The sequence below is a fragment of the Companilactobacillus jidongensis genome (assembly GCF_003946575.1).
Classification (GTDB): domain Bacteria; phylum Bacillota; class Bacilli; order Lactobacillales; family Lactobacillaceae; genus Companilactobacillus; species Companilactobacillus jidongensis.
This window is the reverse complement of the sequence record NZ_RHOP01000019.1, coordinates 1-57,671: the sequence shown is the minus strand read 5'-3', so window position 1 is coordinate 57,671 and position 57,671 is coordinate 1. Positions and strand designations below refer to the sequence as shown.

Here is a 57,671-nt window from a genome sequence, read left to right as displayed (position 1 = left end):
TCGGTCAAATTTATGATCATACCATGGATCTTCAATTACCTTGTTTTTATTAACACTTTCATATGCCAAATGAATCTTTTCGATGTCTTGTTCTGGTGCCATTTGCTTCAGATCCTCTATATTTTGAAAATCCATACCTATAATCAAATCGGCATCCGCAAAATCAAAAAGATTTATTTGTTTTGAATGATGCTCAACGATTTTCACACCCTGTTTCTTCAATTCACTTAGTGCACCGGGATGCGGTGGATTGCCAATTTCATAGGTGGACGTGGCTCTAGACTCAACACCAATTACTTCAGATAAATTTGATTCTGAAACTAGTTCCATCATCATCATTTCGGCCATAGGTGATCGACAGATATTTCCTAGACAAACAAAAATAATTTTCTTCATCACAATACCTTATTTAATTAGACCTAAGCGACGTTTAACATCTTCTAATTGTGCCTCTAGTACCGGATCTCTTCTACTTAGAATATCTAATGCGTTTGCTTTAGGTGATTCTTCTTTTTGAGATTTGGTAACTTTCTTAGCTACCTTTTTTTGTGGCTTAGAACTCTTACCATATTTTCTTACCCATGCAGATACTTGTTGATAAGAAATTTCGTATTTTTCACCAGTGGCTTTAAAGTCATTGTCATGTGCAATGGCATAATTTGCGATTTCTATTTGTTGTTTCTCATTGTACTTCATGCTAAAAACTCCTAAACAGCTTATTGTCTAAAATTATACCATAGATTATGGTATGAAAAATATGCGTTCTTCAGTGATAAATGAAATTTATATTATCTATAATACAATTTTCCAAAACTTTTGTTAATTTTAAGCACAAAAAAGAGCGACCCGGGGAGGTCGCTCTCTGCGCAATGAGGATGGGACAGAACCACATACCTCAACCACATATTATCATATTATTTACAAAAAATTACAATGAAGTACAAAAAAATGGCAGCTCAGGGAGGAACTACCATCAGTCAACAGAAAATTCTGTTATAAACATGAAATTATCAAAAGAGAGGAATTGTAGGAAGTCCCCTCCGACAAGTAATATATCATAAAGATATATACATTTGTAATATACTTTTAATTATCAGTCTATCAATTAGGTTATATTCACTATTTAAGCCTTGATATATCAAGCTTTATAAGCATTATTTTAATATATTGCTCAGTTTTTATTCTAATTTTCTAATATCTTGCCATTTTGTCAATTGCTTTATTTTAGAAAGCAAAAAAGAAGCTGAAATTACCAGCTTCCTAGAGGTAAAAATCAAAATAAACACAAACTATCCCACAAACAAAAGTATTTGATTATATGTAAATGATCTTAACTCTATGAAAAATAATGAAACATATCTGTGAATGATGGAGGAGTTGAGAGGTTTGGATCGAAGAAATCACATGATATAAGCTTTTATTTATTTTTCATTTTTGCATTGTTCCGAGCTACGGAACTGGATTAATCCTCAATAATTACCAATCGGTAAATTCATTGTAACGCAATTGGACTATACCGTATACCACAAACTATTAATAAATAATTATTGAAAATTTTATTAATCTTTACAACTATTGCTGAAAATATCAATTATTTTACTGAAAGTTGGTGTCATCAACGTGTTAGTTCGATAAACTATCAAAATATAAAACGGCGGTAACGTCAAATTATCAACTTTAACCTCTTGAATCCCCTCTTCCAACTCACTAGCTGTTTCAGCTATAAAACTAATTCCTTTGTCTGCCTTAACCAAGTTCAGTAACAAATGATAATCCGAAGTTTCAAATATAACATTTGGCAACACATTATATTTATCAGTGAATCGTTTGAATACTTGTCGATGAACAGAATTACTATCTGTTAAAATAAATTCTTCTTTTAACAGATCATTTAAATCTATTGAACCGTTAAAATCTCTCTTATCGGAAGCTATCAAATTAAAATGATGAACTTTGATAACTTTATACTCCAATTCAGCATCCTCTGGCAGTCTTGTTGTTCCCAATAAGGAAATATCAAGACGGCCATTTTTTAATTCCGCCAAAAGTTCCTTCGATCCGTCAACTACTTGATCTACTTTATTCAAAAAATCATTTTCTTTAAGTTCATCAAAAATATTTGGTAATAAGTAATTCGTGATAATAGGAGGAAAACCCATTCTAATTTTTTGTTCCTTAATTCGTTTCAAGTCAGATTTAGCTAAATATTCCTCTCTTAAAATTCTATTTATATGTTTTAACAATTGATTTCCTGAATATGTCAGTCGCAAAGAATTTGCGTAACTCTTTCTTTCAACTAATTTAACGCCGTATTCATCTTCTAGACGCTTCACTGAATAAGTTATCGTCGGCTGACTAACACCGAAATGACGGGCCGTATCAGAAAAATTTTTAAACTCACTTAATTTTTGAAAGTATTGCCAGTCTTTTGAATTCATTATTTATCTGCTCACTTATAAAATATTTTTATCAATTATAACATATTTGACTATATTTTTTATAGGAGTATATAGTAACAATCGAAAGTTAAATAAACGATATTCAGGAGGAATTTTGATGAAAGAATATAAAGGTTTAGATCTATTAAATAACCCATTTTTAAACAAAGGAACTGCATTTACTAAAGAAGAAAGAAAGGCAAACAATCTGGAAGGTCTGTTACCATCGTTCGTTCAAACGCTTGACCAACAAGCAACTCAAGCTTATGAACAGTATGACAAAAAAACAACACCGCTAGCCAAGCGTATGTACTTGATGGACCTATTTAATGAAAATCGCACGTTATTCTTCAAGTTATTCAGTGAACACGTTTATGACTTTATGCCAATTGTTTACGATCCGACAATCTCAGAAACAATTGAAAATTATAGCCACTTCTACTTAGATCCTCAAAACGCCGCTTACTTATCAATAGATGATCCAGACACAATGAAAGATGCTTTGAGAAACGCTGCTGGTAATCGTGAAATCAAATTAATTGTTGTTACTGATGGTGCAGGAATTCTTGGTATTGGTGACTGGGGTCTGCAAGGTGTAGATATTTCAGTTGGTAAACTTATGGTTTACTCGGCCGCTGCCGGTATTGATCCCAAATCTGTTTTACCAGTTGTACTTGATGTCGGTACTAATAATCAAACACTTCTAAATGATGACTTATATCTTGGCAATCACCATGAACGTGTCGTAGGTAATAAGTATTACAACTTCGTTGACAAATTTGTTACAACAGCTGAGAACTTATTCCCTAACATGTATCTTCACTTCGAAGATTTCGGTCGCGACACCGCCGCTAATATTCTAGACAAATACAAAGATCAGATTTTGACATTTAACGATGATATTCAAGGTACAGGTATTATCACTCTTGCCGGTATCTTAGGTGCTTTAAATATTTCTAAAGAGAAATTTACTGATCAAATTTATATGTCATTCGGTGCTGGTACTGCTGGCGCTGGTATTACAAAACGTATCTATGACGCAATGGTTGAAGCTGGACTATCTGAAGAAGAGGCTAAGAAGCACTTCTACCTAGTAGACAAGCAAGGCTTATTGTTCGATGACACTGAAGGTTTGACACCTGAACAAAAACCATTTACAAGAAGTCGGAATGAATTCACTAATGCCGATGACCTCACAAATCTTGAGTCTGCTGTTAAAGCTATCCACCCAACCATCCTAGTTGGTACATCTACACAACCAGGTTCATTTACAGAAGCAATTATTAAGGAAATGGCTGCTCACACAGAACATCCAATCATCTTCCCGCTATCAAATCCAACAAAATTAGCTGAAGCAACAGCTGAAGACTTATTAAATTGGACTGATGGTAAAGCCTTAGTTGCTACCGGTGTTCCTGCAGAACCCGTTAAATTGAATGGTGTTACTTATTACATTGGACAAGCTAACAACGCACTTGTATATCCTGGACTTGGACTTGGAGCAATGGCCGTCAATGCCAGACTACTTAGTGACGGAATGATCAACAAAGCCGCTCATTCACTTGGTGGAATCGTAGATCCGAACGAAGCTGGTGCTGCTGTATTACCGCCAGTTTCAAAACTTGATCAATTCAGTATGACTGTTGCTTTGGGCGTAGCTCAACAGGCAATTGCTGAAAAACTAACAGATGCCACGGATGCACAAAAAGCTATTGATGACATCAAATGGGAAGCAAAATATTAAAATATAAATTTATTTATTGTTTATAGAGAAGGGAAATTTTAATCATGGAAGCATTTATCACCTCACTAGAAAGTGTTGCTGAAATCGTAATCGTTATTGCACTTGGCTACTGGTTAAGAAATTCCGGTCGTTTGGGTGACGAATTTAAAGAAAATATATCATTCATTATTATGAAGATTGCCCTACCTGCATCAATCTTTGTATCAGTGTTAAAATATCTCACACGTGACAAATTATCTACTTTAACAGGCGGTTTGGTCTTTGCCTTTGCCAGTTTCGTCTGCAGTTACCTATTTGCATGGATCCTAACAAAAGTATTCAGGATTCGTAAAGGTCGTCGTGGCACATTCATTAACATGTTTGCCAATGCTAATACCATTTTCATTGGACTACCACTTAACATGGCACTATTTGGCTCCAAGAGTTTACCTTATTTTCTTGTTTACTACGTTATGAATACAATCTCTACATGGGCTGTCGGTGTATTCTTTATCTCATCCGATGATCCTACGGTTGAAAAAGGCACTAAAAAAGATTTCAACTGGAAAAAATTACTTCCGGCTCCGCTAGTTGGATTTTTGGTATCACTAGTATTCTTGTTGCTAGCTATTCCAGTTCCAGAATGGATCAATAAGACCCTTGATATGATTGGTGGTATCGTTACACCGATGTCACTTATCTACATTGGGATTATCCTTGCAGACGCTGGCTTGAGATCAATTGGTTTCGACCGTGACACCATCTTGGCGTTACTTGGTAGATTTATCTTTGCACCGGCCATTATGATTGGCTTCGTCTTACTAGGTAAATCAATGGGAAATGCACTTCCAAGTCTTGAAAGTAGTACTTTGATCATTCAAGCTGCTGCTCCTGGACTTGCTGTTCTGCCTATCCTGGTTGGACAATCACATGGTGATGTTGAATACGCAACTAATGTTGTCACAACTTCAACCGTTTTATTCGTCATTGTTATTCCAATCTTAATGCAAATTGTAAATTTGATTTAAGGTAAGAAAAAGCTTGAAGAAAAATTATTTTCTTCGAGCTTTTTTGATCTTACGATAATGTATTTTGGTTCTGATCAGCGTCATTAACCAGATTAAATAATTCTTCTTACCTGTTTTCCAATACCTGATATCATTTTTGATTTCCAAACGATTTAACAACGAGTAATCATGTTTCAAATATGAATATAATTGTCTGGAACTAATTTTACCTTCCCAGTTATCTTTACTAATGAACTGACTGCGAGTGCTCATAAAACTTTTATCGACTATAAAAACCGATTTCACTTTTGCAACAGTTATAGGTGGTTGGACATTCGTTCGATGTGGTGCCATTTCAATATTGATCAGCGCACCCTTTAAGATAGACTTCCAATCTTCAGATTCAGCGCGGTGCTTGCTCATCGCTCGCTGCAGATCCCTTGGCAATTTAAAGTGGAGTGTTTTACCATCTACACGTTTAACTTTAACCGCATAATACATTTTGATAACAATCCACTCCTTTGCTTAAAAACTCTTATTTCTATCGTACCGGTGTACATCAAACTTTACCAACAAAACTTTTTATATAATTTATTAACGATATTAATGCATTTGCCTTAAACAGCTTCAGATAATTTATGTTATGTAACCTTGAATTATCATTTCACCTTTCTTGACAAGGATTGTAATTAGTTTCAATATTAAATATGAATTAAAAACATTAACGGAGGCAATTCATGACACTATTGAGTACAAGTTTTCGTACAAACTATCTTCACACGTATTTTAAGACTACCGTGGTCATCCCTGACACTGGTAAGAAGGACTACAAAGTAGTTTGGTTATTACATGGCTACACGGCTGACGATACAACTTGGATGCGCAACGTCAACATTGAAAAAATTGCTGAAAAGAATGATATTGCAATAATCATGCCTGAAGGTAGAAATGCTTTTTATACCGATTCTGACTTCATCCCTTATTATAGTTTCTTCATCAAAGAATTAATTCCTAAGATGCAAAACATGTTACCTATCTCAGATAAGGCTGAGGATAATTATATTTCTGGAGTAAGTATGGGTGGATATGGTGCTTTAAAAATCGGTTTCTCTAATCCTGACAAGTTCAGTAAAATTGCTGCAATGTCACCCGTTGCTGACATCGAGCACTTCCGTAACAATCCTAAGAGCCCTATGCCACTGGAAACATTTGATACAATTTTTGATTCAGCTGAGAAAATATCTCAAAATCAAATTATTAATATCTTCAATCAATTACATCCTAAAAAACAAGTATTACATCTTTGCGGAGATGATGATTTTATGCACTCCGATAATATTGAACTGAAAAACTTTCTGACTGATAATCTTGGTACTAATTATACTTGGATGCCCGTCAGTGGCGATCATTCATGGAATACTTGGTCAGCTAACGTTAATAATGTATTTGATTGGTTAATGAAATAATACAAGTACTCGAGGAATATTAAATGACACTACTAAGCATGAGCTATCGTACTAATTATTTACACACATACTTCAAAACAACTATTGTGATACCTGATTCTGACAAAAAAGAATACAAGGCTGTTTGGTTGTTACACGGATACACTGGTGACGATACAGCCTGGGACCGTCATGCTAATATTGAAGAATTAGCCAGAAAACACGATTGGGCGGTTATCATGCCTGAAGCTCGTAATGCATTCTACTCCAATTCTAATTTCATCCCCTATTATTCATTCTTCGTGGAAGTACTAATTCCAAAAATTCAAGGAATGTTTCCCATTTCTTCTAAGCCTGAAGATAACTACATCGTTGGTTCAAGTATGGGTGGATATGGTGCACTAAAAATTGGTTTTAGTAATGCTGACAAGTTCAGTAAAATTGCCGCATTATCTCCGGTTACTGATATTGAAAGATTTAGAAATAACCCACAATGTCCAATGAGTAAGAATACATTTGATAGTATTTTTGACACGGCTGAAAAAATTCATAATAATCAACTAGCAACAATCTTTAATCGATTACAACCCAAACAGAAAGTTCTAACAATTTGTGGTGATGAAGATTATATGCACGAAGATAATATTATGTTTAAAAATTTTATGACTATACATTTAAGAGAAAACTATACTTGGATGGCTGTTGATGGTGATCATTCGTGGGTTACTTGGGTTGGAAATATCAATAAAGTATTTAAATGGTTGGAGAACTAAAAAAAGTTTGAGGTCTGTTATATAGACTTCAAACTTTTTTAATTTCATCCTGGAAGATGTCATTTTATTATTTTACCAAACGAATAGTCCTAGAAATAACATCTGCAGCATTATTACAAATTGAGATCATTTCGTTTCGGAGGTTTTGACCCAAATGGATAGGACTAAATCCGACCAATGAAATCTTTAAATAACTGTAATTCTTCAGGATACTCTTCCCACATATTTTCCGGATGCCACTGAACCGCTTGAATAGTGGCATCTTCATTTTCAATTCCTTCAATAACACCATCTGGAGCAGTGGCCACAACTTTTATGTTAGGGGCTGGTTCTTTTATAGCTTGGTGATGACGAGAATTGACAAATACCTCATGACCAACAGATTCTTGAAGAATTGATTTACTAACTTCTACATGATGAATTGGAATATTTCCAGCAGCTTTTTGATGGTGCATCAATAGAGTCGGTTCATCATATTGTGTAGCAAGATCTTGATAGACCGAGCCACCCAACGCAACGTTGATTACTTGTGCTCCACGACAAATACCAAAAATAGGAATGTGCCTGGCAACTGCTTTCTTAACTAAAGATATTTCAGACACATCACGATATCGATTAGTAGTTCCCAATTCAGGAATAGGCTCCTCACCCATAAATGTTGGATCTACATCCGGACCACCAGTGAAGATAATTCCATCAAGTGCTGATAATAAATCGTCTAATTTGTCCAATGAGTTTGAATCATAATATGGCAAACTAACCGGTACACCACCAGCTTGCAAAACTGCATTGACTGCTGGTCTGGGAACAAAATCTGCCTTGTTCTTATTGATTGCTGAAGCTGGTTCAAGAAATACATCTGCTGTAATACCAATTATTTTGCTCATATTATTTCTCCTTTATTAAAAGAACACTCAATTTTAGTCTAATTATATAGTTAATTTGTTTGTATGTCTTTAATGCTGATTTAATGAGAAAATAAAAAAATATAAATATTAAGCATTTTATATTTTGTAATCGCTTTCCATTATATCAACAAATAATTATTAAAATAATTTAATTTATTTCCGAACAATTCTCCCTTTATAAAATGAATTATTCATGTTAATCTAATATCAACTTAAATAAGGAAGTGTTAGATTATCACCTATCAAATTGTTTTTGAGGGAGCTGTTTTTACTTCAGCATCGTTTGACAAGGCGGATTTTTCACCCAAAGTTCTCACATGTATTGATCAATCAGGAATGATTGATCGTGTAATATCTGTTGATGAACCGGATTTTAAATCGGTCAAACAAACTGCTGAAAATCACAACATTCTTCATATCATACCAAAAGGCAGTTATCTGCTACCAGGATTCACAGATTTACACGTCCATGCACCGCAATGGCCACAAGCCGGCCTTGCTTTGGATAAACCACTAAATGAGTGGTTACAAGCTTATACTTTCCCACTTGAAGCAAAATATCAGAATTTGGACTTTGCTGCAAAAAGCTATCAAAGTCTGGTCAAAGAATTATTAGCTAATGGGACAACGACCGTTTTATATTTCGGATCTATCCATACAAATGCTAATCTCGTCTTGGCACAAATTTGTGCTGACATGGGACAAAGAGCTTTTATCGGAAAAGTTGCTATGGACGACCCGGAGCAAACTCCAGATTTTTACCGCGACAATTCTTCTCAAGAAGCATTAGAACAAACAGAAATATTTATTCAAAAACTCCAAAAATTACAAAAAGAAACAAACTCTGAACTCGTACCTGTAATAACGCCAAGATTCGTACCCAGTTGTACTGATGAAACTCTCGAAGGATTAGGTCAACTAGCAAAAAAATATAATCTTCCGATCCAATCACACTGTAGTGAAAGTGTCTGGGAAGACCAATATGCCATCAACCGATTTGGTATGCGCGATGCTGAAGTCCTCGACAAGTTTAACTTACTAACTGACAAGGCAGTCATGGCACACGGTACACAACTAAGTGATTCCGATCTTGATTTATTTAACGAAAGAAACACAGCAGTTGCTCACTGTCCTATTTCAAACATTTTCTTCGGTAGCTCTGTACTACCTGTCAAACATGTCCACGACAAAAATGTTGAAATTGGTATGGGAACTGATATTGCTGGTGGCTACTCTCCAAGTATTTATCGCAATATTCAACAAGCTGTCATGTCCTCACAAATGTTACAAGACACTGGTACACAGAATGCACGTATTTCTGCCGCTAATGCCTTCTATCTTGCAACTGCCGGGGGTGCCAATGCTCTTCATATACCAACTGGACAAATAAAAGCTGGTTATAAAGCTGATTTACAAATTGTGAACGATCAATATTCTGACATCATGTCAAATAATTCAAATGATGTGTTTGAACGCCTGATCTATCACACTACTAAATCCCAAATTAATGAAGTTTATGTTTCTGGAAAACAAGTAATCAACCGAGGAGATAATAATGGAAAATAAAAGTAGCTTATTAGTTGGACCTGACGATAAGGTTGGATTAGGTGAAGCAGGGTTCTTAGGACTGCAACACGTTTTAGCGATGGATATTTACGTGCCACCAATTATCTTAGCCGGCATGATGGCGATGGGAGTTGGCGACCAAATGAGTTTGTTGCAATCAACTTTCTTAGCTGCCGGAATTGGTACTATTCTCCAAACTTACGTTTTCATGAAGATGCCAGTATCACAAGGGCCTTCATTTGTTCCATTAGGTGCTGCTGCCGGAGTTGTTCTAGCTTCAGGTGGAATCAATGGTAATGGTATGGGGACGCTGATCGGATCACTACTAATTGGAGCAATCATCTTAATTATCTTAGGTATTACCGGAGTCTTCCAAAAAGTTATCAGTAAATTAGTTCCTGCATTAGTCGGAGGAACAATTATCACTTGCGTTGGACTATCATTGATTCCTTCAGCCTTAAATGACAATATCTTCAAGGCATCTGGAAACATCAATAACAATATCATCCTAGCTTCCATTACTGCTCTAACACTACTGATCTCGGTCGGTATCAGTAATCGTTTCCCTCAAGTCAGAAGATTTTTTAGAACTGGTTCAATTATCTTAGCACTTGGAGTTGGCACAATTGTTTCAACTCTCATGGGAATATTTGATTGGAAAACCGTTGGCGATGCTGCCTGGTTCAGTGTTCCAACAGGTACAGTATTAAAGTATGGAATCCACTTCTCACCTTCAGCCATCATTACCTTCATTATTATCTACGCTGTTATTACGACCGAAACAACCGGCACATGGTTCGCCATGGGAGCTGTTACTAATCATGAAATCAGCAAGAAACAGTGGAATATGGGGATCATTGGCGAAGGTTTCAGTTGTTTAATCGCCGCTTTACTAGGAACAACGCCAGTTACTGGCTACTCAACTAATGCCGGAGTCATTTCTATCACTGGTGTAGCTAGTAAGCGTGTCTTCTTATTCGCAGGCGTCTGGTTCTCTGTTTTAGGATTCTTCAGCAAGTTATCAGCATTCCTAGCCGCCATCCCTGCACCAGTTATCGGTGGTGTCTTTGCAATCATCTGTGTAACGATTATGTTGAATGGTCTAAATGTCATTCGTGGATTACATACAACTGATCGTGATATCTACATTATTGGATTACCTATTATCTTGACACTTGCATTGGTCTTGTTACCAGCAAACGTCACAAAACAAGCACCACAAATTATCCAGTATCTCTTAGGTTCACCAATTGCAGCAGCAGCCGTTGCCGCAATATTATTAAATCTCTTGATGCCAAAAATAAAAGAAGTTTCATCTACAAAATCAGCATAAAAAATGTTCAGATTGCAATCAGCAGTCTGAACATTTTTTAATTTAGAAATAATCTCTTAATTGTGGCTTTTCTGACACAAGTGCATGACTCAATCTGTCAATTGAAATTGCGTCACCTTTTACCGCACCATAATGTGCTAATGAATCAAGCTGACGAGTTCCAAACATTGCCTTCGTCAAAGTCTCAATCGTTATTTTAATTGTTCCAGGTTCTTGAGTTTTTTCAAACTTAACTTCACCATTTTTAATTGATAATTTCCAATGATGATTGTTCCATTTCAAAGAATCTGTAACTTCAATTACGATGGGATCCAGATTGTACTTAATAAATGGATACTTCATGACGAAGTTCTTCAAGTTAATAATCCGAGCAGACATATATGGAATTGTTTTGACATCAGCAACTTTAGGTTCATCCAATAAGTCAGCCTTAACTTCTGAATCATCTGATTCATACAAGAACTTATCAAAGGTTGATGAATGTTTAGTTACAAAATTTGCTAAAGCACGATAACTGTTAGGATCCTTAGTTACCCATTCATGAATTTTGAGCGTGTCTCCTTCTTTGGAGTAAAATAGGTAACCACCTAAATTATCATCATCTTCATAATACAAGGCCGCAAACCAATCGGAGTGCTTGTAAGCCATATGATCCCACCACCAATTTTCACGGTTCAATCCACCTAAAGAATTGTGATTATCATAAATTTTTCTAGCTTGATTGGGAACATCAGACAAGCTGACTCTCTCTACATGACCAACCTTTGGTGCTTTGATATTAGTCCATTTATTACTAGGGATCTCCATCAAAACATGGTCAAACACATGCTCATAACCAAATTGACGATAGAACTCATATGAGAAAGGTGCAAGATAAGATAACGTAACATTATTTTTGTACATGTCTTTCATCGCTGCATTGATAAGCTTACCAGCTCCACCTTGTCCAGCGAATTCTGGTGCACTCATCACATCACCAATTCCATTCATATGATAAGTTACTCCGTGGAAATCAACCGTAAACGGGATACTAAAAAGTCCGCTTCCTAATTTGTTACCATTCATAATTCCATAAACTAAAGAATGCTCATATCTGGTACGAAGGGCACTCTTTTTTTGCTCATTATCTTCGCGATTGAAGGAATACAGGTACAAATCATAAAACTTATCAAAATCCTTAATATCCAAATTATAATTTGTCAAAATATCCCCTCCTTTATTTTTTATTTAACCTTAAACTAACCGATTCCAGAACATCAAGCAAGAAATACACATTTATTATTCATCATCGGTCAAATCGGTAGCAGAATCGTTCCGTGGTTGCTCAATCATTTTATGATACGCATTGCTAGCTATCTGTTCCAAAATATAAACTAACGGCACTTGCGTGGTGACATTGATCTGACCATTTCGAATTTGCGGTACATCATAAGAAATAGAAAAATCCACAATTTGATTCAATGCAGAATAAGAATTTGCAGTCAAAGCAATAGTAGCAGCGCCGCTTTCTTTGTAATACCTTGCCTGCTGTAATGATTGCTTAGTTTCACCGGATACTGACACTACAATTAACAATGTCTTAGAAAAATCACGATCAGACAATGGTTCCGGTTGAAATGGGTCAACAATTGGCAAAGAGTAAATACCATAGCTTGATAAAAGACTGGCACCGTATTGAGCAATTCTAGCACTATTCCCAACTCCAAAAAAAAGTACCAGATCAGCAACATTGATCATCCGAGCTGCCTGATTTATTTTTTTATCAAAAGTTCCCTCTTGTACAACTACTTTAAAGAAATTTTGAATAGGTTCAACGCTACTATCATTGAATATTCTAGTTGGGTAATTTTGATTCTGCTTCAACGCAATTTTAAACTCTGAAAACCCACCATAATTCATTTTTTTAAGAAATCTCAAAATCGTTGTAGTTGAGACGTGTGCTTCACCAGCCAAATCTCTGATTGTCATATTTTCAACTTCATTCAAATTTCCAACGATATATTTATAAACTAACAATTCTAACCGATTCAGTTCATGAACTTTTTGATACGGAAACATCCATCACACCTCTTTTTTGAAATAAAAAAACTGAGCGTTAATTTCTCAGCTTTTGTTTTAAATTATTTGTCCGAATCTAGCTTTTTGTATAGATCCACGATTTCTCCAGCAAGGTCTCTGAAGGTAATGGCATTCATAATGTGATCCTGTGCATGAACCATCAATAATGAAACTTTGGCATGTTCTCCATTTGCTTCATCAGTTAACATTTGCGTTTGTACGTTGTGTGCTTTTATTAGGAATTGATCTGATTCTTTTAATTTTTGATCAGCCAACGTGAATTGGCTTTTCTTAGCAGCGTGAATGGCTTCAAATGCAGAACTTTTAGCACTTCCACCATTAACAATCAATCCCATAGCCACTTCTAATTGTGCATCATGTTCTTCTTCAACCATTTTTTAATCCTCGATTTATTTTGGATTTTTATTCTTTAATCAAGGATACTGCACGGTTGAATATCTTTTCACCATTCATCATTCCATAATCTTGCATACTTATAACTTCAACAGGGACATCAAGCTTATCTTTAAACTGGCCTTCAAGATATCTAACTTGAGGTCCTAACATTAATATATCTGGATTTTTTTCATCTAACTTAGCATCTGCATCTGCAGCTGATGTGGCGAATATTTCTGCATCTACACCATTAGATTCAGCAGCTTTCTGCATTTTTGAAACTAATAAACTTGTTGACATACCTGCGGCACAACATAACATAATAGTTTTTTCAGCCATAATTAGAACTCCTTTATGTAATAAATAAATATATTTATTTATTTTTAATAAAAAGCATTATAGTGAAACGCTTTCATAGATCATCTTGATTGTATAACCAGTTTAAACATTTATCAAGATGTTTTTTGTAAAAAACACGACAACAACTTGTCGTGTTTACTATCAAATATCTAACTCATCTTTACCAGCATTACCGTCAAATTCTCCACTTAACACACGATCAAGCATAACTGCCACACCATTTTGATTGTTAGTCTTGGTAATTTTCCATGCAACATCTTTAACCTTATCAATCGCATTTTCCATTGCGACTCCATAACCCACTTCACGAACCATGTCGAAGTCATTTCCGTAATCACCAAAGCACATAAATTGTGACATTGGAATATGTTCTAATGCCGAAATATTTTGTAATGCTGATAGTTTAGTGACATCCTGTGCGTTGATTTCGAAATAATCACTGCCTGAACGACTAATGGTCACCGGTAATGACGTAAATGATTCCAATTTTTTACGCAATTCTGCTAATCTTTGTGGCGTTGTGCTGAAACAAACTTTGTAAATATCAAAATCAGGATCATCATTTTTCTTACGCAAATCATCAACTGATTTAGCATGTAAGTTATGCCGACTACTTCCCTCAAAGTAAGTCGTCCAAGTTTTTGCTGGATCATAAACCTGTGTGTAATTTAATCCATCTAAAACAATTTTGAATTTACTAAATTCTGAACGTTTCAAAATTTCCTCAACAATATCATGCGATAATGGTGCATCAACTACCTTTTCACCCTTAGGATTTACAACTACAGCGCCATTTAACACAACTTTATATCCAGCTATTTTCAAATCATTTTTGAAAAACTTCTTAACTGAATGCAATGTTCTCCCTGAACAAATTGCGTATACAAGACCTTTGTCGACAATTTTTCTAACAGCAGCAATATTTTCCTCGGAAATTTGACTGTAACTATTAAGTAACGTGCCATCAAGGTCAGTCCCAATAAATTTGATCATAAAATCAAGTAACCCCTTACATAATTTTCATTACATTTATCATACGTCAACAGAGTAAAAAAAAGAAGCATAAAACTATGCCCCCACCAATACCTTCTTCATATCCGAGATGAAATCTGGATACGAAATGTCAATTGCTTCGATGTTTTTTATCTGAAACGGTGTGGCCGTTAAATTTGACGCCACGCACAACATCATCGCGATGCGATGGTCATTATGACTGTCAACATCGTCTTTGACATGTATTTCTTGATTACCTTGAATAACGATAGAATTATCATTTACATCCATAACGATGCCCAGTTTTGCTAACTCTACACGCATATTTCTGATACGATCACTAATTTGTAAATGAACATCATGAACATCTTCAATAATTGTTTTTCCAGTCGCTTGAGAGGCCATCAGCGCAATAATTGGAATTTCATCAATAATGAACGGAACTTGTTTAGCAGTAATCACGGTTCCATGTAACGTCTGACTTTTAATAATCAAATCCCCATATGGTTCAACACTATTCTTCGAAAGATTAGTAATTTCGATAATTGCTCCCATATGTTTAGCAACTTCTAGTAATCCAGTTCTAGTTGAATTCAATCCAACTTTGTGAAGGGTTAAGCTACTGCCTTCAGATAAAAGTGCACCTGCAATGTACAGCGCTGCTGACGAAAAATCGCCAGGAATGGTTAAATTCTGACCAGTCAATTCAGTATTTTTAGGATTAACAATAATTATGTCCGGATTTGTTTTAATATCAGCACCAAAGTAATTTGCTAATACTTCCGTATGATTGCGTGTTGGCATCTTACGAATTATTTCAGTTGGAGAGTCAGCAAAGAGGCTAGCAAAAATCAAGCCACTCTTAATTTGTGCACTCGCAATATCCTGTTGATATGTAATTCCTTGTAAATTAGTTGATCCAGTTATTCGCAATGGTAAATAATCATCCGACAAGCGAGTAAGTCCGGCGCCCATATCATCTAGCAATACTGCTAAATTATCAGATGGGCGTTTCCTCAAAAATTCTCCACCCTGCAATGTATACGTATCAGGTAAAGTTGCCAACATCCCCATAATGAGGCTTTGCAGTTCTCCAACATTATTCAAATTCAAATTGTGACTAACTGGTTCAAAGTTATGATTTGAACCCTTAATAATCATATCCTTAGTAGTTGGTTCAATATGCATTTTTACGCCGAGAGTTTGGAACAGCTTAACTGTTGTTGTTAGATCCTCGGAAAATGAGAAATTACTTATTTGTGTGACACCTTTTGCTAGCGAACCTAAGATAATGGCACGATGGGCAATACTCTTGTCACCCGGAACTGACATGTCCCCCTCAAACTTATATTTTTTTGGCTGCGTATTGAAATTGAACATAAACATTCACCCGCAAGTTAATCTTGCAATATCCTTTCTTGACAAATGAATAGACATTTTGAAAAAATCAATGTTTCCTCTTACCCTTAAACTAACCAATTTATCAATATAAGACAAATTTTATGTCTCGAGAGAGTGAAGAAAAATGATAGCTCCTGAGTATAAAAATAACTAACACAATTTGAAAAACAAAAAAGAACCGCCGAAGCAGTTCTCATTTAGAATTATAAATAATTTTATAATACTTTAAAGGATATTACAAAGACTAAACACATAAACGATAGACAGCCTCAGCAATTATCTCCATAGCTTTACGCATGTCTGCCTTACTCCAATTTTCATTTGCTTGATGCATGAAGTCTGGTGTTGTTGGCAACATTGCACCGAAGGCAACACAGTTATTCATTGTTCTAGCAAATGTAGCACCACCAGAAATAGCTGGTTTAGATTCTGTATCACCAGTTACATCTTGATAAGTTGACATCAAAGTCTTAACCAAATCTGTATCCGTTGGTACATACAATGGAGCAACATAATCGAAGTTTTCGTACTTCATGTCGAATGGTTTAACTGCATCAGCAACTTTTTGAACAAGTTCATCGTGGTCGATCTTAACAGGAATTCTCATATCGATTTGTAGACGTGAGCCTTTAGGATTGATTTCCAAACTTGAAATATTGAAGGTCAATTTACCTGATACATCATCAGAGATATCACCTAGTAAATTGGTTGCATTAGCATCTTCGCCAAACTTCTTCAAGAACTTAAGAACTTCGATATCAGGGAATACGTCAGCAAGTGCTATTCCAAGTCTAACAACAGCATTTGTTCCTTGTGGAGCATTCATAGCGTGAACTGAGTTACCTTTTACTTCAATTCCGCCCTCCACTTTTTCTGCATCAAACTTGTGAGCTTTAAGAGCTGCCATAACCTCACCTTGCTTAGGTCCGTCATAGATGGCCTGACCGGGTACGGCATTGAAGGCATTAACTAAGTTAAGGTTCAATTCGTCTGAACCAGGACCAGTTAAGTATGATTGTTGTAAACCTTTTTCAGCATATGTTAATGGGAACTCTGAATCAGGAGCGATACCTAAGTCAATAGGATCTTCTTTCTTGTTGTATTGTGCCATACATCTCCAGAGTGTCTCTTCGTCTGTACCAAAGATAAAACGAATTCTCTTATTGAAGGTATGTCCCGCATCCATGATTGCTTTAACAGCAAACATTGAGGCTACACTAGGACCCTTATCGTCTTGAGTACCACGGCCAAATAACTTGCCGTCTTTTTCAACCATTCTGAATGGTTCAGTATTCCAAGCATCGATATTTCCAGCAGGAACAACGTCCATATGACAAACCAATCCAAAGATTTCTTTGCCCTCGCCAATTTCGGCATATCCGTAGTATCCTTCAGGATCTTCGAATGTCTTATAACCGATTGATTCAGCGACTTTTAGAACGGTGTCCAATGCTTTTTTTGGTCCAGGTCCAAAAGGCGCATTCTCTTCAGCGTCTTCGCAATATGATGGAACAGCAATAACTTTGCTTAATTCCTTAATTGCATTTTCTTGAACCTTGTCTGTGATAAATGTTTCCATTTTGAAACCTCCCTCAAATTTTTAAAACAAATCTGAAACTACATCATCGAAACGACTACTAAATATGCCGCTATTACGACAAACAATATGGCAATCAGCTTCCACATGTACTTCCACCATGTAACGATATCAACGTGTCCAATTGCAAGAGCACCCATAACAATACCTGATGTTGGTGTGATCAAGTTAACTAGTCCTGAAGCAGCTTGATAAGCTGTGATAACCAATGAACCATCAACGCCTGAGAACTTACCTAGTGGTCCCATGATACCCATTGTAGCAGCAGCTAGACCTGATGTTGATGGAATCAAGAATGACATAGGGATATAGAAGATATATGTCAAGACGATGAAGACACCTGATGATAAGTTTTGGAGTCCTGTTTCACCAGCATGCAATACTGTAGCTGTAATGTAACCATTGTTCATGATAACTTGAATACCACGAGCTACGGCAACGATAATAGCAACGGTCATGAATTCGCTCATACCATTCATGAAGGCTGTGATATAATCTGTTTCTTTCATATGGAAAACAAACATGATAATAACTGACATCATGAAGAACAATGTTGTGATTTCTGTAAAGTACCATGTACCTAATGGTGCGAAATCTTGTCCAATAAATGCGCCTAAGAATGGAATCTTAGTGAACCATGCTGTGAAGTCATCGAAGAATGTCCAACCAGCATTCAAACTTGTCCAAGGAATCAAACCAAGGATCATAATTACGAATGTTAAAGCAAATAGCCATAGAACACTCTTTTGTTTCTTAGATAATTTGTCATCAATTGACTTGTCAGCAGTTGAGAATTCCTCGAGGTCTTTTTGACGACGCTCGAATACGAATGAACTGCTTGGATCCTTCTTAACTTTGTCAGCGTAACGCATAACATAGATAATACTGATTGCTGTTGTGATAACTAATAAAATAAAACGAGAAATCAAGCCATCACCAGGTGAGATGTTGATTGTTTGCGAAGCGACACCTGTGGCGAATGGGTTAACTGTAGATGCTAAACATCCAATTTGTGAACCGATCAATGCAAGTGATATAGCTGTGATCGAATCATACCCAACGCTGATCATTACTGGTATCAAAATTGGGTAAAATGCGATTGTTTCTTCACCCATACCATATGTTGATCCACCAATAGCAAATAATGTCATTAAAATGGGAATAAGTGCTTTTTCTTTACCGGCGTTCTTTCTAACAACTGTAGCAATACCGTCATCTAGTGCACGGGTCTTGTTAACAACTCCTAGAAATCCACCAATAACCAAAATAAATAGTGATACAGAGATCGAACCTTCGGTTAAGTCAGTACCAACCATACCATTGATTGGTGCCAAGAATACGTCCCAAATACCTTGAGGACTGCTTGCACGCGCTTTGTACGTACCAGCAATAATATTTCCTGCCTTAGTCGTTGCATACTCACCTGCTGGAATAATCCAGGTTAATATGGCAACTACGATAATTAGGAAAAATAGTATTGTATACGCCGAAGGCATTTTAAATTTCTTTACCTTTTTTTCCATGTTGTACCCTCCCTATACTCGTTCTCTTTAAAGCATATACAATAAATAAAGCGATTACAACGGTTTTAAAAGTTTATTTTTTTATAATATTTATTATTCTTTTCTTTCAATATTTATATGAAATTAATTTTTATTGTGAAAACGATTGCAAAAAGCTACAATAGATATATTACAAAATACGGGTGATAAAATGGACAGCACGATAAACTTTGGTCAAGAAATAAATCACGGTCCTTTAATTAGAAGTATTTTAATAAGTGCTCTTCTAGGCTGTGTCGGTTCTTTAATTAATTACAAGACTGGTTTGACAATTTTTCTAATAATTCTGTTAATAATGCTCTTCGTATATTACCCTAGCTATCTTCCTTTCCTTTATAGCTACTGGGCACTTGAGGCACATGGCATCACTTACTATGACATGAGTTCATATCGTAGTAAGTTAAAAATGGTCTTCCGTGGAAAAAATGCTGATCATCAATTTATCAGCTATACTGAAGTTAACAGCTTTGAAGTTAAATCAGAAAATGATTCATATTCATTAATGGATATATCCACCTTCAAAAATCAAAAACAGCCGATCTTTACTTGGTTAAGAAAACCACTCAATCTGGTTTTACATTTAAAGAATAATCAGATCACGTTAGACGCTTCTTGGGACCAGCTTCATGATAATAAAAATATTCAAGCCCGTTTGATGAACGCCATGAGTTATTTAGATAAAAAGATACAATAAAAAGTCGTTTACTTCCTATTAAGAAGCAAACGACTTTTTTTGTATTTTAAAACATTGTAGCAATGGCTAAAAATACACATGTGAAGACGAATAAAATTGCTAATAACTTCCACATGTACTTCAACCAAGTAACGATATTAACGTGACCAATTGCTAAAGAACCCATAACAATTGCTGATGTCGGCGTAATCAAATTGACAAATCCTGAGGCTGATTGATATGCCGTGACAACTAATGATCCGGCCACACCAGAGAATTTACCGATAGGTCCCATTATGCCCATAGTTGCGGCCGCAAGACCCGAACTAGATGGGATCAAGAAAGACATTGGAATATAAAAAATATAGGTCAAAATAATAAATACTGCTGATGATAAACCATGCAATCCGACCTCGCCAGCATGCAAAACAGTAGCTGTGATATAACCATTATTCATAACAACTTGAATACCACGAGCTACGGCAACGATAATCGCAACATCCAATAAGTCCTTCATGCCATTCATGAAGGCATCAATATAATCTGCTTCAGACATATGGAAGATAAACATTACAATCACTGATGCAATGAATAATAGTGTAGTGATTTCAACAAAATACCAGTCACCTAACGGTAAAATATCCTTACCAACTAAAGCGCCAAGGAATGGTACCTTGATCAACCACTTATTAAAACTATCAAACATTGTCCAACTACTATTTAAACTTGACCAAGGGATCAAACTAACGATCATGACTACAAAAGTCAAAATAAATGCAATCAAAACAGCTCTTTGCTTACCAGATAATGATTTAGCAACTCCTGAATCTTCTCCATCATCATTCTTAACGAACTCTTCAAGATCCTTTTGGTGACGATCAAAAACTAATGATTGATCAGGATTCTTCTTAATCTTGGCTGCATAGTGCATGACATAAGCAATCGCAATAATGACTGTACATACAAAGAAAATCAATCTAGGTACCATACCGGCACCAGGTGAAATGTGGATCGTTTCTGAAGCAACACCGGTCGCAAATGGGTTAATTGTTGAAGCCATACAACCGATCTGTGATCCGATCAGTGAAATGGAAATAGCCGTCAAAGTATCATAACCGACACTTAACATAACTGGAATCAAAATTGGTACAAATGCAATCGTTTCCTCACCCATACCAAACGTCGAACCTCCAATGGCAAATAATGTCATCAAGAATGGAATCAAAATCTTTTCTCTACCTGCATACTTAGTAACGGCTGAACCGATACCATCATCAAGAGTCTTAGTCTTATTAACGACCCCCAAAAATCCACCAATAACTAAAATAAATAGTGAAACTGATATAGCACCATCTGTGGAATCAGTACCGACCATCCCGTTGATTGGAGCCTCGAAGATGTCCCATAAACCTTGGGGACTGCTACTTCGGCTTCGGTAAGTCCCGGCGATGATATTGCCCGCCTTATTAGTAGCATATTCTCCGGCTGGAATGATCCAGGTTAAAATTGCTACAAGAATTATTAGGATAAACAAAATGGTAAATGCCGATGGCATGTGCCACTTACTCTTTGCTTCCTGCATATTAATCTCCCCTTATCTTGTAGAATGATTACTACGATACGAGTTTTTTAATAAAATTACAATAATAAATTAAAATTATTCTAATTATTTTTTAAAATTATAAGACTTTGAAATAGACTTTTTACGATAATATACTAATCATAATTTAATCTTAATCTAATTTAGATTTACAATCATAAAAATAACTGCAGACAGAAGTTTACTTGTCAAAAGAAATGATAAAACTTTGTCTGAAAATCATTCACTGAAAACATTGATTCACGATCTGTTCAAAAATCGTTTAATAAATCAAAAAAGCACCCAGTTATTGAAAACTAGATGCACAAATTAATTAATATAATTTAACGGTTCCTGACGACGCCTTACCCTTAACGGTATAAATTGGATCATTTCCCACTTGTCCGTCCTTGAAATCTAAAGTATCGTGATCAAAAATCGCATCTTGTGGTGCTTTAACGATCCCACTCTTTGCTTGTAGATCAAACTTGTAATTCTTGGGAAGCATAGTTATTTTTACAGCTCCACTATGTGATTCAACTTCTAGGTTACCTGTTAATTCGTTCACACTTAGAACAACGGCACCAGAATGACTAACGATATGACCACTGCCACTCAATCCAACTCCTCGAACTGATCCGCTATGCGCATTCACTTCGAATTCACGTCCCAAAACATTATTTATTTTGATGGAACCACTGTGGGCCGACAATTCTAAAGCATCCTCAGCTTTAACATTATCCAGTTTAACTTTTCCTGACTGATCTCTAACAGAAAGATTCTCAACTGAGAAATTGTTAAAATAACCATTGCCACTGTTGATAGTAGCTTTGACGGTTCCCAATCCACTGATACCATTGATATGTAAATTACCGGCAATATTGTTAACACGCAGATCGCCAATAAATTTGTGTGGAATCAAAACTTGTGTTCTAACTCTTAAATGCAAAAATTTGGGAAAACGTCCTTGAGCAATTTTGACAGTTTCGTCTTGTACTTTTGTTCTAGCAAAATAATCTGGATTATTACGGGACATATATTCCCTCAAAATAATTTTGTCACCATCAGTTGGCAAAACTCTCAAAACTGCGTAACTATAATTAATATCTAGACGTTCAATATCTTCAATAGCAAACGACTCTTCATTAACCAAATTCAGTGTCTCAACATAAACCTCTGTATCAACATGGTGGTCAAATTGTTCATCAAACTTGGAAAAGGTATCACGAACCTTGTTCTTATTCTGATCAAAATTGATACCATTACCATCAATTGTCATATTTCCTAACTTGACACCATTCTCATCAGCACGGAATACTCGTCCATCACCAATCGAAACACCATCTCCGTCAGCCTTGAATGATTTACCTTTATTGATAAAGACACCCGTCTTATCGATTTTTAATTTATCTCCACCGTCAACCGTAATTCCTGACTGATTAATGTCGATACGATGACCATCCTCATCGTCCGTTTGTTCGTCGTCATTGTTATCCTGCATAACCTCATCGATTAAATCTGTAATATCACCAAATTCTTCGAATGACTCTTCGACTGCATTCTCAGGTGATTTGCCTTCACTCAATTTATCCTCAGCTGAAGCAATCAAATCTGACTTCAGTTCCTCAGCCAGTTCATGAATATCAGGTGTGTGAGGATAATCTTCAAATATTTCTGATAATTGTTTTTTTACTAGTTCTACAATTTTTTCATTCATAATTAGTCAATCCTTCCAAGAATTAAGTCATCAATTACATGCTTGGCAAAATTCCATTCCTTAACGTTTGTTTTTAAAGTTTTCATTCCTTGATCAGTTATCTTGTAGTACTTTCTTCTGCCACCTTGACTCTCATCGCCCCAGTAACTTTGAATGTCACCATTCTTTTCTAATCGTCTGAATACAGTATAAAGCGTGGCCTCATTGAGTTCATACGCTTCATGACTCAACTTTTTTATTGTTTTAGCGACTTCATATCCATAACTATCACCTTGACTCAGAATATTTAAAACTATCGTCGTTGTATGGCCACGAATTATATCCTTCGAAATTATTGGTTTCATAATGTTATCTTCCTTTCGATAAATATAATTTAACACCAAATACTGTGTGTGTCAAAGTAATTATTTCAAAATAGTAAAAAAGACTGCTAATTTAATAGCAGTCTTTTTAAATTATTCGCGCTTAAACAGTCTTAAGAGATGATTTTTCGTTTTGTAAAAAATTACCACGGACGTTTAACATTGAGTGGATTCTCTCTTCAGCCAATCTATCCGCAGCTTCAGCAGTTGTAATATCATCACGTTTAGCAATTTCAAACACTTTGTCCATTTGATCATAAATTGTTTTAACTTTTTCAAGTGCACGTTCACGGTCGTATCCCTTCAATTCATCTGCAACATTGATAACACCACCAGCGTTGACGATAAAGTCTGGGCCATAAACAATTTCTCTGTCTTTTAACATCTGTCCGTGTTTTCCAATATCTAATAATTGATTATTAGAACTTCCACAAATAGCTTTTACTTTTAATCTAGGAATCGTATCATCATTCAAAATAGCTCCCAGAGCACACGGAGCAAAGATATCAGCCTCAACATCATAAATTTCATCTGGAAGAACTGCCGTTGCACCGTAATCATTCACCATACGATCAATAGCATCCTGATTGATGTCAGTCACAATAATGTGTGCACCTTCATCATTTAGATGTTTTGCCAATCCTGTGGCAACATTACCGGCACCCTGAATTGCAATAGTTTTACCAGTTAGATCATCATCCCCAAAGGCTTCTTTGGCCGTACGTTTCATTGCATAATAAACACCCAAAGCAGTTACAGGGCTTGGATTACCAGATGCTCCTTGAGCATCGCTCGTTCCAGTCACATGATTTGTTTCCATGTAGATTGCATTCATGTCATCTACTGTAGTACCAACATCTTCAGCTGTAATATAACGTCCATTTAAACTCTCAATATAGCGTCCTAAGGCTCTGAACATAGCTTCACTCTTGTCTTTCTTTGGATCACCAATAATTACTGTTTTAGCACCACCGATATTCAATCCAGCAGCAGCATTCTTGTAAGTCATCCCTTTGGCCAAACGAAGTGCATCATTCAATGCCTCTTCTTCACTGTTATAAGGCCACATTCTGCAACCTCCTAGAGCCGGTCCTAAGGTCGTATCATGAATGGCAATAATTGCCTTCAATCCTGATATCTTGTCTTGGCAGAATACAACTTGTTCATAATCATCATGTGTCATTACTTCAAATAAGTTCATGGCTCATTCCTCCAAATTAATAAATATTTGTATTTTGATCGATTGCTTCAAGATTTGCTTTTACTTCATTCAAAAACTTACCTGCTGCCAAACCATCCAGAATACGGTGATCAAGCGTTAAACATAAATTAACTTTGTTTCTAATACCAAATGTATCATCATCCAAAACTGACAATTCTTTACGAATCGATTCAACTTGCAGAATCGCTGCCTGTGGATAGTTGATGATACCCATTGATTCGATTGATCCAAAGGAACCAGTGTTATTCACTGTAATCGTTCCACCTTCGTTATCAGATCCTTTCAAAGTATTAGTTTTGACACAATTAGCTAGACGACTGACTTCTGCAGCTATTCCTGTGATAGATAATCGGTCAGCATGCTTGATGACTGGTACAAATAGTGCATCATCTGTTGCTACGGCAATTGAAATATTAATATCCTTATGCTGAATAATTTCATCATTCTGCCAACTACTATTTAATTTTGGATTATTGCGTAATGCCGAACTAACTGCTTTGACGAAAAATGGGAAGTACGATAATTTGAATTCATTCTGTTCTTTGAATTCATTTTTTAAACTATTCCTTAATTTGACCAATCCGGTCACATCCACTTCAATCATCGTCCAAGCTTGTGGTATTTCATGAATACTTTTCAACATATTCTGAGCAATCATTTTTCGTACTGGTCCCGCTTTTGTGACAGCATCATTGTTGTTCAATTCCAATACTGGTGTTGATCGTATGACTGGTTCTGATGCCAATTGCGCTGGTTGGCTACTAATAATAGGTGTTTCCTTAGGTTGATAATTCAACACATCTTTTCTAGTGATACGACCATCTTTACCAGTTCCTGATACCGAACTCAAATCAATATTACGTTCACCAGCTACTTTCAAGACTGCTGGTGAGAATCTTCCAGTTGCTTTAAATGAAGGTGAATTCTGAGATTCCGTTGTTCTTGTTTCAACCTTGGCAACTGGAACTGATCCTACTGCACCCTCGGTCGTCATTTTTAAAATATCTGTTCCAATCGGCACCACGTCATTTTCATTAACTAATAATTCTTCGATCACGCCATCATCATTCGAAGGAATCTCAGTGACGACTTTGTCAGAAATTGCCTCTAGAATCGGATCATATTTTTTTACATGGTCACCAGGTTTCACCATCCATTGAGAAACAGTTGCTTCAGTTACACTTTCACCCAACGGCGGCATTTTTATTATGAGTTCTGACATAAGTTTAACCTCCTAAAATTCAGCTAATTCTCTAATAGATTTGGTTACATCGGCTTGATTGACTAGGAAAGCATCTTCCAAACTCTTGGCATACGGCATACTTGGTGAATCTGGTCCAGCAAGAATCTTGATTGGAGCATCTAAATCAAACAGTGCTTCTTCAGCTATAATGGCTGAAACATTATTCATAACACTACCTTCTTTGGCATCCTCTGTTACCAATAAGACTTTTCCTGTCTTACGAATAGCTTCGAGAACCGTATCCTTGTCGATTGGATATAGGCTTCTCAAGTCAACAACTTCGATTGAAAAATCATCCTTCAATTCTTCCGCAGCATTTAGCACAAACTGCAACATCATTCCATATGCGATGACAGTTACATCATCCCCGTGCTCGATAACATTGGCTTTGTCCAAGGGGACAGTATAATCAACATCTGGAATATCATCCTTGATAGAACGGTATAGTTTTTTATGCTCATAGAACAACACGGGATCTTCACTTCTGATGGCTGATTTCAGCATTCCTTTAGCATCATAAACTGTGGACGGTGTCACGATCCTCAATCCTGGTTGACCTGCAAAAATTTTTTCAGTCGATTGTGAATGATAAAATCCACCACGAACTCCGCCACCATATGGTGTACGCATAACAATTGGCGAGATCCAGTCACCAGCTGACTTATAACGCATCTTAGTTGCTTCAGACATGATTTGATTGACTGCTGGTAAGATGTAATCTGCAAATTGAAATTCTGCAATGGCGTGATGTCCCATAACACCGAGCCCAACTGCTAATCCAGCGATTTCTGACTCTCCCAATGGTGAATTAAAAACACGCTGATCACCGAATTCTTCCGCAAGGCCTTTGGTAACACCAAATACTCCTCCTTTAACACCACCGACATCCTCACCAAATATCATTACTCCTTCATCACGTCGCATTTCTTCAGTAATGGCGAGATTCAATGCTTCTAAATAAGATTTTTCAGACATTTTTCTTACTCCTCTTCATAAATGTGCGTCATTAATTGATCTGATGCCGGATTTGGCATTTCTTCCGCTTCCTCGGTTGCTTGATTTATTTTTATTTCTAATTCTTTTTTAATGCCTTCTAGTTCATCTTCGTTGAGAATCTTTTCGGATAATAATTGTCTCTCCATCAACATGACACAATCGTTTTCTTTCATCTCAGCGATATCTTCTGGTGTACGATAAACCCTTTGGTCATCATCGGAAGAATGCGCTGTTAAGCGATCGACTAACATTTCAATCAATGTGGCACCTTTGTCATTTCTAGCATTGTCAGCGGCCTCCTTGAATGCTAAATACGTTTCCGTAAAATCACGACCATTGACTTGTTTACCAAATATCCCATAACCAGTTGCACGAACAGATAAGTCCTTAACACCGAATTCTTCCGAATTAGGTGTCGAAATGGCGTAACCATTGTTTTCAATTACAAAAACCATTGGTAACTTCTGGACTCCAGCAAAGTTTAATGCTTCATGGAAATCTCCCTCCGAAGTTGAACCTTCACCAGTAGCAGTTAAAGTAATTGCTTTGCTGTCGTCGATTTGCATAGCTAAAGCTACACCAGTCGCAACGGGATATTGAGTCGTTACTGTCGAGCTAAATGGAACAATATTGTGTGCTCTGTCGCCATAATGATTAGGCATTTGACGGCCATGAGAAGATGGATCATCCACCTTGCCTAATGAACCCATCAGAATATCTTTGGCACTCATACCCCAAACCATCACTGCAGCCATATCACGATAATATGGTAAAAAATAATCTTTATCATGCTCAAAAGCTAACGCCATTGCCACTTGACCAACCTCTGCACCTTGACCAGAAATATTAAAGGTTGATTTTCCGATACGATTCAATTGCCACAAACGCTCGTCCAGCATACGTGCTTCCTTTATCATTCGGTAAGCTTGTATCAACTCATCTTTTGTTAGTTGACTGTCTTTTAGTTTCATCGCTATAACTCCTATCGATTATTTGTTTAGTGAATCTCCACTGATATCTCTAGCGGCTTCCATGATTACTTCCGAAAGTGATGGATGTGGATGTACCGTCATCCCCACTTCTCCAGGTGTAGCATTCAGATAAATTCCCAGAGCTGGTTCACTGATCAAATCAGTTGCATGTGGCCCAACAATACTTACACCAATCAAGTCGTCATTATCCTTATCGGCGAAGACCTCCACTTGGCCAATGGATTCACCCATAATCATTGACTTACCATTGAATTTGAAATCAAATTGTCCATGATCAGCTTTAACTTCGTGATTATTGGTTCCATTAGTAATTCCAACACTGGCAATTTCTGGATACGTATAAACTCCACGAGGAATGTTGTCATATTCTAATGGTCGGACATCGTGTTCTAATATTTTTTCGACTGCAATCTCAGATTCTGCGGCAGCTACGTGTGCTAATTGAAGAGTCGGAATCACATCACCAACTGCATAAATATTTTCAGCACTCGTTTGGAAAAATTCATTTACTTTTATTCCATGCTTATCATATTCAACTCCGGAAGCTTCCAATCCGATATTTTCAATATTAGGACGCCTACCCACCGCCACGAGGATTTTTTCAGATTCAATTTCAATTTTTTCTCCAGCTTTATCCGTAATTATCTTTGTCATACCATCATCAACTTCAACTGATTCAACCTTGGTGGATAAGAATAAATTAATACCTTGTTTTTCAAATTCAGTTTTTAATTGTGCTGAAACTTTTTTACTTTCGTTAACGATCAATCGGTCTTGAAATTCAATGATCGTAACTTTAACACCCATCCATTTCAACAAGGATGCCCATTCAACCCCGATAACTCCACCACCAATAATGCCGATGGACTTCGGTAATGTTTCTAATTCTAAAATTCCATTAGAGGATAAAATATTTTTTTCATCAATATCTATATTAGGTAAACTAGCTGGCCTTGAACCTGTGGCAATTAGGACATTTTTCGGTGTCAAAATAATTTCATCAGCGTCACCCTCTGGCTTGATCATTACTGAACCAGACTTAGGCGTGAAAATCGAAGTTCCAAGAACACTGCCCTCACCATGAAAATAATCAATCTTGTTCATCTTAATCAATGCGTTAACACCATTTCTAAGATTAGTGACAATTTTGTCTTTGCGATGTTTGATACTCAAAAAATTAACTTTATATTCGGCATCAGTCTCAATTCCAAATTCAGAAATATTTTTGAACTCGCGAATTGCCTGTGCACTCTTCAAGTATGCTTTCGTGGGAATACACCCACGATTTAAACAAGTTCCACCAATCAAATCACGCTCAACTATTGCGACACTCAATCCTTCCTTAGCGGCTTTTATGGCGCCGGAATATCCACCGATTCCACCACCAATTACGACCAGATCATATTCTTTTGGCATTTGCTAAAGCCTCCGATTCTTTTTGATAGTTTTTTACAGCTTCGGTCCCAGTTAACACTCGTTGTGCTCCCAGATTCAGTGCTTGCATTTCCATTTCTCCAGGAATAATCATCACATCAGAAATCCATTTATTTTTTTGTGTTAGCGTTTTCTTTAGCGACCTAGAATATGCCAAACCACCGGTCAAAATAACCAGATCAACCTCTCCCTGCAACACCGCAGCTTGCTTGCCGATCTCTTTGGAAATCTGATAAACTAAACCATCAAAAACTAACTTGGCATACTCATCACCTGATGTGATTTTTGCTTCAACTTCTCGTAGATCATTTGTTCCCAGATATGAAACCAAACCACCAGACTGCGTAATCAATTTTCGCATCGTCTCTCGGTCAACCTGATGATCAAACATATAATCGACCACACTCATGACACTGACTTGACCAGTTCGATTAGGAGCGAACGGACCTTCCCCGTCTAATCCATTATTGACATCTACGACTTGACCACGTTTATGTGCACCAATACTGATACCGCCTCCAAGATGTGCCACGATAACATTTGATTCAGTATATTTTTTGTTAATCCTTTTCAGTGCTTCTCTAGCAACGGCTTTTTGGTTTAAGGCATGAAATACACTTCGCCGTTCTAAACCTTTGAAACCACTTAGATAAGCCACTGGCTCAAACTCATCAACGACAACTGGATCAACAATGAAGGCTCGCTTTTGAAATTTTTTAGCGAAATAATCAGAAATTGTAGCACCAAGATTAGAAGCATGTATCCCAAATTTTCCAGAGCGCAAATCCTCTAACATTTTCGTATCCACTTCATAAGTTCCACCTGGAATGGGGCGCATCAATCCTCCTCGACCGACAAATGCATCAATACTATTCAAATCAATATTTTGAGCAGCAATATATTTTTCAATCTTTTGTATTCGGAACGGTTCTTGCTCAACTAGGTTATGAAATTCTAATATTTCATTGTTTTCGTGTTCAATATTCTGATTCAACACACACTCATCATCGGAGAATAAGGCGATTTTTGTCGAAGTTGAACCGGGATTAATAATCAGTGTTCTTATCATGGACTTATACCTACTTTAGATAGTTTTTAAGGCAAACTTCAGTGATAATATTTTGTTTTCAAGGGAATCTCCACGAGATGTTAGTACGATTGGAACCTTAGTTCCGACGATCATTCCGCCGACTTTGGCATTAGTAAACATCGTCAATGATTTGTATAAAACATTCCCGACATCAATATTTGGAACTACTAAAACATCAGTATCTCCTTGGATCGGTCCAGTAAACCTCTTCTCTTCAGCAATCTCCTTGGACAAAGAAATATCTAGTGAAAGTGGACCGTAGACGGTCGCATCGATTTTTTTATCTTGATAAAACTCTGTTAAATCTTTGGCTTTGACTGAAGACGGCATTTTAGGATTGAAATTTTCCGCAGAACTCAATAGTGATACTTTTGGTGATTTAATTCCGATAGAATGTGCAATATCAATAGCATTTTCAATAATCAAACGTTCTTGATCGATATCAGGATCAATATTCATTGCTGCATCAGTTAATAATACTGGTCGTTTAAGTGACGGTATTTCTATAATTGCAATATGCGATAATAATTTTTTTTGAACCAGATCATATTCCTTTTTTAAAACTTCTTTCAAAATAATATGCGTCTGCACTAAGCCTTTGAAGATAACATCAGCACCATTCAAGACATCTTGAACCGCTAACCTAACTGCCTCTTCATCAGAATCAACCTCCGTATAGAGAACGTTGCTCCAAAAATGATATTCTGGTTTTCCGACTCCAAACAAATCAAAGAATATATTATCGTGGAAACTATCTACCAGCTCAAAAATTTTTAGGTCATTTGCTCCTGCAATCGAAACTCGTATTTCCTTATTCACTTTGATCACCTCACATTTACTATACCAATTTTTAGAATCATCATCATTTTCACAATGTATCCTTTTCTCATATTCCATCGACAGTATACACGAATCTACTTGTGTAGGCAAATTAAAGTCATTATATAAAATAACGTTCTAATCATATTTATTGACTTTCACAATTTATACCAATTATAATTTAGATGAAAAAATCAAGGAGGAGGCGTTATGGAAATTGCAAAGTTAATAGCTAAAAAGAAATTTGAAATAAAATATACTAAGGACGAAGATTCGTTAAGTCGCGATTTAAGTGCTTGGGGACTGACCGCAATGGGTGTTGGTGCCATCGTTGGTGCCGGAATATTCATTACACCAGGTATCATTGCGGCCAATTACGCTGGTCCCGGTACAATGTTCGCCTATATTCTCTCAGCCGCCGTCTGTGCGTTGGCCGCACTCTGCTATTCAGAATTTGCTTCGACCATCCCGGTTGCTGGTAGTGCCTATGCCTATGTATATACAGTTTTCGGTGAATTGGTAGCTTGGATAATCGGTTGGGCATTAGTCTCAGAGTACCTATTTGCTGTCTCATCAGTAGCAGTAAGTTGGTCAGCCTATTTCCAAAGCTTATTGTCAGGATTCGGAATCAATCTCCCTGACTTCCTGTCTGTCTCGATGGGAACACCTGGCAAGAGTGGCGGCATCAATATCATTGCCGGCATGATTACACTGATAATAGGTTTTATCCTAGCAAAAGGTATCAAAGAATCAACAAAGCTAAATACGATTCTAGTTGCAACAAAGGTTATTGTCATCTTACTTTTTATTGCAGTAGCAATATTCTATATCAAACCTGCAAACTATAATCCACTGTTACCATTTGGCTTTAAAGGTGTCTTAGCCGGCTCGGCTGTAGCGTTTTATGCTTATATCGGTTTCGATGCCGTATCAACCGCATCTGAAGAAGTTAAAAATCCTCAACGAGATATGCCAATAGGAATTGTCTCATCATTGATGATAGCGTCAGTATTATACGCTGCAGTGGCCGCAGTCTTAGTTGGTGTAGTTCACTATACCAAACTGAACGTTGCGGATCCGGTAGCGTACGCATTACAATTAATGAACCAAAACTGGGTCGCAGGTATCGTCTCATTTGGTGCTGTTGCTGGTATGACTACGGTTCTACTTGTAATGTCATACGGTGGTACACGTTTAATTTTCGCCATCAGTCGTGACGGACTATTACCTAAGTTTCTTTCGAAAATAAACAAAGAAACACACGTACCAGTTTTTAATACTTATACTTTTGCAATCTTAGCAAGTTTGGTTTCAATGTTTATTCCGTTGGAAAAAATTGCGGAACTGGTTAATATTGGAACCCTGTTCGCATTTTCAACCGTTTCGATTGGTGTTGTTTTCTTAAGAAAGTTGGACAACTATGACGAATTGCCTGCGGGTTTCAAAGTTCCACTTTATCCATACATCCCTATACTTTCATTCGCCATGTGTGTCGTTTTAATGACCCAACTGCAAGCAGTCACTTGGATGGTCTTTGCCGCTTGGTTTAGTTTTGGATTGATCATCTATTTCACATACGGATATCGTCATAGTCATCTCCACCAAAACGCAAAAAATGACGATGATGATCAAGACTCAGATATTGAACCAACAATTTAACAAAAAAACAGGGGTACGTAAAAGAACATTCTCCGTTTAAATACAAAAAATCCTGTATTTACATAGTAAATACAAGATTTTTTTACGTTATATTCAAAAACTAAACGTGTTTTATTACGTTGCTATTTATTTTAACTTCATAGTCAAACGAACCATATCTCTTAGAACAAAACCATCAAACGTCAAATACTTCTCAACAACTTTCCTCGGATAATTATTAGTAAAGAAATCTTTATCTATCCAGCTCATTCTGAAACCAACCTTTTGATACACATGCAATTGCTGATAAGAATTGCTTCCAGTACCAATCTCTAATGTATTGTAATCGGCCGATTTAGCACTTGCTATCATTTTTTCAAGAATCATAGTTCCAATTCCCAAATTCTGTTGTTCTGGCGCAACAGCAATATTGACGATTTCTAATGTTTCGGGACGCGTTGGTAACATCGCAACAATCCCAACTAACTTGTCCAAATTCAACACCTCAAAAACTGTTGAACGTTTGATATAACTATCAACTATTTCTTTCGATGGATCAGCGTCCAGCAATAATTTGTAGTCATCTTCACTGATTTCCTCAACCTGTCTATACTCTAGATTCATTTCAAACTCTCCCCAAAAAATGTGGTTAAATAAAAAACTAGAAAAAACATTACTCATATCTATTAAACTACTCTATCATAGTAAATGCATAGAAATATAGAAAACGCTTTATGGAGGGGAACTATATGAAAGAATTCATGAACTTTTTTGACTGGTATACTAATTATTTCATTGAAATAAAAACAGCTTCTGAGAATTTGATCGATCCAAGAGAGATTAAAGGTATTGATAAACTTGGTAAGGTATCAACCAATGGCAATAATGATGCTTGGCATCTCAAATCTAAAATGGATGAAGAAGATTTAAATCGTCACTTATCTGAGATTCTTAAGTCTGAAACTAATATCGACCCTGAAACTGAAATGACACTGACCAAAGGTATAGACGGCGGTCCAATGCAAATGCTATAACAATATTTACTGAAACATTGGGAATATATCAATGTTTTCACGATAATAATAATGTGTTAATATTAAGCATCGCAATTATTTTTATACGTTATTTAGAGCCTCAAAGTACTTCTCCCCAACTCAATTGCTAGGAAGATTTATTTTGAGACTTTTTTTTCAAAATGGCATATGTAGCTGGTACGTTGTACAATATGACACGTTCAGAGAATCATCTACTACGTTTAATCACAATTTAATAACTCGGGGGATTTACTATGATACTTGTTGCACTTTCAGCCGTAATCTTGCCCATGGTTCTTTTGGGAGTACTTAATTTACCGGCAACTAAAGGGATGTCGATCAGCGCTATTGTCGTCATGATATTGGGTGCTACCTTTTGGAAAATGGATACAAAAATTTTGGTCGCTTCAATTTTCCAAGCAATCCATAAGTCGCTCCCCATTATCTGGATTTTATTTGGAGCACTGGTAATGCTTAAGACTCTAGAACACACTGGGGCTATTACTAGAATTAATATTGGCTTCGAAAAGTTGTCATCTGATATGCGTGTTCAAACTATTTTGATTGCATATTTGTTTGGAGGATTAATTGAGGGTGTTTCCGGATTTGGAACTCCCGCAATGGTCACTGCCCCACTTATGATTGCCTTGGGATTTTCGCCAATGGCATCAGTGACTTTAGCGTTAGTAGCCGATTCGACTCCGGCTGCCTTCGGTGCTGTGGGAACACCATTAACGGTTGGTTTAAGTAACGTTAATGACGCTCCATCATTTTTAAATACTGTAGGACAAAGTTTAACTCGAATCGACTTGTTTGCTGGTTCATTAATGCCTACAATATTAATATTCTTATTGATATTTTTATTCAGTTCTAACAAGCAGAATCGATTTAAAAACTGGCTAGAATTTGTACCATGGACATTATTATTAGGAATCTTATACAGTGTCACTGCTCTTTTATCCGCTGCTTTTGTTGGCTACGAATTTGTATCAATTCTTGCTCCATTTGTAACAATCATTATCGCTATTGTTTCGATTAGGTTTAAGCTTTTAATACCAAAATCTAGTTTTGCAACGCCATGGACTATGAAACAAAAAAGCGACACGGCAGAAGAAACTTCTGACATGTCACTGATCAAAGCTTGGTCTCCATATATTATCGTCGTGGTTATGTTATTGCTATCACGAGTCATTGAACCACTAAAAGTTTTCCTAACGACTTTCTTAAACCTTTCCTGGAAAAACATCTTCGGTTTCAAAGGTTTAAACTCCGATTGGGAATTCTTATACTCACCAGGTACCTTGTTAACAATTGCCGTAATCCTGGGATTATTGATTCAAGTGAGATCAATCAAAAGCTTTGTCCCAACTGGAATCAAGGTTATCAAATCAATGAAATCTACCGCTATCGCCTTGATTGTGACTTTGGTCATGGTTCAAGTTTTTACGAATTCCAATTACAACAGTGCTGATCTTGAAAGCATGCCGATGTATATCGCTAACTTCATATCGAAATACTTCTCAGCAGGTTGGATCTTCATTGCACCATTCCTTGGTGCATTGGGCTCATTTGTAACCGGTAGTACCACAGTATCAACGTTGACCTTTGGACAGATCCAGTCAGATATTGCTAGTAACGCGCATATCTCACAACAAGTTGTCTTATCGGCCCAATTAATCGGTGCAGCTGCTGGTAATATGATTTGTGTTCATAATATTGTGGCCGTAAGTTCACTTGTGGGGTTGAACGGTCAAGAGGGAAATATCTTACGTAAGACATTAGCTCCAGCATTTCTTTATTGCTTATTAGTCGGAATCGTCGGATTTATCTTCATCTTGATATTCTAAAAAAAATAAGAGTCTGCGGAATTATTCCGCAAACTCTTATTTCATTTCAGCAATCATTTGTTTCTCAGATAAGTAACGATTGATTCGCTCAATCATAGTTGGACCATTATAAATGAAACCTGTATACACTTCCACCAACGTTGCTCCAGCTTCCAATGCCATTTCAGCATCTTCAGGCGTAAATACACCGCCAGAATAAATAATTGGTGTCTCAGGAAATTCACTGTGAATCAACTTAGTCATGGCAATCGATGTTTCAAAGATTGGTTTACCACTTAAACCACCATTTTCCTTTTTGTTCACGGACTGTAGTTTTTCACGTTTCATCCCACTTGTATTGGTCAGAATAACTCCATCTAATAATCCCTCTACTGCATGCAATGTCGAAATCAATTCATCGTTATCAATATCATTGCCGAACTTACAAAAGACCGGCTCGTCAATTTCTAATTCTTTAATTCCCGTCAATAACTCCGTGAGTAAGCCAATTTGTTGTAAAGTTGCTACTCCCTTTTGATTAGGACAACTGATATTGAGAGCAATATAGTCCGCATCTTCATGGATATTTTTGACACTCTCTATCATTTCTGCGACCTTACCAGCATCGTTCAAGCCATGTCCTGGAGCAATACTCAAACCAATTTTTACGCCATCAGCTGGGTGTGCTTCTAATCGTGCTTTAGTTGTTTCAATACCATCATTATTCAATCCCATTCGATTAATAATGGCTTGATCCTCCGTTAAGCGAAAAACACGTTTTTTCTTATTACCTGTTTGTGGTTTTTTAGTTACACTACCAACTTCAACGAATCCAGCACCCAAGGCACCGAGACTGTTGTAGAATTCAGCTTTCTTATCAAAACCAGCCGCAATTCCAATCGGTGAATCAAAGGTCAAATTCTTAATCTTGACTTGCAAGTTAGGACGATTCTTCGTATAAAACATCTTCCGAAGAACACTAGGATTATCATTGAATATTTTCAATCCTTCACCAACTAAATGATGGTCAACTTCAGGATCAACTTTGAAAATAAGAGGTCGCACACATTTATATAGATCCATTATTTGCCCCAACTTTCTGGTTCTTTGTACCATTGCTTTAGTAGTTCCATATCTTCTACTTCAACATAATTTTGTTCTTGTGCTACTTCGATCATTGTTGGGTAGTTGGTCAAGGTAACTAGTTTTGTATCAGCATCCGCAAAATTCTTAGTACTTTCTGGCAAATTATAAGAGAAGATAGCTGCAGTACCGATTACTTCAGCACCAGCTTCACGAACAGCGTGAACCGCCTTAAGGATACTACCTCCAGTTGAGATCAAATCATCGATCAGGACAACCTTGTCACCCTTTTTGCAGCGTCCTTCAATTTGTCCTTTTTTCCCATGGTCTTTGGGCTGTGCACGAACATAGTTCAGTGGAAGATTTAAAATATTTGCTACTCCAGTTGAATGAGGAATTCCAGCTGTGGCAACCCCACTGATAACTTCTACTTCAGGATAGTTTTCTTTGATTAGATCAGCTAAGTCTTTGGCAATTTGTTGGCGGAATTTTGGATAAGCAATCGTCAAACGATTATCAGTATAAATTGGTGCATGAATACCGCTTGCCCAAACAAAGGGACTCTTGGGATTCAGTGTCACCGCCTTAATATCTAATAACTCGCTCGCAATATTCTTTGATACTTCAATTTTATCCATTATTTATTCCACTCCTTACAAATATTTTGATACGCAACATAACCGTCAGGTGCTTGAGTAATTGGACGTCCAACGACGATTCCGTCACTTCCAAGAACTCTAGCTTTAGCAGGTGTCGCTACACGTTTTTGATCTCCAACTTGAGATGACTTTGGTCTGATACCTGGAGTAATACATAAGAAATCTTCGCCAGTTGCTTCCTTAATAAGTGGTACTTCTAGAGCCGACGAAATGACCCCATCTGCACCATTATCATAAGCTAATTTTGCCAGATGTGTGACATAATCTTGAGATTGTAATGGAACCTGCAATTCATTGGCTAATTCCACTTGTCCTAATGATGTCAATTGAGTGACAGCTAATAATTTGGTATCAGTGCCATCCAGTCCTTCTTTAGCTGCTGCAATCATTTCTGCACCACCAGATGCGTGAACCGTTAGCATTTGAACATCCCATTTAGCGATCATTTCGCAAGTTCTACGAACGGTATTAGGAATATCATGCAACTTTAGATCCAAGAAAATATTATATCCACGATTTCTCAGGCTTCTAACAAATGGATAACCAAACTGACAAAACATTTCTAAGCCGATCTTCACAAAAAGATTCTCATCCTTTGGAAACTGGCTCAAAAACTCAATACACTCAAAATCATCCGCAAAATCTAATGCAATTATTACTGGCTTCTTCATTACTACCTAGTACCTCCTCAAGTATTCTTACTCTGAATAAACTTCCTCACCATTCACAAATGTCTTCTTAATCTTACCAAAACAATTCCAATCATTACCAACAAAGGGCGTATTAACCCCTTTAGATAGGAAGTCTTCTTTTTCAAAATGATATTCTTCATTTAAATCAATTATAGTAAAATCAGCCAACTTCTCAAGTTGGATTTTACCAGCATCCAGTCCAAAAATCTCGGCTGGTTTGGTAGACATAATATCCAACAGACGTTCCAAACTCATCATGCTACTTTTGACAAATAACTTATACATCAATGGGAATGACGTCTCAATACCAGTTATTCCAAAAGCACTCTTCAGGAACCCCTTATTCTTCTCATCAACTGCGTGTGGTGCATGATCAGTTGCTATCATATCAATCGTTCCGTCAAGTACTCCAGCTATCAATGCCTCTCGGTCTGACTCACATCGCAATGGTGGGTTCATCTTGTAGTTAGCATTATCACCGACAATATCCTGATCACTCAATAATAAATGATGCGGTGTTACTTCACAGGTTACATTGATTCCCGCATCCTTAGCGATTCGTATTAAATTAACACTGTCAGCCGTTGAAATATGGCAGACATGATAGTGAACGCCTGCTTCCTTCGCCAATAGGAGATCTCTAGCTAATTGTGATGTTTCCGCCACTCGTTCAATTGCTGGTAAACCTAATTTGATTGCTGTGTTACCTGCATTGATAACGCCTTTATTAAATAAATTTTGATCTTCAACATGGGCTGCCAAATGACTATCCAATTGCGCTATTCTTTGCATTGCGTCAAACATTGTTTTTGCATTATTGATTCCATGGCCATCGTTTGAGAAAGCAAATGCGCCAACGGCGGCAAGATCTTCAAGTGGGCTCAACTGATCAGATGTTTCTTCTAGTGTTATCGGTGCATATTGTAATGTATTTATCTTGGACTGCTTATTTAATTCCATTTGTTGTTTGAATTTTTCAACACTGTCAGGTACTGGAATAACATTTGGCATTGCACCAACTGTCGTAAAACCACCATGTGCTGCAGCAGCGCTACCGGTCATGATTGTTTCCTTATGAACCTGTCCTGGTTCTCTAAAATGGACATGGACATCGACTAGACCTGGAGCAACTAAGTTATGTTGTGCATCAATCACTTCAGCATTATCAAAATTTATTTCAGTTGAAATTTTTTTGAATTTACCATTCTCAATTAGAACATCTCGATCAACTAACTTTTTATCGTAGTACAGCTTGGCGTTCTTGATTAGTTTTACTGTCAATTTTTGCTCCTTCGAGTACTGCTTCAATCATTGCCATTCTCATGTAAACCCCATTTGTCATTTGCGGGAAGATATATGACTTGTCGCATTCAACCACATCGTCCGCAATTTCCACTCCACGATTTACTGGAGCCGGATGCATGATCATTGCATCTGGTTTCATCATTTCAACTCGGCGCATGTTCAAACCGTATGTATTGAAATAGTCTTCTTTAGAAAAGCTTTGATTTTCTTCTGAGCTTAATCTTTCATGTTGAACTCTGAGCAACATGACAACATCCATTTCTTGGCACAATTCATCAACACTCATGTGAGAACCGATACCTTGGAATTCATCTGTATACCATGAATCCAAACCACCGAAGCTTACTTCAGCTCCTAGTCGTGTCAAAATCTCAGCATTTGAATGTGCAACACGTGAGTGACTCAAGTCACCGATAATTCCGACTTTGAGTCCATCAAAATGACCATAGTGTTCATAAATTGTCATTAAATCTAATAGTGATTGTGAAGGGTGTTGACCAGTTCCGTCACCACCGTTGATGATGTGAATATTTACGTTATTATTAATAAGTTCTTCATAATATTTGTCTTGTGGGTGACGAATCACGGCCACACTGGCACCGATACTTTCAACAGTTTTAACTGTGTCATAGAGGCTCTCACCTTTGGTTGTAGAAGAAGTTGAAGCTTCAAAAGCAATTTCCTTCATACCTAATTTCATTTCAGCTACTTGGAAACTCGATTTTGTTCTAGTACTGTTCTCAAAGAATAAGTTCATGGCAAACTTATCTTGACCGATTTCTGACTTCTTACCATTCTTGAAATCGATTGCGGTATCGATCAATCCGTATACGTCTTCGTTTGTTAGATCTGACATTGAAAGTATGTGCTTCATTGCTTTTTCCTCCAAATTAAAAGGGACACTGTCAGATTCAGTGTCCCAAAGTTAGAGTTTACTCGTATAACCTTTGGGATCTCACTGGATCCGATTAAAAGTTGTCTTCTTTTATTTTTCATAATTTTTATTACGAAAACTGTATGTAACCTTTCAGGCCTCACAGGACTTGCTTAAAAGTTTTCGTTGGAAATACTATATGTTAATTTCAAATAATCGTCAAGAAGGAATTTAATTAACAACTGACAAAAAACGACTTTCAAACTGTTATATCAGTCATGAAAGTCGTTTTATTTTATTTTTTATAATTAATTATTAGTATTCAACGCTGGTTTTTTAAAAGAAAATTTCTTTTCGCCAGCCTCTGTATCCTTCATGTAACTCTTACCAAACACAAACGAGAAGATAACGGTCAACAATGGATTCAGCCATACGTAGAATGCAAATGGAATAAATGCAAATGGACTTACACCTAGAATACCAGAGATGAAGATTCCACTAACACCCCAAGGAACCAACGCATTGATATCAGCTCCGCCACTAGCTAGAACACGTGACAAGTATTGTGGTTTAATACCTAACTTCTTGAAGTTATCACGGAAAGTAGTTCCGGGAAGAATAATAGAAATGTATTGCTCACCAACCAAGAAATTAACACCGATTGCACTAAGCATTGAAGCACTGACCAACTTACCAGGTGTGTTAACTCTACTGCTCAACTTACCAATCAAGTTCTCAACCACACCAAGTTTTAGTAATACACCACCAAGTGTTAAGGCAACTAGAATAAGTGAAATACTATCCAGCATACTGGAAACACCACCACCACTGACAATAGCATTGATTTGTTTGTCAGATGAGTTAAGCTTGAAACCTTGCATAATAACTGTGCTGATAGTTTTGAATGATGTGTGATTAATGAACATATCCATGATAATAGCTGTCAGTGAACCACTCAACAATGTTGGGATAGCAGGTACTTGCATGATGGCACAACCGATCAAAACGATGATTGGTAACAACATCCAAGGAGATACGAAGAAGTTAGCTTGTAGTGCACCAACAATGTGGTGAACGGAGCTCATGTCAACTTGACCATTACTGTGGCCGATGAATAAAAAGATAATTGCAGTTATTGCGGCAGAGATCAATGCCGTATGAGAAATTGTTCTGATATGACTGAAGACGTTTTTGACACCAGCGATACCAGTAGATAAATTAGTTGTTCCGGATAATGGTGACATATTGTTACCAAACAATGATCCAGAAACAATCGAACCCGCTACTAGAACTGCATCGATACCCATAACGTGTCCAATGCCCATGAAAACAATTCCCAAAGTTGAAATAGTAGTGAATGAACTACCAACAATAACACCAACTAAGCAACAACTTACAAAAACTGTAAACAAGAAGAAATGTGGATTGAGAATTTCTAATCCGTAAACCATAATTGTCGGAATAACACCTGAAATTAACCATGATGCTACTAAAACCCCAATCATAACGAAGATGATCATCGGAATGATACCAGGTTTTACGCCATCAATGATTCCTTCTTGTAACTCTGTCCAACTGAATCCACGAAACTTTCCGTAAAATAGCAACAATGTAAATGTTAGCAGAATGGGAACTTGTGGTGTCATGCCGAAGCCGATCATCATTGTTCCTAGAATTCCAAACATTACTACCATAACAATTAAACTTTCTAATGTGCTTAGTCTTTTTTCTTTTTTCATATTATTCATCGCCCTAATTAATTTTATTTAATTTTGGCTAGGAAGTACTTCTTCTTACCACGACGGATGACGATGTATTTACCATCAAATGAATCCTTAGGATCAATCATTGTTGTTGTTTCAGTTAATTTTTCCCCATTGATTCTGATTGCACCGTTTTGAATATCTTCACGTGCTTGACGTTTTGATTTGTCAACATTAGCGGCAATCAATAAGTCTACCAAATTGATTTGATCTGCTGGAATCTCTTCACTTGGTACACCACTGAAGGCCTGTGCGACTTCATCCGTTGTTAGAGCTTGAATTTCGCCTGAGAAGAGAACTTCAGTAATTTTTTCTGCTGTTTTGAGTGCTTCTTCTCCGTGAACGAATTTAGTAACTTCTTCCGCCAAAGTTCTTTGTGCTTCACGTTTTTCAGGTGCTGTTTTAACTTTTTCTGCTAAAGCTGCGATTTCATCTTGAGTTAAGAATGTAAATTTCTTAAGAAGGTTAATTACGTCTTTGTCATCTTGGTTGAACCAGAATTGATAGAACTCATATGGGGATGTCTTTTCAGCATCGAGCCATACAGCACCACCAGCAGTTTTACCAAATTTTGTACCATCAGCTTTTAGTAACAATGGAATTGTCAAAGCATAAACTTTGGCTTCTTGCCCTTCAGCCTTATGGATCAAGTCCAATCCGGCTGTAAGATTCCCCCATTGATCACCACCACCAACTTGTAGTTGAACATTGTGCTTGCGATAAAGTGTTAAGAAATCTAGTGATTGTAAAATTTGGTAAGTAAATTCTGTGAAGGAAATACCTGCTTCCAAACGACTTGAAATAATTTCCTTACCTAACATTGTGTTAACATTGAATAATTTTCCGTAATCACGTAAGAAATCAAGGATTCCGATTGGTTCTGTCCAATCATAGTTGTTAACCATAGTGAAATCTGTGAAAATTCTCTTAGCTTGATTACTTAGAGCCTCAACGTTGTGGTTAACTTGGTCCATTGTTTGCATTGGACGTTCAGCCTTTTTACCACTTGGATCACCGATTGAACCAGTAGCTCCACCAATAACGATATAAGGATGGTGGCCCATGTCACCAAATCGTTTCAATGTCATAAATGGTAATAAGTGACCGATGTGCATTGAGTCTCCTGTTGGATCCATTCCGCAATAAAGGGAAATGTCTTTCTCGTCGACTAACTTTCTTAAGCCCTCCTCATCGGATTGTTGGTTGATCAAACCACGCCATGAAAGTTCATCAATAATGTTCATCTAAATATCCTCCTATTATTTTGCCCGAGTTGCTGGGAATAAAAAAAGCGCCCCTGCAGTATATGCAGGGACGCTAATTGCGCGGTACCACCCAAATTCAGATAAATAAATTATCTGCTCTTTACTCCTGTAACGTCGGACACGAAATTTCAACTTGGTATTTTATCAAGTTACCCTGCATGACTCGCACCAACCGTCAATTCTCTTAACACTCAGGTAATTGATTACTTCTTGTGAAGCTGAAATTTAATTTATGTAAGTTATACTAACAGACACTCAAAATAATGCAAGTGTTTTTCATTAAAAAAATTTAATTGATGTATAATATTTTTAATTTACTTATTGAGAAGGCGCATTTATGTTATTAGAAAACTTCGACCACCAAAAAGACGAAATAATTCAAGCAACTCAAATTTTTGAACCAATCGACGATTTTCCTGATACAATTATTGCTCCGTTTTTTGGTGACTTATTTAGAAAATTTGTTCAGGATAACAATTTAGAAAAAATTATTGATTTGGGTACAATAAATGGAAATATGAACGTCTATCGCTATAACTTCAATGGAATCAATTTAGGATTAGTTTTAGCTCCCATTGGTGCACCTTCCTGTGTTGCTCGACTCGAGGAATTGTTAGCACTTGGAGCTAAACATTTTATTACTTTTGGTACTTGTGGAGTGCTGAATAATAATATTGAACGTGGTCAGCTCGTCATACCAACTAATGCCATACGCGATGAAGGAACCTCATACCATTATCAGCCTGCTAGTGATGAAATTTCTTTAAATACTCTTGATATTCAAACCATGGAAAATGCCTTCAACAAACAAACCATTCCGTTTATCGAAGGAAAAACTTGGACGACTGACGCATTTTATCGTGAAACTACAAAAAAATTTACTGAAAGAAAAAATTCCGGTTGCGATTTTGTCGACATGGAAACATCGGCCATAATTGCTTGGAGTAAATTTAGAAAAGTTAGCGCTTATCCATTCTTTACAACCGCAGATAATTTAGACTCAAGCAAGTGGGATCAACGATCCGATTTTGCGACACAAATCCCCGCCGCACTTGAAGCAGCATTTTGTATTGCGAAAGAAATTGATAGAGAGTGAAATAAATCTGAATAATTGATCGATTCAACAATAAAATAACGCCACCTTGAGATAAATACCTCAAAGCGACGTTATTTTACTACATATGAGACTCGATCCAATTCCAAACTTCTTCTTTACCAAATTTAGTTTCAGCGCTGAAAAGTTGCAAATCATCAGTTTGATTTAACTGCATGCTCTTAGTCACCTGACTAATTGTCTTATTCCACTGATTACGCTTAGTTTTGTCCATCTTAGTAGCAACAATCAAAGTCGGAATATGATAATAACTTACAAATTGATACATTGAAATATCATCTTCACTTGGTTCATGACGACCATCAACCAAGATAATTACGCCTTTTAACACATGACGAGTGGTTAAATATTCTTCAATCATTACACCAAACTCTTCACGTTGTTTCTTAGAAACCTTTGCGAATCCATAACCCGGAACATCAACCAAATATAATTGTTCTTCAATATTATAAAAGTTAAGTGTTTGCGTCTTACCCGGTGTACTAGACGTTCTGGCAAAGCTTTTGCGATTTATTAGGGTATTTATCAATGATGACTTACCGACGTTAGAACGGCCTAATAAGGCTATTTCAGGGTAACCTTCATCTGGATACTGTCTTGAACTTACTGCACTCATGTTCATAGATACATTATTTACTTGCATAATTCACCTCAATGTAAGTATTTTATCATAAATAATACAAAAAAAGGCCGCCTACTAGGCAACCTCTCCATCTTTAAGAATCAATTCCGGTTCTTTAACTTTACGAACAGCGTCTTTAGTTACTTTAACACGTTCAACATCCTTACGTCCAGGAATATCAAACATCGTATCAAGCATCGTTTCTTCAACGATTGAACGCAAACCACGAGCACCTGTATTACGTTCGATCGACATCTTAGCAATCTCTCCGAGCGCACCATCAGTAAATTGTAGTTCCACACCATCAAGTGATAATAATTCTTGATATTGCTTAATAAGAGCATTCTTAGGCTTAGTAAGAATATTAACCAAGTCATCCTCAGTAAGTTTTTCCAAAGCTGTAACAATCGGAATACGACCGATGAATTCTGGAATAATACCAAACTTCATCAAATCTTCTGGAATAATTTGTTGCATCAAGCTCTTTTCTTCATCGATACTTTCAGTTTGTTCAGCACCAAAACCAATTGTTTTGTCACCTAAACGGTTTTTGACGATTTGTTCGATACCGTCAAAGGCACCACCGACGATGAACAAAATATTAGTTGTGTCGATTTGAATAAGCTCTTGTTGTGGATGTTTTCTACCACCCTGTGGTGGAACACTAGCAATTGTTCCTTCAAGAATCTTCAAGAGAGCTTGTTGGACACCTTCACCAGACACATCACGAGTAATTGAAACATTTTCACTCTTCTTTGAAATCTTATCAATTTCATCGATATAGACGATCCCATGTTCAGCTTTTTCTACATCAAAATCAGCATTTTGTAATAACTTAAGTAAGATATTTTCAACATCTTCACCAACGTAACCTGCTTCAGTCAATGTAGTAGCATCAGCAATAGCAAATGGCACCTTCAAGATACGAGCTAAAGTTTGAGCTAAGAAAGTCTTACCTGAACCAGTAGGTCCAATCAAGGCAATATTACTCTTTTGAAGTTCGGTATCTCCGTCTTTTGAGTGTTCCATTTTATTAATTCTCTTATAGTGGTTATAAACAGCAACTGAAAGCGCACGTTTAGCGTCAGTTTGTCCGATTACATAATCATCAAGAATTTTTTTAATTTCACCTGGTGTTGGAATATTATCAAGATTTAATGGAGCACTATCTTTTAATTCCTCATCGATAATTTCTTTACATAAATCAATACACTCGTTACAAATATAGACACCTGGTCCAGCAACGATTTTTTTAACTTGATCTTGAGTCTTTCCGCAGAAAGAACAACTGATTGTACCTGTAGTTTCTGTACTATCAAACATATGCATTTTCTCCTTCAATAGTTCCGATACTTTGAAAGTCTAGCATTTAAGTTGTTGCTAGTAAAGTAATTAGTTTATACAGACTAAATACACCAATCTCATCACCTATATAAACCATAACACACCCACAAAAAAAGAGACCTCACGGCCTCTTAACTCATCATTAAATGATAATTACTTTTCTTCAGCTGAATCAACGATCATTTCGATTGCCTTTTTAGCAGCAATATCATGAGCCAACATATCATCTGAAAGTGCATTTCTAACAGCACTTTCTTCCATCTTGTATTCATCAGCTAATGATTTGATTTCACCTTTGATTTCGTCTTCTGAAGGTTTGATACCTTCTTTAGCAACGATTGCTTCGATAACTAAGTCAGTTTTTACACGTTCTGCAGCATCACTAGCAAATTGTTTCTTCAAATCATCTTCGCTTGTACCAGTCATTTGATAGTACAACTTAGGATCGATACCTTGGCGACGTAAGTTAGCCAAATATTGGTTCATTTGGTTGTCAACTTCTGTGTCGATCATAGCTTGTGGTACTTCATCAATCTTGGCATTCTTAACAGCAGCTGAAATTGCCTCTTCTTGGATAGCATCTTCAGCAGATTCTTTCTTTTGATCCTTCAATTCATCATGGATCTTCTTCTTAAGATCTTCAAGTGTGTCAACGTCTTCGTCAACATCTTTAGCAAAGTCATCATCTAACTTAGGTAATTCCTTTGTCTTAACTTCATGAATTGTTGTCTTGAAGATAGCATCCTTACCAGCTAATTCCTTAGCTTGGTAATCTTCTGGAAATGTAACTTTAACGTCAACATCTTCATCAGCACTGTGGCCAACTAATTCGTCTTCAAATCCAGGAATGAATGAGTTTGAACCTAATTCAAGTGAGTAGTTTTGTGCGCTACCACCATCGAATTCTTTGCCGTCAACTGAACCAACATAGTCGATAACAACTGTGTCGCCATTTTCAGCTTTTCCATCTTTAAGAACTAATTCAGCTTGTTGCTTTTGTAGTTCTTCAAGACGTGCATCAACGTCAGTCTTCATAACATTACGTTTTTGCTTCTTAACTTCTAGACCCTTATAGTCACCAAGTTCAACTTCTGGTTTAACAGTGATTGTGGCACTGATAGCCCAAGGTTGATCCTTTTCCATTGAGTCAACAGTAATTTGTGGTTGATCAACTGGTTCTACCTTTGTTTCATCAACAGCTTGTTGATAAGCGATTGGTAATACGTTGTTCAAAGCATCTTCATAAAGTGCTTCTTCACCGTACATACGGTTAAAGATTTGGCGAGGTACGCGACCTTTTCTGAATCCAGGTACGTTCAAGCTCTTCTTTACACGATCAAAAGCAGTATCTAAACCTTTTTTGATTGTATCTTGGTCAATTTCAAATTTTAATTCACCAGTGTTTTTTTCTTTTTTTGTAAATTTAGCCTTAGCAGACATTTTATCCCTCCGGTATATTTCACGATCTCATACTTTGTAATATTACCCTAAAAAGGTGATATTGTAAATATTTGACGCTGATTCTAAGCCTTTTTCAGACATTACTTTAATATTATATGATACTTTTGTTAGTTTTTATATAGATTTTATATAAAAAAAGAGTTGAGACGTATGTCTCAACTCTTTTTAAAGGTTTGTTATCAATTTGATCAAAGAGATTAGTCTAAGATTTCAGTAACAACACCAGCACCAACAGTACGTCCACCTTCACGAACAGTGAATCGTGTACCACTTTCAATGGCAACTGGAGCAATCAAGTCAACTTCAAAAGTTACTTGATCACCAGGCATAACCATTTCAACGCCATCTGGTAATTCGATAACACCAGTAACGTCAGTAGTATGGAAGTAGAATTGAGGACGGTAGTTTGAGAAGAATGGAGTATGACGTCCACCTTCTTCTTTAGACATGATATAAACTTCACCCTTGAACTTAGTGTGAGTTTGGATTGAACCTGGTTGTGCAAGAACTTGTCCACGTTCAACTTGTTCACGGTTAATACCACGAAGAAGTACACCAACGTTGTCTCCGGCTTCACCAAGATCCAATGTCTTACGGAACATTTCTAGACCAGTAACAGTTGACTTGATAACCTCTGGCTTCAAACCAACGATTTCAACTTCATCACCGACTTTAACTTCACCACGGTCGATACGACCAGAAGCAACAGTACCACGTCCAGTGATTGTAAATACATCTTCAACAGGCATCATAAATGGCTTGTCTGTTTCACGTTTAGGTGTTGGGATGTAATCATCAACAACATCAAGTAGTTCTTCAACATGCTTGATTTCTTCTGGGTCACCTTCAAGAGCCTTCAAAGCTGATCCACGAACAACAGGTGTATCATCACCAGGATAATCGTATTCTGAAAGTAATTCACGTACTTCCATCTCAACTAAGTCAACAAGTTCGTCATCATCAACAAGGTCTGTCTTGTTTAGGAATACAACGATGTATTCAACACCAACTTGGCGAGCCAAAAGGATGTGTTCACGAGTTTGTGGCATAGGACCATCAGTTGCAGCAACAACAAGGATGGCACCATCCATTTGTGCAGCACCAGTGATCATGTTCTTAACGTAATCAGCATGTCCTGGAGCATCAATATGTGCATAGTGACGCTTTTCAGTTTCATACTCAACGTGAGCTGTGTTGATAGTAATCCCACGTTCTTTTTCTTCTGGGGCCTTATCAATATCAGCGTAGTCTTCAGCCTTAGCTAAACCTTTATCAGCCAATACTTTAGTGATTGCGGCTGTAAGTGTTGTCTTACCGTGGTCAACGTGACCAATTGTCCCAATATTTACATGGGGCTTTGTTCTCTCATAATGTTCTTTTTCTGCCATTACAAAGAATCCTCCTAAAATTTCATTTCATAAGATTAATCCAAAGAAAATGTTCTTTAGATGGCTCTTTACTGAAAAATTATACTACTTTCAGTGGCGAAAGCAAAGTAATTCAGTATAACTCGCCTACTAAAAATATACTCTTTGGATTATACGGGGCGCAGTTAAAATTGTAAATACTATAAGTGAAAAAATTTAAAATTATTTCACTGTTGAAAGGTATTTATTAAAGAATCGAACCTTTTTATCCATTTTTTAACTTCTGGAAGCTCCGGATCGTCCCCAACTAGAGACTCATCTAGTAAACCATACCGCAAAAGGAATACCCTTGTCCAGAGACTTGGGCTTTTTATAATATCTTCTCCAAATGGATACACCATTGCTGCATACAAGGATAATTCACTGCGCATGTTTTCAAGTTGAACTTCATTTTCACTGTCCACAAGAATTTTTTCTAATTCATCACACATTTCCAAATATACACTCGTTGATAGTATTGGCTTTAGCTTTGAAGGGTTGAATTGTTTGTTTTCACCATAAAATGAAATATCAATATCCTCTTCAATTCCCAATTTAAACAAGTTTTCAACTGTTTCACTTTTCAATAGTGGGTGGAGCAGTGGATTTTCCAATAAATCTTTAGCACTTTTTAAATAACTTTCTATATCAAACTCTCTCAAACTTCTTATTAATTGGATTTGATCTATAACAGGCTGGGTGACAATAGAATTAAGTGATTCTTCAATTCGTTTCATCCGAGGTTTAAAAGAACGGATATGTCTGCTTTCAGATAGTCTTACTCTACCTTCAAATTCAGTTATAAACGATTTTGGTATTGTTGAAAGTGGATTAGTTGAATAGAAATATAACATCTGATTAGCTAACAAATAGTCATTGTTTTCAATCACGATGTCTGTTGCCAAACTAGCGGCTTCAGGATCACTCAAATAATAATTAAAATAATCCAGAATAACAGCTTCAGCTTCGTCAGCCCTTTTGGAATTCAGCAAAGAAGCGGCTAATCCTTGATTTATATTAAACGATTGTCGTAATCCATATGCTTGTGTGTATAAATCTGTTGCATCATCCCAATTACCCTTATCGTAGGCATCTTCAGCCTGATCCAATATACGTCTTAGGTTATTTGAGTCGTCCATTAAAGTACCTCTCTATAATAAAAGATCGACCGAGGTCGACCTAATTTTTGGATTTTCTATGTCTGTTTTGGTTAACTTCCATAATTACCGGTAATATAACTGGGTGACGATTTGTTTGTTCATATAAGAAATGATTTAGCTTATCACGAACGCCTTGTTTCAAATCTGACCAATCAAAGTCTTTACTATTTTGAAGATAATCGACGATAGTATCAACGATAATGTCCGAACTCTCACTTAGTAAATCTCTGCTGGCTCTCATATATACGAATCCACGTGCAGTTATTTTTGGCTTAGCAACAACTTTTTTCTTTTTACGGTCAATAGTTGCTACCGCAATGAAAACTCCGTCCTGAGCTAATAATTCACGATCACGTAAGACGATGCTTCCAATATCTCCGACGCCGATACCATCGATCATGGTATCACCAGCGTCAACGCCCTTACCGAGGTAGAATTGTCCATTTTCGTAATTTAGAACATCACCTTTTTTAGTAAGGAAAATGTTTTGATATGGAATACCTGTTTCGTGAGCAATACGTGCATGCGCATCAAGAAGTCTGTATTCGCCTTGTACTGGCACTACGTTTTCTGGAGTTAGCAAGTTGATCATCAACTGCAAATCCGACTTATTAGCATGACCTGAAGAATGCTTCTCATCACCTAGTGATTTAACTTCAGCGCCTGTACGATAAATTGCATCTCTAGTCTTAGCAAATGTAGTATCCATTGCGTGAGAAGGTGTTGTAGCAATAAACACTAAGTCGCCCTCTTCAATTTGGAACTTAGTCTTAGATGCAGGATTAGCCATCTTTTGTAGTAACTTGATAGGTTCACCCATACGTCCAGTTTCAATAACAACTAATTTGCTTTGATCAATATCTGCTAATTCCTTTGAAGTTACTAACAAATCTTTATTAGCAATTTTAAGGTATCCAAGTTTCATGGCTGTTTTCAAAATCTTTTCAGCATCAGTACCCGATAAATACACGCGGTGGTTAGTTTTATCAGCGGCATCCATTACTTGTTGCATTCTTTGAATATTTGATGCAACTTGGGCAACAATGATGCGACCATTATGATAACTAAAGGTGTCCAAAATATATTCATAAATATCTCGTTCACTAGAGTTTTCATATGGTGACTCGGCGTTAGCTGAATCACTTAATAATGCCAATACCTTTTCACTACCGATTTTGGCTATTCTAGCATAATCAGTCTTGTATGTTGGAACTGCAGCTTGATCAAATTTGAAATCACCAGTATAAACAATCTGGCCTTCAGAAGTCTTAACATCGATTCCTAGTGAACCAGGAATGGAATGAGTTGTTTTGAAGAATGATACAGTTGCTTCTTCAAAATCAATTGCTGTATTTTCGTCAATAACGTGAAAATTATCAAACTTCTTACTTCTATTATCATTTGAACAAACAATTCTTGCTAATTCAATTGTCATTTCTGAACCAAAGACAGGGATATCGTAATCACCAATCAGATATGGTAGTGCACCAATTGCATCCGCATGTCCATGCGATAGGAATATGCCGACAACTTTGTCGATATTCTCTTTGATATAAGTCATGTCTGGAACCACAACATCAATTCCATATAAATCATTATCTGGATATTGTAATCCAATATCTAGAATATAAATTTCGTCGTTAACTTCAACAGCATACATGTTTTTTCCATTTTCACGCACACCACTTAAAACAACGATTTTAATTTTTTTGCTCATTTTTTCATCTCTCATTTCATATAAATAGCATAGATCATAATATTTGAATGTGTGTTTTTAAGTCACTAATTTAAAGTAGACTACTCGAGCTATACCTAGCATTTATTCTATCACACCAACATGCAATAATGAAATTAAGTAAAAAAAATAGGAAGCTCCCAATGGGAACTTCCTAACAGTCAAATATTAACGACGTAGACCAAGTGATTGAATCAAATCACGGTAACGTTGAATATCGTTATCTCTAAGATATTTAAGTAAGTTACGACGGTGACCAATCTTCTTCAACAAACCAACATATGAATGGTGGTCTTTCTTGTTAACTTTCAAGTGATCGTTTAATGAGTTAATATCGTATGTAAGAACAGCAATTTGTACTTCTGGAGAACCTGTGTCTCCTTCTTTACGAGCATATTGCTTGATAATTTCTGTTTTCTTTTCTTTTGAAATAGCCATTTCATTCACCTTTTCCTATAAAATTTAGCCACACTATGCAAGACGTTGGTGAATCGCCTAACAGAGTATGGTTAACACAATTAAATAATTTACTACATTTTCCATTATTTTTCAAGTCCCACAAAAAAAATCAAACTAATTATTGCATTGAAACTATCGATTGGGTATAATTCTATGTATTGAGTTTAAGTTTACTAGGTAATCGGAGGTGACATCTATGCCACAAATTAAATCAGCAATCAAGCGTGTTAAGCAACAAGAAAAGGCTAACCTTCGCAACACTTCACAAAGAAGTGCTATGCGTTCAGCCGTTAAGAACTTTGAAACATCAGCTGCTAACAACGCTGACAACAAGGAAGATATGTTCCGTACAGCAGTTCGTGCAATCGATATGGCCAAATCAAAAGGTCTTATCAAAGCTAACAAGGCTGCCCGTGACAAGTCAAGACTTGCTAAGATGAACTAATTAATCAGTGAATTAATATAAGTAACTTATAGTTACTTATTTTTTTTGCTCAAAATATCCCTTCAATACCGGCTTTTGTCAGTATTGAAGGGATATTTTTGTTTTTATGCGAATTTAGCAATAAAAAGATCAAAAAGTAACTCTTTATCACCCTGTCCCGATTTGATTTGATAATCGAGATTAACTATGGCGTCAAACATTTCAGTCAATTGTGGTATTCCCATATTACGTGATTGCTTCAAAGTCATCTTTACTCGATAGGGATGTACTTTTAAGTTCTTAGCAATTGTGGCTTCGGTCAGTCCCCTACTGCTTAGGACCTTTGTTTGAATCAAAGTACGCAATTGTGACATAATAATTGCTACCAAAAGAATAGGATCTATTTTTTGTAATAAAAATTGATGATATAGTTCCTCTGCTTGATAGACATTTTTACCCAAAATCTGATTCATTAGCTCAAAAACATTATCGTCCAAACTTTGAGGAACTAATTCATTAACGGCAGAAGCATCAATTTCTTTAGATTGCAAAGCATATAATTTTAATTTGTCCATTTGATTGATAATCTGTGAATAATTACCTTGCGTCTTATTGATTAGTAACTCTAGAGCATCATTACTAATTTTATAACCATCAGACTGTAATAATTCTCTAATGGTTTTAACTAACAAGTGGCTTTCCATCTGATTGGCATCAATATTAACTGCTATTTTTTTAAGTTGCTTAACAATCTTCTTACGTGCATCCAATTTGGGGTATGTAGCAAAAACGACCAGAATTGTCGATGGTGTAGGATTTTGAATGTATCTATTGAGCAAATCAACATTCTGATCAACTGAACTTTTTACCTTTTCCGCTGTTAGAAAATATGGTCTCTCAACAAACACTAGTCTTTTTTCACCAAAGAATGGAGCCGAAATTGCTTCGTTAATCATATCGTCTAATGATACTTCCTCTAAATCAAATGTAGAAAAGTTCATGTCTCTCTCTTCTGGTAACAATAAGTTTTTAAATAATTCTTTTATATCTTTAATAAAAACTTCTTCATTTCCAGTTACTAAATAAACATTATCAATTTTATTCTCTTGTAAGTTACGTTTTAATTCTGCTATCTTCAACTACTTCACCCTTTAAAAAAGTTGATATCCCATTTTTATTATCAAATGGAGAATAATACCAAATAATCATACCATAATCAGCCGTATTCATATGAGCAACTCTGTTTTTATTCAATCTTTCAATTGTTTCTTTATTTGGATGTCCATAACGGTTGTTTACTCCGGCAGAAATTAGGGCCAGTTTGGGATTGATTTGTTTAATAAATTCATCACTACTAGATGTTTTGGAACCGTGATGACCAACTTTTAGATAATCCACTTTGAAATTTTGCTGAGAAATTATTTTTTGTTCACCATTAATATCTAAGTCACCGGTAAATAACCACTTACTTCCGTTGATACTTGCAAGCAGAGTAAGCGAATCTCCATTTTCACCAATTGCCTTATTCTGAGGCCACAAAACATTCCACACAATTTTGCCATCTACAAATCGATCACCTGTTTTTAACTTATTAAATCTAATCTGCGGATTAGTCGCAATTAATTCTGAAATCATTTTGTTTTGTTCTAAACCAGTTCCAAAGTTTATTTCGTTAATTGGAAATTTGCTTACTAATGTATTTAGGTTTCCAATGTGATCAACATCTTTGTGCGACAAAAATACTTTGTCGATTCTTCTAATTCCTTGCCGCCTTAAATACGGAATAGTTGAAGTTTCTACTTGGTTCAACTGCTCTCTTTTTTGCCATTGTTTCTTTGGAAAACCAATTTTACCGCCAGTATCAATAAGATAAGTCTTTCTTAACAATGGTGTAGTAATCAAGATACTGTCACCTTGCCCAACATCGATTATCGATACCTTACCATGAAGTGGATATTTATTGAACAAAATACATATTGCTAAGATCAAAGCATAGACTCTGAAATATTTTCTCCCAAATCCCTTATTCTCCGCTATAAACAGACTTAAACCAATCAAAATGAAAACGACTAAAATGGGAATTGTCCCGGTTACAAATAAATAGTTGTTGTTTTTAGCAATCATATTAATAATTGAATATAATTGTTCAAATAGATTATTAAAATAATTCCAAACTGGACTAGTGACTGTGAAGGCTGAAATAATTGTAACTGGTAATATAATATACGTAAAAATCGGAACAAAAATTATATTAGCTAACAAAGTTAACCAACTGATTTGAAACGTTGAATAAATGATTATCGGTAAACTGACAATGTTCATTTTGATAGTGCCCATAATAATATTTGAATTGTATAAGAACAGCAGTGCAAAGGATAATAAAAAACTTAACTGACCACCCATATCCATCATCGAATATGGATTGATCAATAAGCATATTACAGCTGTAATTCCAAATACATCTAGCTTACTAACTGATACATTCAATTTTTGACAGATGATTCCTACGATGGCTAAGATTATTGCCCGCCAAATTCCTGGTTTAGATCCCACTAAAATGGCATACGTTGGAAGTAAAATTAGCATGAAATTATCAACAGATTCTCTAGTTATCTTTAATATTGAACAAATTTTTCTAAAAACAGCTAATAAGATCAAAACATGTAATCCTGACAAACTAAATAGATGAATGATTCCCAATGTGCTCAAATTACTTAGAAAATTTGGTTCCTCATTGTTGTTATATCCTAACAGTAAACTGTCAGCATGAATCCTCAACCATTTTGGTAATTGGGAGAATTTTTGAATCAAATGTATCCGTAAAACATTTATATTATCTTTTAAAGATAACCGTTGTTTCGGAGTAATTTTCTTAATCTCATCAACAAAAAGCCGATATTTTATTTTATGATGTTCCAAATATTTGGCGTAATCAAATTCCCCCGGATTCCTGGGTGGATTAATTTTTTTAACTGATTTGATTTTAATTCTTAAATCACTGATTTTATCAATTCTTTGCCATAACTTTTTTTCATCCTCACTTTTAATTCTATAAAAAAAATTATAATCATGATTATTATTAGTTCCTATGCCGCTTAGCAGATCACCAGAAATTTTTACTTTATCAGGACTTATCATAAGACTATCGATATTATTTGGTTGAGTTGCATCGCTTTTTAATATTTGCGCCTCTACTGCTAATAGCATTCCAATAAAAATCGATACAACGATTATTTTGCCGTTCTTTAATAAGATTATTCTTACTGTCAAAACAAGTAACAGGAGCATCAAAAAATAATTACCTTCAAATACAATGGCAACTGATAGACACCCTACCATAGCTGGGAATATCAATAAATCTTTCATCATATTGTTATACCGTCAGCTGATTACGTAACGATTCTAAAGTTTTATCACCGATTCCAGATACTTTTGTTAGATCCTCTAATTTAGAAAAATTTCCATTTTGAGTACGATAATCAATTATTTTTTCAGCCTTCTTCGGTCCAACACCTGACACCTTTTGAAAATCTTCAACCGTAGCAGTATTTATATTTATCGGCTGCTTATCAGAATTATTGGTCGCGTTACTAGCTACACTAGTATTGCTAGTTTCACCAACTTTAGGAACAATAATTTGCATTGAGTCAGTCACACGCTGTGCTTGATTGATCATTTTTGTATCTGCACCTTCAACAAAACCACCAGCTCTTCCAATTGCCTCTTGTACAATGGCATTTGCTTTTAAACGATAGACCCCTGGAGCCTTAACAGCACCCTGAATGTCTACTACAACCTCATTATTCTTTGGCTTGTTTTTACTAGAATCGCTGCCAGAATTTTTTTGTTCAATATCGCTATTTTGAACTTGATTCTCCACCTTAATTGCCGAAGCTTCGTGTTGATTCGAATTGGAATTAAGCAGATAAAAAATCCCGAATCCCGCCAATCCAACAACTAGTATTAAAAATATTTTATTTTCAGTTATGTAATCAAAAATCTTTTCCATTTTTATCACCTCTTAAAAAATTACGAAAAAAAAGGGTCCTATACTTTCTGGTATTGATGAATAATCAATACCAGTTTTTTTATACTCTTTTAATGCAAAAAAAACATCACT

The 57,671-nt window shown here is 36.3% G+C and carries 53 protein-coding genes (1 of these 53 running past the window's edge); 12 read left to right on the top strand and 41 right to left on the bottom strand.

The genetic code is table 11. The features are described from left to right. The 3 genes from EKM68_RS11115 to EKM68_RS11105 form a co-directional block, all read right to left on the bottom strand. Positions 1–396, bottom strand: the 5' portion of a protein-coding gene (locus tag EKM68_RS11115; protein ID WP_125590769.1) for a low molecular weight protein-tyrosine-phosphatase. Its footprint begins 60 nt before the window's first position; the window shows 396 of its 456 coding nt (coding positions 1–396); the start codon lies at positions 394–396; the stop codon falls past the left edge of the window. 9 nt (positions 397–405) lie between these two features. Beyond that, complete coding sequence (locus EKM68_RS11110) at positions 406–696, bottom strand: helix-turn-helix domain-containing protein (protein ID WP_125590760.1); 291 nt, start codon at positions 694–696, stop codon at positions 406–408. An 863-nt stretch (positions 697–1,559) separates the two neighbouring features. Beyond that, positions 1,560–2,438, bottom strand: coding sequence for a LysR family transcriptional regulator (locus EKM68_RS11105; RefSeq protein WP_125590758.1), 879 nt, complete (start codon positions 2,436–2,438; stop codon positions 1,560–1,562). Between the two features lie 118 nt (positions 2,439–2,556). Between EKM68_RS11105 and EKM68_RS11100 the strand changes: the two genes are divergently transcribed. Together EKM68_RS11100 and EKM68_RS11095 are read left to right on the top strand one after the other, a co-directional pair. Next, positions 2,557–4,182 carry a malolactic enzyme gene (locus EKM68_RS11100; protein ID WP_125590756.1) on the top strand — a complete coding sequence of 542 codons (1,626 nt, stop codon included), beginning with the start codon at positions 2,557–2,559 and terminating at the stop codon, positions 4,180–4,182. A 44-nt stretch (positions 4,183–4,226) separates the two neighbouring features. After that, the gene (locus tag EKM68_RS11095; protein ID WP_125590754.1) at positions 4,227–5,189 is read left to right on the top strand and encodes an AEC family transporter; all 963 of its coding nucleotides are present in this window, start codon (positions 4,227–4,229) and stop codon (positions 5,187–5,189) included. A gap of 24 nt (positions 5,190–5,213) precedes the next feature. On the opposite strand, the gene EKM68_RS11090 is transcribed toward EKM68_RS11095, so the two are convergent. Further along, positions 5,214–5,669 (bottom strand): DUF7679 family protein, encoded by a 456-nt coding sequence (locus tag EKM68_RS11090; RefSeq protein ID WP_125590752.1) that lies wholly within the window; start codon positions 5,667–5,669, stop codon positions 5,214–5,216. A gap of 236 nt (positions 5,670–5,905) precedes the next feature. Here EKM68_RS11090 and EKM68_RS11085 point away from each other — a divergent pair, with 236 nt between their 5' ends. Both EKM68_RS11085 and EKM68_RS11080 read left to right on the top strand, forming a co-directional pair. Then, positions 5,906–6,634: an alpha/beta hydrolase gene (locus EKM68_RS11085; RefSeq protein WP_125590750.1), complete on the top strand. Its 729-nt coding sequence runs from the start codon at positions 5,906–5,908 to the stop codon at positions 6,632–6,634. 23 nt (positions 6,635–6,657) lie between these two features. Further along, positions 6,658–7,386, top strand: a complete 729-nt coding sequence (locus EKM68_RS11080) for an alpha/beta hydrolase (protein WP_125590748.1) — start codon at positions 6,658–6,660, stop codon at positions 7,384–7,386. Positions 7,387–7,550: 164 nt separating this feature from the next. Here the strand turns inward: EKM68_RS11080 and EKM68_RS11075 are convergent, their stop codons facing one another. Beyond that, the gene (locus EKM68_RS11075; protein ID WP_125590746.1) at positions 7,551–8,273 is read right to left on the bottom strand and encodes a gamma-glutamyl-gamma-aminobutyrate hydrolase family protein; all 723 of its coding nucleotides are present in this window, start codon (positions 8,271–8,273) and stop codon (positions 7,551–7,553) included. A 267-nt stretch (positions 8,274–8,540) separates the two neighbouring features. Here EKM68_RS11075 and guaD point away from each other — a divergent pair, with 267 nt between their 5' ends. After that, positions 8,541–9,860: a guanine deaminase gene (gene guaD, locus EKM68_RS11070; RefSeq protein WP_404810805.1), complete on the top strand. Its 1,320-nt coding sequence runs from the start codon at positions 8,541–8,543 to the stop codon at positions 9,858–9,860. After that, positions 9,850–11,193: a uracil-xanthine permease family protein gene (locus EKM68_RS11065; protein WP_125590742.1), complete on the top strand. Its 1,344-nt coding sequence runs from the start codon at positions 9,850–9,852 to the stop codon at positions 11,191–11,193. The genes guaD and EKM68_RS11065 overlap by 11 nt, the downstream gene beginning before the upstream one ends. Before the next feature lie 42 nt (positions 11,194–11,235). Here the strand turns inward: EKM68_RS11065 and EKM68_RS11060 are convergent, their stop codons facing one another. The 8 genes from EKM68_RS11060 to EKM68_RS11025 all read right to left on the bottom strand — a co-directional run bounded on the left by EKM68_RS11060 (position 11,236) and on the right by EKM68_RS11025 (position 19,521). Continuing rightward, complete coding sequence (locus tag EKM68_RS11060; protein ID WP_125590740.1) at positions 11,236–12,396, bottom strand: GNAT family N-acetyltransferase; 1,161 nt, start codon at positions 12,394–12,396, stop codon at positions 11,236–11,238. A 75-nt stretch (positions 12,397–12,471) separates the two neighbouring features. Next, a complete protein-coding gene (locus EKM68_RS11055; protein ID WP_125590738.1) occupies positions 12,472–13,251 on the bottom strand; it encodes a MurR/RpiR family transcriptional regulator in 780 nt (259 codons plus the stop codon). A 62-nt stretch (positions 13,252–13,313) separates the two neighbouring features. After that, positions 13,314–13,646: a PTS lactose/cellobiose transporter subunit IIA gene (locus EKM68_RS11050; protein ID WP_125590736.1), complete on the bottom strand. Its 333-nt coding sequence runs from the start codon at positions 13,644–13,646 to the stop codon at positions 13,314–13,316. Positions 13,647–13,674: 28 nt separating this feature from the next. Next, positions 13,675–13,986 carry a PTS sugar transporter subunit IIB gene (locus tag EKM68_RS11045; protein ID WP_125590734.1) on the bottom strand — a complete coding sequence of 104 codons (312 nt, stop codon included), beginning with the start codon at positions 13,984–13,986 and terminating at the stop codon, positions 13,675–13,677. 162 nt (positions 13,987–14,148) lie between these two features. After that, positions 14,149–15,000: a Cof-type HAD-IIB family hydrolase gene (locus EKM68_RS11040; RefSeq protein WP_125590732.1), complete on the bottom strand. Its 852-nt coding sequence runs from the start codon at positions 14,998–15,000 to the stop codon at positions 14,149–14,151. Between the two features lie 75 nt (positions 15,001–15,075). Next, entirely contained in the window at positions 15,076–16,380 is a 1,305-nt protein-coding gene (gene aroA / locus EKM68_RS11035) for a 3-phosphoshikimate 1-carboxyvinyltransferase (protein WP_164509425.1), read from the bottom strand. Positions 16,381–16,645: 265 nt separating this feature from the next. Beyond that, complete coding sequence (locus EKM68_RS11030; protein WP_125590728.1) at positions 16,646–17,980, bottom strand: M20 family metallopeptidase; 1,335 nt, start codon at positions 17,978–17,980, stop codon at positions 16,646–16,648. Between the two features lie 38 nt (positions 17,981–18,018). Then, a complete protein-coding gene (locus EKM68_RS11025; protein WP_125590726.1) occupies positions 18,019–19,521 on the bottom strand; it encodes a YfcC family protein in 1,503 nt (500 codons plus the stop codon). 190 nt (positions 19,522–19,711) lie between these two features. Here EKM68_RS11025 and EKM68_RS11020 point away from each other — a divergent pair, with 190 nt between their 5' ends. After that, positions 19,712–20,254 carry a hypothetical protein gene (locus EKM68_RS11020; protein ID WP_125590724.1) on the top strand — a complete coding sequence of 181 codons (543 nt, stop codon included), beginning with the start codon at positions 19,712–19,714 and terminating at the stop codon, positions 20,252–20,254. Positions 20,255–20,300: 46 nt separating this feature from the next. Here the strand turns inward: EKM68_RS11020 and EKM68_RS11015 are convergent, their stop codons facing one another. The 10 genes from EKM68_RS11015 to EKM68_RS10970 all read right to left on the bottom strand — a co-directional run bounded on the left by EKM68_RS11015 (position 20,301) and on the right by EKM68_RS10970 (position 31,687). Further along, a complete protein-coding gene (locus EKM68_RS11015; protein WP_125590722.1) occupies positions 20,301–21,815 on the bottom strand; it encodes a YfcC family protein in 1,515 nt (504 codons plus the stop codon). Positions 21,816–22,146: 331 nt separating this feature from the next. Continuing rightward, positions 22,147–23,529 carry a DUF4097 family beta strand repeat-containing protein gene (locus EKM68_RS11010; RefSeq protein ID WP_125590720.1) on the bottom strand — a complete coding sequence of 461 codons (1,383 nt, stop codon included), beginning with the start codon at positions 23,527–23,529 and terminating at the stop codon, positions 22,147–22,149. 2 nt (positions 23,530–23,531) lie between these two features. Continuing rightward, entirely contained in the window at positions 23,532–23,873 is a 342-nt protein-coding gene (locus tag EKM68_RS11005; RefSeq protein ID WP_125590718.1) for a PadR family transcriptional regulator, read from the bottom strand. A 121-nt stretch (positions 23,874–23,994) separates the two neighbouring features. Beyond that, positions 23,995–25,092, bottom strand: a complete 1,098-nt coding sequence (locus EKM68_RS11000; protein WP_125590716.1) for a Glu/Leu/Phe/Val dehydrogenase dimerization domain-containing protein — start codon at positions 25,090–25,092, stop codon at positions 23,995–23,997. A gap of 16 nt (positions 25,093–25,108) precedes the next feature. Beyond that, a complete protein-coding gene (locus EKM68_RS10995) occupies positions 25,109–26,335 on the bottom strand; it encodes a dihydrolipoamide acetyltransferase family protein (RefSeq protein ID WP_125590714.1) in 1,227 nt (408 codons plus the stop codon). Between the two features lie 12 nt (positions 26,336–26,347). After that, the gene (locus EKM68_RS10990; RefSeq protein ID WP_125590712.1) at positions 26,348–27,331 is read right to left on the bottom strand and encodes an alpha-ketoacid dehydrogenase subunit beta; all 984 of its coding nucleotides are present in this window, start codon (positions 27,329–27,331) and stop codon (positions 26,348–26,350) included. Between the two features lie 5 nt (positions 27,332–27,336). Then, positions 27,337–28,323 carry a thiamine pyrophosphate-dependent dehydrogenase E1 component subunit alpha gene (locus tag EKM68_RS10985; RefSeq protein WP_125590710.1) on the bottom strand — a complete coding sequence of 329 codons (987 nt, stop codon included), beginning with the start codon at positions 28,321–28,323 and terminating at the stop codon, positions 27,337–27,339. An 18-nt stretch (positions 28,324–28,341) separates the two neighbouring features. Beyond that, positions 28,342–29,760, bottom strand: coding sequence for a dihydrolipoyl dehydrogenase (gene lpdA, locus EKM68_RS10980; RefSeq protein ID WP_125590708.1), 1,419 nt, complete (start codon positions 29,758–29,760; stop codon positions 28,342–28,344). Continuing rightward, positions 29,744–30,847, bottom strand: a complete 1,104-nt coding sequence (gene buk / locus EKM68_RS10975) for a butyrate kinase (RefSeq protein WP_125590706.1) — start codon at positions 30,845–30,847, stop codon at positions 29,744–29,746. The genes lpdA and buk overlap by 17 nt, the downstream gene beginning before the upstream one ends. Positions 30,848–30,862: 15 nt before the next feature. Continuing rightward, positions 30,863–31,687, bottom strand: coding sequence for a phosphate acyltransferase (locus EKM68_RS10970; RefSeq protein WP_225423003.1), 825 nt, complete (start codon positions 31,685–31,687; stop codon positions 30,863–30,865). A gap of 210 nt (positions 31,688–31,897) precedes the next feature. Here EKM68_RS10970 and EKM68_RS10965 point away from each other — a divergent pair, with 210 nt between their 5' ends. Beyond that, positions 31,898–33,346 (top strand): amino acid permease, encoded by a 1,449-nt coding sequence (locus tag EKM68_RS10965; protein WP_125590704.1) that lies wholly within the window; start codon positions 31,898–31,900, stop codon positions 33,344–33,346. A gap of 126 nt (positions 33,347–33,472) precedes the next feature. Here EKM68_RS10965 and EKM68_RS10960 read toward each other — a convergent pair whose 3' ends face one another. After that, a complete protein-coding gene (locus tag EKM68_RS10960; RefSeq protein WP_125590702.1) occupies positions 33,473–33,949 on the bottom strand; it encodes a GNAT family N-acetyltransferase in 477 nt (158 codons plus the stop codon). Between the two features lie 125 nt (positions 33,950–34,074). On the opposite strand from EKM68_RS10960, the gene EKM68_RS10955 reads away from it, so the two are divergent. Then, positions 34,075–34,359, top strand: coding sequence for a hypothetical protein (locus tag EKM68_RS10955; RefSeq protein WP_125590700.1), 285 nt, complete (start codon positions 34,075–34,077; stop codon positions 34,357–34,359). A 254-nt stretch (positions 34,360–34,613) separates the two neighbouring features. Then, positions 34,614–36,206 (top strand): L-lactate permease, encoded by a 1,593-nt coding sequence (locus EKM68_RS10950; protein WP_125590698.1) that lies wholly within the window; start codon positions 34,614–34,616, stop codon positions 36,204–36,206. A 36-nt stretch (positions 36,207–36,242) separates the two neighbouring features. On the opposite strand, the gene EKM68_RS10945 is transcribed toward EKM68_RS10950, so the two are convergent. From EKM68_RS10945 to tyrS, 7 genes are all read right to left on the bottom strand, one after another. Beyond that, the gene (locus tag EKM68_RS10945) at positions 36,243–37,268 is read right to left on the bottom strand and encodes a quinone-dependent dihydroorotate dehydrogenase (protein ID WP_125590696.1); all 1,026 of its coding nucleotides are present in this window, start codon (positions 37,266–37,268) and stop codon (positions 36,243–36,245) included. Continuing rightward, complete coding sequence (pyrE, locus tag EKM68_RS10940) at positions 37,268–37,897, bottom strand: orotate phosphoribosyltransferase (RefSeq protein ID WP_164509426.1); 630 nt, start codon at positions 37,895–37,897, stop codon at positions 37,268–37,270. Before pyrE ends, EKM68_RS10945 begins: the two co-directional genes overlap by 1 nt. Positions 37,898–37,905: 8 nt before the next feature. Further along, positions 37,906–38,598 carry an orotidine-5'-phosphate decarboxylase gene (gene pyrF / locus EKM68_RS10935; protein WP_125590691.1) on the bottom strand — a complete coding sequence of 231 codons (693 nt, stop codon included), beginning with the start codon at positions 38,596–38,598 and terminating at the stop codon, positions 37,906–37,908. Positions 38,599–38,625: 27 nt separating this feature from the next. Beyond that, positions 38,626–39,900 carry a dihydroorotase gene (locus EKM68_RS10930; RefSeq protein WP_125590689.1) on the bottom strand — a complete coding sequence of 425 codons (1,275 nt, stop codon included), beginning with the start codon at positions 39,898–39,900 and terminating at the stop codon, positions 38,626–38,628. Continuing rightward, positions 39,857–40,798, bottom strand: a complete 942-nt coding sequence (locus tag EKM68_RS10925) for an aspartate carbamoyltransferase catalytic subunit (protein WP_125590687.1) — start codon at positions 40,796–40,798, stop codon at positions 39,857–39,859. The genes EKM68_RS10930 and EKM68_RS10925 overlap by 44 nt, the downstream gene beginning before the upstream one ends. A 308-nt stretch (positions 40,799–41,106) precedes the next feature. Beyond that, complete coding sequence (locus EKM68_RS10920) at positions 41,107–42,537, bottom strand: Na+/H+ antiporter NhaC family protein (RefSeq protein ID WP_125590685.1); 1,431 nt, start codon at positions 42,535–42,537, stop codon at positions 41,107–41,109. 23 nt (positions 42,538–42,560) lie between these two features. After that, a complete protein-coding gene (tyrS, locus tag EKM68_RS10915) occupies positions 42,561–43,805 on the bottom strand; it encodes a tyrosine--tRNA ligase (RefSeq protein WP_125590683.1) in 1,245 nt (414 codons plus the stop codon). A 358-nt stretch (positions 43,806–44,163) separates the two neighbouring features. Here tyrS and EKM68_RS10910 point away from each other — a divergent pair, with 358 nt between their 5' ends. Next, positions 44,164–44,922, top strand: a complete 759-nt coding sequence (locus tag EKM68_RS10910) for a nucleoside phosphorylase (protein ID WP_125590681.1) — start codon at positions 44,164–44,166, stop codon at positions 44,920–44,922. 79 nt (positions 44,923–45,001) lie between these two features. Here EKM68_RS10910 and yihA read toward each other — a convergent pair whose 3' ends face one another. The 7 genes from yihA to rpsO form a co-directional block, all read right to left on the bottom strand. Beyond that, complete coding sequence (gene yihA / locus EKM68_RS10905) at positions 45,002–45,583, bottom strand: ribosome biogenesis GTP-binding protein YihA/YsxC (RefSeq protein ID WP_125590679.1); 582 nt, start codon at positions 45,581–45,583, stop codon at positions 45,002–45,004. A gap of 54 nt (positions 45,584–45,637) precedes the next feature. Next, entirely contained in the window at positions 45,638–46,885 is a 1,248-nt protein-coding gene (clpX, locus tag EKM68_RS10900) for an ATP-dependent Clp protease ATP-binding subunit ClpX (protein WP_125590678.1), read from the bottom strand. Between the two features lie 174 nt (positions 46,886–47,059). After that, positions 47,060–48,346 carry a trigger factor gene (gene tig, locus EKM68_RS10895; protein WP_125590676.1) on the bottom strand — a complete coding sequence of 429 codons (1,287 nt, stop codon included), beginning with the start codon at positions 48,344–48,346 and terminating at the stop codon, positions 47,060–47,062. Positions 48,347–48,564: 218 nt separating this feature from the next. After that, the gene (gene tuf, locus EKM68_RS10890) at positions 48,565–49,755 is read right to left on the bottom strand and encodes an elongation factor Tu (protein ID WP_125590674.1); all 1,191 of its coding nucleotides are present in this window, start codon (positions 49,753–49,755) and stop codon (positions 48,565–48,567) included. Positions 49,756–49,961: 206 nt separating this feature from the next. After that, a complete protein-coding gene (locus tag EKM68_RS10885; RefSeq protein ID WP_125590672.1) occupies positions 49,962–50,912 on the bottom strand; it encodes a tetratricopeptide repeat protein in 951 nt (316 codons plus the stop codon). A gap of 40 nt (positions 50,913–50,952) precedes the next feature. Further along, entirely contained in the window at positions 50,953–52,650 is a 1,698-nt protein-coding gene (locus EKM68_RS10880) for a ribonuclease J (protein ID WP_125590670.1), read from the bottom strand. 186 nt (positions 52,651–52,836) lie between these two features. Then, positions 52,837–53,106 carry a 30S ribosomal protein S15 gene (rpsO, locus tag EKM68_RS10875; protein ID WP_125590668.1) on the bottom strand — a complete coding sequence of 90 codons (270 nt, stop codon included), beginning with the start codon at positions 53,104–53,106 and terminating at the stop codon, positions 52,837–52,839. A 217-nt stretch (positions 53,107–53,323) separates the two neighbouring features. On the opposite strand from rpsO, the gene rpsT reads away from it, so the two are divergent. Next, on the top strand, positions 53,324–53,572 hold the full coding sequence (gene rpsT / locus EKM68_RS10870; RefSeq protein WP_125590666.1) for a 30S ribosomal protein S20: 249 nt from the start codon (positions 53,324–53,326) through the stop codon (positions 53,570–53,572). 104 nt (positions 53,573–53,676) lie between these two features. Here rpsT and holA read toward each other — a convergent pair whose 3' ends face one another. The 3 genes from holA to EKM68_RS10855 are packed head-to-tail and all read right to left on the bottom strand — an operon-like array spanning position 53,677 to position 57,560. Continuing rightward, positions 53,677–54,690: a DNA polymerase III subunit delta gene (holA, locus tag EKM68_RS10865; protein WP_125590664.1), complete on the bottom strand. Its 1,014-nt coding sequence runs from the start codon at positions 54,688–54,690 to the stop codon at positions 53,677–53,679. Further along, the gene (locus tag EKM68_RS10860; RefSeq protein ID WP_125590662.1) at positions 54,665–56,920 is read right to left on the bottom strand and encodes a DNA internalization-related competence protein ComEC/Rec2; all 2,256 of its coding nucleotides are present in this window, start codon (positions 56,918–56,920) and stop codon (positions 54,665–54,667) included. Before EKM68_RS10860 ends, holA begins: the two co-directional genes overlap by 26 nt. Before the next feature lie 4 nt (positions 56,921–56,924). Further along, complete coding sequence (locus EKM68_RS10855; RefSeq protein WP_125590660.1) at positions 56,925–57,560, bottom strand: helix-hairpin-helix domain-containing protein; 636 nt, start codon at positions 57,558–57,560, stop codon at positions 56,925–56,927. Between the last annotated feature and the right edge of the window lie 111 nt (positions 57,561–57,671).

Bases quoted from the DNA above. Each gene is read 5' to 3' on its own strand.
- EKM68_RS11110 (WP_125590760.1), bottom strand. From the start codon at position 696: ATGAAGTACAATGAGAAACAACAAATAGAAATCGCAAATTATGCCATT.
- EKM68_RS11105 (WP_125590758.1), bottom strand. From the start codon at position 2,438: ATGAATTCAAAAGACTGGCAATACTTTCAAAAATTAAGTGAGTTTAAA.
- EKM68_RS11100 (WP_125590756.1), top strand. From the start codon at position 2,557: ATGAAAGAATATAAAGGTTTAGATCTATTAAATAACCCATTTTTAAAC.
- EKM68_RS11095 (WP_125590754.1), top strand. From the start codon at position 4,227: ATGGAAGCATTTATCACCTCACTAGAAAGTGTTGCTGAAATCGTAATC.
- EKM68_RS11090 (WP_125590752.1), bottom strand. From the start codon at position 5,669: ATGTATTATGCGGTTAAAGTTAAACGTGTAGATGGTAAAACACTCCAC.
- EKM68_RS11085 (WP_125590750.1), top strand. From the start codon at position 5,906: ATGACACTATTGAGTACAAGTTTTCGTACAAACTATCTTCACACGTAT.
- EKM68_RS11080 (WP_125590748.1), top strand. From the start codon at position 6,658: ATGACACTACTAAGCATGAGCTATCGTACTAATTATTTACACACATAC.
- EKM68_RS11075 (WP_125590746.1), bottom strand. From the start codon at position 8,273: ATGAGCAAAATAATTGGTATTACAGCAGATGTATTTCTTGAACCAGCT.
- EKM68_RS11065 (WP_125590742.1), top strand. From the start codon at position 9,850: ATGGAAAATAAAAGTAGCTTATTAGTTGGACCTGACGATAAGGTTGGA.
- EKM68_RS11055 (WP_125590738.1), bottom strand. From the start codon at position 13,251: ATGTTTCCGTATCAAAAAGTTCATGAACTGAATCGGTTAGAATTGTTA.
- EKM68_RS11050 (WP_125590736.1), bottom strand. From the start codon at position 13,646: ATGGTTGAAGAAGAACATGATGCACAATTAGAAGTGGCTATGGGATTG.
- EKM68_RS11045 (WP_125590734.1), bottom strand. From the start codon at position 13,986: ATGGCTGAAAAAACTATTATGTTATGTTGTGCCGCAGGTATGTCAACA.
- EKM68_RS11040 (WP_125590732.1), bottom strand. From the start codon at position 15,000: ATGATCAAATTTATTGGGACTGACCTTGATGGCACGTTACTTAATAGT.
- aroA (WP_164509425.1), bottom strand. From the start codon at position 16,380: ATGTTCAATTTCAATACGCAGCCAAAAAAATATAAGTTTGAGGGGGAC.
- EKM68_RS11030 (WP_125590728.1), bottom strand. From the start codon at position 17,980: ATGGAAACATTTATCACAGACAAGGTTCAAGAAAATGCAATTAAGGAA.
- EKM68_RS11025 (WP_125590726.1), bottom strand. From the start codon at position 19,521: ATGGAAAAAAAGGTAAAGAAATTTAAAATGCCTTCGGCGTATACAATA.
- EKM68_RS11020 (WP_125590724.1), top strand. From the start codon at position 19,712: ATGGACAGCACGATAAACTTTGGTCAAGAAATAAATCACGGTCCTTTA.
- EKM68_RS11015 (WP_125590722.1), bottom strand. From the start codon at position 21,815: ATGCAGGAAGCAAAGAGTAAGTGGCACATGCCATCGGCATTTACCATT.
- EKM68_RS11010 (WP_125590720.1), bottom strand. From the start codon at position 23,529: ATGAATGAAAAAATTGTAGAACTAGTAAAAAAACAATTATCAGAAATA.
- EKM68_RS11005 (WP_125590718.1), bottom strand. From the start codon at position 23,873: ATGAAACCAATAATTTCGAAGGATATAATTCGTGGCCATACAACGACG.
- EKM68_RS11000 (WP_125590716.1), bottom strand. From the start codon at position 25,092: ATGAACTTATTTGAAGTAATGACACATGATGATTATGAACAAGTTGTA.
- EKM68_RS10995 (WP_125590714.1), bottom strand. From the start codon at position 26,335: ATGTCAGAACTCATAATAAAAATGCCGCCGTTGGGTGAAAGTGTAACT.
- EKM68_RS10990 (WP_125590712.1), bottom strand. From the start codon at position 27,331: ATGTCTGAAAAATCTTATTTAGAAGCATTGAATCTCGCCATTACTGAA.
- EKM68_RS10985 (WP_125590710.1), bottom strand. From the start codon at position 28,323: ATGAAACTAAAAGACAGTCAACTAACAAAAGATGAGTTGATACAAGCT.
- lpdA (WP_125590708.1), bottom strand. From the start codon at position 29,760: ATGCCAAAAGAATATGATCTGGTCGTAATTGGTGGTGGAATCGGTGGA.
- buk (WP_125590706.1), bottom strand. From the start codon at position 30,847: ATGATAAGAACACTGATTATTAATCCCGGTTCAACTTCGACAAAAATC.
- EKM68_RS10965 (WP_125590704.1), top strand. From the start codon at position 31,898: ATGGAAATTGCAAAGTTAATAGCTAAAAAGAAATTTGAAATAAAATAT.
- EKM68_RS10960 (WP_125590702.1), bottom strand. From the start codon at position 33,949: ATGAATCTAGAGTATAGACAGGTTGAGGAAATCAGTGAAGATGACTAC.
- EKM68_RS10955 (WP_125590700.1), top strand. From the start codon at position 34,075: ATGAAAGAATTCATGAACTTTTTTGACTGGTATACTAATTATTTCATT.
- EKM68_RS10950 (WP_125590698.1), top strand. From the start codon at position 34,614: ATGATACTTGTTGCACTTTCAGCCGTAATCTTGCCCATGGTTCTTTTG.
- EKM68_RS10945 (WP_125590696.1), bottom strand. From the start codon at position 37,268: ATGGATCTATATAAATGTGTGCGACCTCTTATTTTCAAAGTTGATCCT.
- pyrF (WP_125590691.1), bottom strand. From the start codon at position 38,598: ATGAAGAAGCCAGTAATAATTGCATTAGATTTTGCGGATGATTTTGAG.
- EKM68_RS10925 (WP_125590687.1), bottom strand. From the start codon at position 40,798: ATGAAGCACATACTTTCAATGTCAGATCTAACAAACGAAGACGTATAC.
- EKM68_RS10920 (WP_125590685.1), bottom strand. From the start codon at position 42,537: ATGAAAAAAGAAAAAAGACTAAGCACATTAGAAAGTTTAATTGTTATG.
- tyrS (WP_125590683.1), bottom strand. From the start codon at position 43,805: ATGAACATTATTGATGAACTTTCATGGCGTGGTTTGATCAACCAACAA.
- EKM68_RS10910 (WP_125590681.1), top strand. From the start codon at position 44,164: ATGTTATTAGAAAACTTCGACCACCAAAAAGACGAAATAATTCAAGCA.
- yihA (WP_125590679.1), bottom strand. From the start codon at position 45,583: ATGCAAGTAAATAATGTATCTATGAACATGAGTGCAGTAAGTTCAAGA.
- clpX (WP_125590678.1), bottom strand. From the start codon at position 46,885: ATGTTTGATAGTACAGAAACTACAGGTACAATCAGTTGTTCTTTCTGC.
- tig (WP_125590676.1), bottom strand. From the start codon at position 48,346: ATGTCTGCTAAGGCTAAATTTACAAAAAAAGAAAAAAACACTGGTGAA.
- tuf (WP_125590674.1), bottom strand. From the start codon at position 49,755: ATGGCAGAAAAAGAACATTATGAGAGAACAAAGCCCCATGTAAATATT.
- EKM68_RS10885 (WP_125590672.1), bottom strand. From the start codon at position 50,912: ATGGACGACTCAAATAACCTAAGACGTATATTGGATCAGGCTGAAGAT.
- EKM68_RS10880 (WP_125590670.1), bottom strand. From the start codon at position 52,650: ATGAGCAAAAAAATTAAAATCGTTGTTTTAAGTGGTGTGCGTGAAAAT.
- rpsO (WP_125590668.1), bottom strand. From the start codon at position 53,106: ATGGCTATTTCAAAAGAAAAGAAAACAGAAATTATCAAGCAATATGCT.
- rpsT (WP_125590666.1), top strand. From the start codon at position 53,324: ATGCCACAAATTAAATCAGCAATCAAGCGTGTTAAGCAACAAGAAAAG.
- EKM68_RS10860 (WP_125590662.1), bottom strand. From the start codon at position 56,920: ATGATGAAAGATTTATTGATATTCCCAGCTATGGTAGGGTGTCTATCA.
- EKM68_RS10855 (WP_125590660.1), bottom strand. From the start codon at position 57,560: ATGGAAAAGATTTTTGATTACATAACTGAAAATAAAATATTTTTAATA.